Annotated in this window: 59 protein-coding genes and 4 pseudogenes (2 of these 63 running past the window's edge); 42 read left to right on the top strand and 21 right to left on the bottom strand. The window is 38.7% G+C overall.

Going from position 1 to position 57,671, the window contains the following annotated elements:
- The 8 genes from HXT20_RS03070 to HXT20_RS03105 all read left to right on the top strand — a co-directional run.
- On the top strand, positions 1–567 hold the final stretch of the coding sequence (locus HXT20_RS03070; protein WP_009994738.1) for a primosome assembly protein PriA. 1,884 nt of this gene lie to the left of the window's left edge; 567 of the gene's 2,451 nt are visible here — the last part of the coding sequence; its start codon lies off the left edge, out of view; it ends in the stop codon at positions 565–567.
- Positions 568–613: 46 nt separating this feature from the next.
- Positions 614–1,738, top strand: coding sequence for a shikimate dehydrogenase (locus HXT20_RS03075; protein ID WP_075038647.1), 1,125 nt, complete (start codon positions 614–616; stop codon positions 1,736–1,738).
- A complete protein-coding gene (gene rapZ, locus HXT20_RS03080) occupies positions 1,735–2,634 on the top strand; it encodes an RNase adapter RapZ (RefSeq protein WP_014554604.1) in 900 nt (299 codons plus the stop codon). The genes HXT20_RS03075 and rapZ overlap by 4 nt, the downstream gene beginning before the upstream one ends.
- Positions 2,635–2,809: 175 nt before the next feature.
- Positions 2,810–3,748: a DNA-binding protein WhiA gene (whiA, locus tag HXT20_RS03085; protein WP_004111755.1), complete on the top strand. Its 939-nt coding sequence runs from the start codon at positions 2,810–2,812 to the stop codon at positions 3,746–3,748.
- Positions 3,749–3,963: 215 nt separating this feature from the next.
- Positions 3,964–5,169 (top strand): phosphoglycerate kinase, encoded by a 1,206-nt coding sequence (locus tag HXT20_RS03090; protein ID WP_075038648.1) that lies wholly within the window; start codon positions 3,964–3,966, stop codon positions 5,167–5,169.
- A 105-nt stretch (positions 5,170–5,274) separates the two neighbouring features.
- Positions 5,275–6,072, top strand: coding sequence for a triose-phosphate isomerase (gene tpiA, locus HXT20_RS03095; protein ID WP_020759502.1), 798 nt, complete (start codon positions 5,275–5,277; stop codon positions 6,070–6,072).
- A 59-nt stretch (positions 6,073–6,131) separates the two neighbouring features.
- A complete protein-coding gene (gene secG / locus HXT20_RS03100; RefSeq protein ID WP_004115170.1) occupies positions 6,132–6,380 on the top strand; it encodes a preprotein translocase subunit SecG in 249 nt (82 codons plus the stop codon).
- A 130-nt stretch (positions 6,381–6,510) separates the two neighbouring features.
- Positions 6,511–7,347, top strand: coding sequence for an HAD hydrolase family protein (locus HXT20_RS03105; protein WP_415698078.1), 837 nt, complete (start codon positions 6,511–6,513; stop codon positions 7,345–7,347).
- A 590-nt stretch (positions 7,348–7,937) separates the two neighbouring features.
- Here HXT20_RS03105 and HXT20_RS03110 read toward each other — a convergent pair.
- Together HXT20_RS03110 and HXT20_RS03115 are read right to left on the bottom strand one after the other, a co-directional pair.
- The gene (locus tag HXT20_RS03110; protein ID WP_004111746.1) at positions 7,938–8,387 is read right to left on the bottom strand and encodes a hypothetical protein; all 450 of its coding nucleotides are present in this window, start codon (positions 8,385–8,387) and stop codon (positions 7,938–7,940) included.
- 1 nt (position 8,388) lies between these two features.
- Positions 8,389–8,589, bottom strand: a complete 201-nt coding sequence (locus tag HXT20_RS03115) for a helix-turn-helix transcriptional regulator (protein WP_004111744.1) — start codon at positions 8,587–8,589, stop codon at positions 8,389–8,391.
- 241 nt (positions 8,590–8,830) lie between these two features.
- On the opposite strand from HXT20_RS03115, the gene HXT20_RS03120 reads away from it, so the two are divergent.
- Both HXT20_RS03120 and HXT20_RS03125 read left to right on the top strand, forming a co-directional pair.
- Entirely contained in the window at positions 8,831–9,478 is a 648-nt protein-coding gene (locus HXT20_RS03120) for a zinc ribbon domain-containing protein (RefSeq protein WP_415698077.1), read from the top strand.
- Between the two features lie 479 nt (positions 9,479–9,957).
- Positions 9,958–10,221, top strand: a complete 264-nt coding sequence (locus HXT20_RS03125) for a hypothetical protein (protein WP_004111740.1) — start codon at positions 9,958–9,960, stop codon at positions 10,219–10,221.
- A gap of 127 nt (positions 10,222–10,348) precedes the next feature.
- Here HXT20_RS03125 and HXT20_RS03130 read toward each other — a convergent pair whose 3' ends face one another.
- Positions 10,349–11,530 (bottom strand): alpha/beta fold hydrolase, encoded by a 1,182-nt coding sequence (locus HXT20_RS03130; RefSeq protein WP_004111738.1) that lies wholly within the window; start codon positions 11,528–11,530, stop codon positions 10,349–10,351.
- A 38-nt stretch (positions 11,531–11,568) separates the two neighbouring features.
- Positions 11,569–12,090 carry an HXXEE domain-containing protein gene (locus HXT20_RS03135; protein ID WP_101890206.1) on the bottom strand — a complete coding sequence of 174 codons (522 nt, stop codon included), beginning with the start codon at positions 12,088–12,090 and terminating at the stop codon, positions 11,569–11,571.
- A 129-nt stretch (positions 12,091–12,219) separates the two neighbouring features.
- Here HXT20_RS03135 and HXT20_RS03140 point away from each other — a divergent pair, with 129 nt between their 5' ends.
- The 8 genes from HXT20_RS03140 to HXT20_RS03175 all read left to right on the top strand — a co-directional run bounded on the left by HXT20_RS03140 (position 12,220) and on the right by HXT20_RS03175 (position 17,428).
- A complete protein-coding gene (locus tag HXT20_RS03140) occupies positions 12,220–12,777 on the top strand; it encodes a TetR/AcrR family transcriptional regulator (protein ID WP_004111734.1) in 558 nt (185 codons plus the stop codon).
- Positions 12,778–12,966: 189 nt separating this feature from the next.
- Positions 12,967–13,872 carry a BRCT domain-containing protein gene (locus HXT20_RS03145; protein ID WP_004115155.1) on the top strand — a complete coding sequence of 302 codons (906 nt, stop codon included), beginning with the start codon at positions 12,967–12,969 and terminating at the stop codon, positions 13,870–13,872.
- 25 nt (positions 13,873–13,897) lie between these two features.
- Positions 13,898–14,701: a KilA-N domain-containing protein gene (locus tag HXT20_RS03150; protein ID WP_004111730.1), complete on the top strand. Its 804-nt coding sequence runs from the start codon at positions 13,898–13,900 to the stop codon at positions 14,699–14,701.
- Positions 14,702–14,823: 122 nt separating this feature from the next.
- On the top strand, positions 14,824–15,258 hold the full coding sequence (locus HXT20_RS03155; protein ID WP_004111727.1) for a cytidine deaminase family protein: 435 nt from the start codon (positions 14,824–14,826) through the stop codon (positions 15,256–15,258).
- Between the two features lie 66 nt (positions 15,259–15,324).
- On the top strand, positions 15,325–15,387 hold the full coding sequence (locus tag HXT20_RS03160) for a hypothetical protein (protein ID WP_232500492.1): 63 nt from the start codon (positions 15,325–15,327) through the stop codon (positions 15,385–15,387).
- A 26-nt stretch (positions 15,388–15,413) separates the two neighbouring features.
- Positions 15,414–15,998 carry a DUF7010 family protein gene (locus HXT20_RS03165; protein ID WP_004111725.1) on the top strand — a complete coding sequence of 195 codons (585 nt, stop codon included), beginning with the start codon at positions 15,414–15,416 and terminating at the stop codon, positions 15,996–15,998.
- Positions 15,999–16,130: 132 nt separating this feature from the next.
- Positions 16,131–16,334, top strand: coding sequence for an integrase (locus tag HXT20_RS03170; RefSeq protein ID WP_422114461.1), 204 nt, complete (start codon positions 16,131–16,133; stop codon positions 16,332–16,334).
- Between the two features lie 623 nt (positions 16,335–16,957).
- A complete protein-coding gene (locus tag HXT20_RS03175; protein WP_004111719.1) occupies positions 16,958–17,428 on the top strand; it encodes a GNAT family N-acetyltransferase in 471 nt (156 codons plus the stop codon).
- Between the two features lie 111 nt (positions 17,429–17,539).
- On the opposite strand, the pseudogene HXT20_RS03180 reads toward HXT20_RS03175, so the two are convergent.
- A pseudogene (locus HXT20_RS03180) lies at positions 17,540–17,650 on the bottom strand (conjugal transfer protein TraG); the annotation flags it as partial.
- A gap of 127 nt (positions 17,651–17,777) precedes the next feature.
- Between HXT20_RS03180 and HXT20_RS03185 the strand changes: the two are divergent.
- Positions 17,778–18,389 carry a CadD family cadmium resistance transporter gene (locus HXT20_RS03185; protein ID WP_004120505.1) on the top strand — a complete coding sequence of 204 codons (612 nt, stop codon included), beginning with the start codon at positions 17,778–17,780 and terminating at the stop codon, positions 18,387–18,389.
- Between the two features lie 621 nt (positions 18,390–19,010).
- Here HXT20_RS03185 and HXT20_RS03190 read toward each other — a convergent pair.
- Positions 19,011–19,814, bottom strand: a complete 804-nt coding sequence (locus HXT20_RS03190) for a sulfite exporter TauE/SafE family protein (protein WP_019261274.1) — start codon at positions 19,812–19,814, stop codon at positions 19,011–19,013.
- Positions 19,815–19,943: 129 nt separating this feature from the next.
- Here HXT20_RS03190 and HXT20_RS03195 point away from each other — a divergent pair, with 129 nt between their 5' ends.
- Both HXT20_RS03195 and HXT20_RS03200 read left to right on the top strand, forming a co-directional pair.
- Entirely contained in the window at positions 19,944–20,282 is a 339-nt protein-coding gene (locus HXT20_RS03195) for a hypothetical protein (protein ID WP_004573940.1), read from the top strand.
- A 46-nt stretch (positions 20,283–20,328) separates the two neighbouring features.
- A complete protein-coding gene (locus tag HXT20_RS03200; protein ID WP_004120512.1) occupies positions 20,329–20,820 on the top strand; it encodes an NUDIX hydrolase in 492 nt (163 codons plus the stop codon).
- Positions 20,821–21,228: 408 nt separating this feature from the next.
- On the opposite strand, the gene HXT20_RS03205 is transcribed toward HXT20_RS03200, so the two are convergent.
- Genes HXT20_RS03205 through HXT20_RS03230 form a run of 6 tightly spaced genes read right to left on the bottom strand, consistent with a single transcriptional unit; the run spans position 21,229 to position 28,206 of the window.
- A complete protein-coding gene (locus HXT20_RS03205; protein WP_101887808.1) occupies positions 21,229–22,638 on the bottom strand; it encodes an ABC transporter ATP-binding protein in 1,410 nt (469 codons plus the stop codon).
- Complete coding sequence (locus HXT20_RS03210; protein ID WP_101887807.1) at positions 22,635–23,369, bottom strand: energy-coupling factor transporter transmembrane component T; 735 nt, start codon at positions 23,367–23,369, stop codon at positions 22,635–22,637. Before HXT20_RS03210 ends, HXT20_RS03205 begins: the two co-directional genes overlap by 4 nt.
- Complete coding sequence (locus HXT20_RS03215) at positions 23,369–23,953, bottom strand: MptD family putative ECF transporter S component (RefSeq protein ID WP_004120520.1); 585 nt, start codon at positions 23,951–23,953, stop codon at positions 23,369–23,371. Before HXT20_RS03215 ends, HXT20_RS03210 begins: the two co-directional genes overlap by 1 nt.
- A gap of 47 nt (positions 23,954–24,000) precedes the next feature.
- Entirely contained in the window at positions 24,001–25,758 is a 1,758-nt protein-coding gene (locus tag HXT20_RS03220) for an ABC transporter ATP-binding protein (RefSeq protein ID WP_101887806.1), read from the bottom strand.
- Positions 25,751–27,496: an ABC transporter ATP-binding protein gene (locus HXT20_RS03225; protein WP_422114453.1), complete on the bottom strand. Its 1,746-nt coding sequence runs from the start codon at positions 27,494–27,496 to the stop codon at positions 25,751–25,753. Before HXT20_RS03225 ends, HXT20_RS03220 begins: the two co-directional genes overlap by 8 nt.
- Complete coding sequence (locus HXT20_RS03230) at positions 27,493–28,206, bottom strand: TetR/AcrR family transcriptional regulator (protein ID WP_016827934.1); 714 nt, start codon at positions 28,204–28,206, stop codon at positions 27,493–27,495. The genes HXT20_RS03225 and HXT20_RS03230 overlap by 4 nt, the downstream gene beginning before the upstream one ends.
- Before the next feature lie 840 nt (positions 28,207–29,046).
- On the opposite strand from HXT20_RS03230, the gene abc-f reads away from it, so the two are divergent.
- The 3 genes and pseudogenes from abc-f to HXT20_RS03245 all read left to right on the top strand — a co-directional run.
- Positions 29,047–30,489 (top strand): ribosomal protection-like ABC-F family protein, encoded by a 1,443-nt coding sequence (gene abc-f / locus HXT20_RS03235; protein ID WP_415698075.1) that lies wholly within the window; start codon positions 29,047–29,049, stop codon positions 30,487–30,489.
- Positions 30,490–30,690: 201 nt separating this feature from the next.
- Positions 30,691–30,870 carry a hypothetical protein gene (locus tag HXT20_RS03240; RefSeq protein WP_064623140.1) on the top strand — a complete coding sequence of 60 codons (180 nt, stop codon included), beginning with the start codon at positions 30,691–30,693 and terminating at the stop codon, positions 30,868–30,870.
- Positions 30,866–31,234, top strand: a pseudogene (locus HXT20_RS03245) (hypothetical protein); the annotation flags it as partial. The gene HXT20_RS03240 and the pseudogene HXT20_RS03245, both read left to right, overlap by 5 nt.
- A 91-nt stretch (positions 31,235–31,325) precedes the next feature.
- Here HXT20_RS03245 and HXT20_RS03250 read toward each other — a convergent pair.
- Together HXT20_RS03250 and HXT20_RS03255 are read right to left on the bottom strand one after the other, a co-directional pair.
- Complete coding sequence (locus tag HXT20_RS03250; RefSeq protein WP_004123519.1) at positions 31,326–31,703, bottom strand: type II toxin-antitoxin system death-on-curing family toxin; 378 nt, start codon at positions 31,701–31,703, stop codon at positions 31,326–31,328.
- Positions 31,700–31,948: a prevent-host-death protein gene (locus HXT20_RS03255; RefSeq protein ID WP_004120533.1), complete on the bottom strand. Its 249-nt coding sequence runs from the start codon at positions 31,946–31,948 to the stop codon at positions 31,700–31,702. The genes HXT20_RS03250 and HXT20_RS03255 overlap by 4 nt, the downstream gene beginning before the upstream one ends.
- A gap of 169 nt (positions 31,949–32,117) precedes the next feature.
- Between HXT20_RS03255 and HXT20_RS03260 the strand changes: the two genes are divergently transcribed.
- From HXT20_RS03260 to HXT20_RS03315, 12 genes and pseudogenes are all read left to right on the top strand, one after another.
- Positions 32,118–32,318 carry a hypothetical protein gene (locus tag HXT20_RS03260; RefSeq protein WP_064623667.1) on the top strand — a complete coding sequence of 67 codons (201 nt, stop codon included), beginning with the start codon at positions 32,118–32,120 and terminating at the stop codon, positions 32,316–32,318.
- 185 nt (positions 32,319–32,503) lie between these two features.
- On the top strand, positions 32,504–33,712 hold the full coding sequence (locus tag HXT20_RS03265; RefSeq protein ID WP_422114454.1) for an ATP-binding protein: 1,209 nt from the start codon (positions 32,504–32,506) through the stop codon (positions 33,710–33,712).
- Positions 33,713–33,896: 184 nt separating this feature from the next.
- The gene (locus HXT20_RS03270; RefSeq protein ID WP_174143060.1) at positions 33,897–34,049 is read left to right on the top strand and encodes a hypothetical protein; all 153 of its coding nucleotides are present in this window, start codon (positions 33,897–33,899) and stop codon (positions 34,047–34,049) included.
- Positions 34,050–34,085: 36 nt separating this feature from the next.
- A complete protein-coding gene (locus HXT20_RS03275; RefSeq protein ID WP_102720688.1) occupies positions 34,086–35,072 on the top strand; it encodes a helix-turn-helix domain-containing protein in 987 nt (328 codons plus the stop codon).
- Between the two features lie 24 nt (positions 35,073–35,096).
- Positions 35,097–35,330: pseudogene (locus tag HXT20_RS03280) on the top strand (hypothetical protein); the annotation flags it as partial.
- A gap of 91 nt (positions 35,331–35,421) precedes the next feature.
- Complete coding sequence (locus HXT20_RS03285) at positions 35,422–35,706, top strand: hypothetical protein (protein ID WP_004123534.1); 285 nt, start codon at positions 35,422–35,424, stop codon at positions 35,704–35,706.
- Between the two features lie 333 nt (positions 35,707–36,039).
- The gene (locus HXT20_RS03290; RefSeq protein ID WP_004117905.1) at positions 36,040–37,074 is read left to right on the top strand and encodes an alpha/beta fold hydrolase; all 1,035 of its coding nucleotides are present in this window, start codon (positions 36,040–36,042) and stop codon (positions 37,072–37,074) included.
- Positions 37,075–37,782: 708 nt separating this feature from the next.
- Positions 37,783–37,992 (top strand): annotated as a pseudogene (locus HXT20_RS03295) (type I restriction endonuclease subunit R); the annotation flags it as partial.
- A gap of 91 nt (positions 37,993–38,083) precedes the next feature.
- On the top strand, positions 38,084–38,905 hold the full coding sequence (locus HXT20_RS03300; RefSeq protein ID WP_004125829.1) for an SMODS domain-containing nucleotidyltransferase: 822 nt from the start codon (positions 38,084–38,086) through the stop codon (positions 38,903–38,905).
- Between the two features lies 1 nt (position 38,906).
- Positions 38,907–39,461: an SLATT domain-containing protein gene (locus HXT20_RS03305; RefSeq protein ID WP_004125833.1), complete on the top strand. Its 555-nt coding sequence runs from the start codon at positions 38,907–38,909 to the stop codon at positions 39,459–39,461.
- A 22-nt stretch (positions 39,462–39,483) separates the two neighbouring features.
- Positions 39,484–40,935 carry an RNA-binding domain-containing protein gene (locus tag HXT20_RS03310; protein WP_064623384.1) on the top strand — a complete coding sequence of 484 codons (1,452 nt, stop codon included), beginning with the start codon at positions 39,484–39,486 and terminating at the stop codon, positions 40,933–40,935.
- A gap of 629 nt (positions 40,936–41,564) precedes the next feature.
- Positions 41,565–42,167, top strand: coding sequence for a DUF4097 family beta strand repeat-containing protein (locus tag HXT20_RS03315; RefSeq protein ID WP_064623382.1), 603 nt, complete (start codon positions 41,565–41,567; stop codon positions 42,165–42,167).
- Between the two features lie 247 nt (positions 42,168–42,414).
- Here HXT20_RS03315 and HXT20_RS03320 read toward each other — a convergent pair whose 3' ends face one another.
- From HXT20_RS03320 to tkt, 4 genes are all read right to left on the bottom strand, one after another.
- Positions 42,415–42,816: a DUF2178 domain-containing protein gene (locus HXT20_RS03320; protein ID WP_101891931.1), complete on the bottom strand. Its 402-nt coding sequence runs from the start codon at positions 42,814–42,816 to the stop codon at positions 42,415–42,417.
- Positions 42,813–43,016, bottom strand: coding sequence for a helix-turn-helix transcriptional regulator (locus tag HXT20_RS03325; protein WP_004113289.1), 204 nt, complete (start codon positions 43,014–43,016; stop codon positions 42,813–42,815). Before HXT20_RS03325 ends, HXT20_RS03320 begins: the two co-directional genes overlap by 4 nt.
- A gap of 379 nt (positions 43,017–43,395) precedes the next feature.
- Positions 43,396–44,499, bottom strand: a complete 1,104-nt coding sequence (gene tal, locus HXT20_RS03330; protein ID WP_064623174.1) for a transaldolase — start codon at positions 44,497–44,499, stop codon at positions 43,396–43,398.
- 212 nt (positions 44,500–44,711) lie between these two features.
- The gene (gene tkt, locus HXT20_RS03335; protein ID WP_004117899.1) at positions 44,712–46,811 is read right to left on the bottom strand and encodes a transketolase; all 2,100 of its coding nucleotides are present in this window, start codon (positions 46,809–46,811) and stop codon (positions 44,712–44,714) included.
- A 261-nt stretch (positions 46,812–47,072) separates the two neighbouring features.
- Here tkt and hrcA point away from each other — a divergent pair, with 261 nt between their 5' ends.
- The 3 genes from hrcA to fmt all read left to right on the top strand — a co-directional run bounded on the left by hrcA (position 47,073) and on the right by fmt (position 50,402).
- Positions 47,073–48,089, top strand: a complete 1,017-nt coding sequence (gene hrcA / locus HXT20_RS03340; protein ID WP_219620485.1) for a heat-inducible transcriptional repressor HrcA — start codon at positions 47,073–47,075, stop codon at positions 48,087–48,089.
- 59 nt (positions 48,090–48,148) lie between these two features.
- Positions 48,149–49,306, top strand: a complete 1,158-nt coding sequence (locus HXT20_RS03345) for a DnaJ C-terminal domain-containing protein (RefSeq protein ID WP_004117893.1) — start codon at positions 48,149–48,151, stop codon at positions 49,304–49,306.
- Positions 49,307–49,421: 115 nt separating this feature from the next.
- On the top strand, positions 49,422–50,402 hold the full coding sequence (gene fmt / locus HXT20_RS03350) for a methionyl-tRNA formyltransferase (RefSeq protein ID WP_004117890.1): 981 nt from the start codon (positions 49,422–49,424) through the stop codon (positions 50,400–50,402).
- Between the two features lie 62 nt (positions 50,403–50,464).
- Here fmt and serB read toward each other — a convergent pair whose 3' ends face one another.
- A complete protein-coding gene (gene serB, locus HXT20_RS03355) occupies positions 50,465–51,148 on the bottom strand; it encodes a phosphoserine phosphatase SerB (RefSeq protein ID WP_422114241.1) in 684 nt (227 codons plus the stop codon).
- Positions 51,149–51,415: 267 nt separating this feature from the next.
- On the opposite strand from serB, the gene HXT20_RS03360 reads away from it, so the two are divergent.
- The 3 genes from HXT20_RS03360 to HXT20_RS03370 all read left to right on the top strand — a co-directional run bounded on the left by HXT20_RS03360 (position 51,416) and on the right by HXT20_RS03370 (position 54,537).
- Entirely contained in the window at positions 51,416–52,258 is an 843-nt protein-coding gene (locus HXT20_RS03360; RefSeq protein ID WP_004111680.1) for an inositol monophosphatase family protein, read from the top strand.
- 180 nt (positions 52,259–52,438) lie between these two features.
- Complete coding sequence (ppgK, locus tag HXT20_RS03365) at positions 52,439–53,209, top strand: polyphosphate--glucose phosphotransferase (RefSeq protein ID WP_285064367.1); 771 nt, start codon at positions 52,439–52,441, stop codon at positions 53,207–53,209.
- Positions 53,210–53,322: 113 nt separating this feature from the next.
- Positions 53,323–54,537 (top strand): pyridoxal phosphate-dependent aminotransferase, encoded by a 1,215-nt coding sequence (locus HXT20_RS03370; protein ID WP_422114242.1) that lies wholly within the window; start codon positions 53,323–53,325, stop codon positions 54,535–54,537.
- 10 nt (positions 54,538–54,547) lie between these two features.
- On the opposite strand, the gene HXT20_RS03375 is transcribed toward HXT20_RS03370, so the two are convergent.
- A complete protein-coding gene (locus tag HXT20_RS03375) occupies positions 54,548–56,767 on the bottom strand; it encodes a beta-carotene 15,15'-monooxygenase (protein WP_285060114.1) in 2,220 nt (739 codons plus the stop codon).
- 15 nt (positions 56,768–56,782) lie between these two features.
- A protein-coding gene (locus HXT20_RS03380; RefSeq protein WP_004111673.1) for an ABC-F family ATP-binding cassette domain-containing protein crosses the window boundary here: on the bottom strand, positions 56,783–57,671 show its 3' portion. 713 nt of this gene lie beyond the right edge of the window; 889 of the gene's 1,602 nt are visible here — the last part of the coding sequence; the start codon falls outside the window, past its right edge — the gene reads right to left on this strand; the stop codon is at positions 56,783–56,785.

The raw sequence follows: 57,671 nt of genomic DNA on the forward strand, positions 1-57,671 counted from the left end.
AACAGAGGTGGAAGCGTTCTTATTTTGGGTGAAACTTACGATATTCTCGCTAAATCTTTGGAAGAATGGGATTCATCAATTCTTTCTAAACAAGAGTTGCAAGAAAGAAGTGAAGCACTTCTTCCGCCAACTGTATGTGTCGCAAGAATATGGGGTTTTAGGCAGGCTGTAGTAGATACGCTTAATGCGATTGGCGCAATGAGTGTAGATGTAAGCGAAGATATTACAAAAGTTGTAAGCAAAAATGGTGATTTAGATAGTTCTAGTAATCTTCCAATGTTAAAAGTCGAAACTAAAGATAGTGAATCTGTGGTTTCAGGCGATTCGAGTGAATCCGAATATCTTCCACCTTTACTTGGAATTGTTCCAATGAAGCCTCCTTCAACATTGCACGAGCAAAATTCTCAACGCTTTGAAGAGTTAAACGACAGAGTTAAAGCAGTTGTAAGAGTGCCATTAGAGTATAGAGATGAATTAGTTAATCGTTTGAAAAAAGAATGTGCAAAGCATTTTGCAATGCGAAAAAATGGTGAATTAAAATTTAGTGTGGATCCTAAGGATTTGTAAAATCGCATAAACTTATTAATAAAGACTTATAAATAAAGAGGTTAAAATGGTTGAAAAATGCTACAATTGCGCGGTTTTGGGCAATCCTATATCGCACTCTTTATCTCCAGTTCTACACAATGCTGCATATAAGGCATTGGGCTTAAATAATTGGCATTATGGTAAAGAAAAAGTTAGCGAGGAAGACTTAAAAGATTTTATTGCGCATCTTGACGATTCTTGGAAAGGCTTAAGCCTTACAATGCCACTTAAAAAAACAATTATGAGCCTAGGTGTAGCTTGCGATTATTGGTCTAAAACGCTTGGTGTTGCAAATACTGCTGTGTTTAGTAAAAAGCCATGCTTAGAAAATCCTGAGACGATTGAGCTTTGTAACACAGATGTAAATGGTATTGTAATGGCGTTAATACACTCTTTAAAGTCTCAAATATTAAACGCTAAAAGTGCGGTTATTATTGGCAGCGGAAACACTGCGTCTTCTGCAATGGCAGCTTTAATAGAAATTGCTCAAGGTTCAAAATTGAGTAAAGTTAGTGTTGTTGCAAGATTGCAAAGCGATGGTAAAACTGTTAAAGGCGTTAGTAGATTTAACGATTTAGTAGATAAATATAAATTGGATTTTCCAAATAGCAGAAGAATAGAGCCGTCTAACTTGAATCTTAAAAACAAACGTGGCTACAAGCCTGTTTGCGGTATAGAATTCCCTACTATTGATCCTGAGTTTATAAAAATATCGCAAGATATAGAAAAATGTGATAAATCTCACATTCTAGAATCTATTTCTTCGTTGGATGCAATTGAAGCAATTGTAAACGCAGATATTGTTATAAGCACTGTTCCTGCTCATATAGCAGACGGATTAGCGCTCGCTTTGTGTGAATATTGCAAGGAAAAGTCAATAAAACATTTAGGAGCTTTGCTAGACGTTGTATATGATCCTCGACCAAGCCAGATGCTTAAAGTTTGGAGAAAATATGGCATGGGTATTGGTGGAGAAGAAATGCTTTTATATCAAGCACTAGATCAAGTAAAACTCATGACTTTTGATTATAGGCATTCAAGTGATGATTCGTGTGATGATTCTTGCATAATCAAACACCAATCTGACAAGGCTACAGATTACGATTACATAAGAAGTTGCATGGAAAAAGCATTGAAGGAGGCGTTATGATCACTGAAAATAGTGAATTCTCGCAGGTGGCAAGCGATTTTGAAGTAATGCTCATTACTGGCATGAGCGGCGCTGGCAGATCTCATGCAGCAAATGCTTTGGAAGACATGGGCTGGTATGTTATTGATAATCTTCCTCCAAAGTTACTCATCCCTCTTGTAGACATGATGACATCTTCTGGATCTAAAGTTCATAAGCTTGCAGCAGTTATTGACGTAAGATCACGCGGATATTTTGATGATTTATTTGTTGTTTTGGGTCATATAGATGATTTAGGCGTAAAAACTCGAATACTATTTTTAGATGCATCTGATTCTGTGCTCATTAAAAGATATGAGTCAGTGCGCAGACCACATCCTTTGCAGCGCGGAGGAAGACTTATAGATGGTATTTTGGAAGAGCGTGAGCTTTTAGGTCATCTTAAAGATTGCGCGGATATTATTATCGATACTTCAAATCTTAGTATTCATCAGCTTTCCACTAAACTTTATGAGGGGTTGCTTGGAAAAGGATCTTCTACTGTATCTGTTCACATTTTTAGTTTTGGGTTCAAGTACGGAATGCCTATGGACGCCGATTTTGTGGCAGATATGCGATTTTTGCCCAATCCATTTTGGATTCCAGAGCTTAGGGATTTAACTGGAAAAGATAAAGCAGTTAGCGATTATGTTCTTAAAAATCCAGCGGCAATAGAATTCTTAGACTCTTACGAAAAAGCTCTTCTTACGGCAATTGATGGTTTTGCAAAAGAAGATAAGCATTATGTAACAATTGCTGTTGGATGCACTGGGGGTCAGCATAGGTCTGTAGCTATTAGCATAGAGCTTGCAAGAAGACTAAAATTAAGAGGATTGCAGGTTACAGTATCTGCTAGAGAGATGAGATCTAGAACATGATTTAGTTTCTCCTATAGGATTATGTAATATAAAAAGTAGAACTATAAAAAGGTAAAATGTCCAAGTCATTGGGTATCACAGAAAGCCGAGCATGTAGGTGTTTTGCACATCGTGCAACGGCATCTTGTATGAATCCCAACGCATACTCTAAGAAGAACAAAATAGGAGGTTTCCCTTGGCTCTTCTTGACGACGTAAAGAACGAACTCGTCGCAAATAATAGTGAGCTACCAGCGGTTGTTATGGCTCAGGCAGCAGCAATGATGCGTTTTGGTGGCGGCTTAAGGCCGGTTAATAATCAGGCTGTGATTCGTGCACAGTTTGATTCTCTAAGCGCAGCGCAATGGCTTGTAGATACGCTTGTGACGTGTTTCCAAAGAGAAGCAACGATTTCTCAAACTACTCGTCAGACTCCTACAGGTGTTGTTACTCGTTACGATGTTCTTGTGGAGCGAGGTGCTGCAGCTTTGGCTCTACAATCAGGTTTGTTGGACCGTCGTATGCATATCGTTGCTGGTCTTGCCCCTGAAATTGTTGGTGGAAGTATTGCGCAGGTTAAAGCTGCGTGGAGAGGTGCTTTCTTAGCTCATGGGGCTATATCCGATCCTGGAAAGGCAAGCTATTTAGAGATTGTTTGCCCAACTCATGAGGCTGCTACAGCGTTGCAAGCAATGGCAGCACGACTCGGAGTTGGTGCAAAGGCGCGCAAAGTTAAAAGCTCTGAGCGTGTTACTTTGAGAGATTCTGACGCTATTGAGCGTATGCTGATTTTGATTGGAGCTCCTCGTTCTGCTCGAGAATGGACTGGTAAGCGTTCTGATGGTGAAGCAAGAGGCAAAGCTAATCGACTGGCAAACTTTGATGATGCTAATATGCGCAGAAGTGCTAAAGCTGCTGCAGAAGCTTGCGAAAAGGTTCGTCACGCTTTCGATGTTCTTGGGGACGATATTCCAGAAAATCTTTTGATGGCAGGAAAGTTGCGACTGCAGCATAGTGATGCAAGTCTAGAAGAACTTGGTCATTTAGCGGATCCTCCGATTACAAAGGATGCTGTTGCTGGTCGTATTCGTAGACTTTTGCAGCTTTGCGCTAAAGTAGAAAAGTCGCGAATGTAATTGCTTTTTTGACTGAGTATTTATTCGTATTAGCCGCATACTTTGAGTATGCGGCATTTTTTGTAATTTTTTATTATCTAATTTTGGGCGTGCTTGTTGCGCACATGCGATATAATTGCTCATGGAATTTATAGACGTTTTAGCTTTGCTTTCGTCTTTTTTCTTGTTAAATTCGCCATCATGATTGGTTGAATCATGTTTTGGAAAGGATACCAATGAAGACACTTAAAGATTTGGGAGATTTGAGCGGCAAGCGCGTACTCGTTCGTGCCGATTTTAATGTTCCTCTTAAGGGCACGACTATCACAGACGACGGTCGTATTAAGGCTGCTTTGCCAACGATTAAAGCTTTGCGCGAGCAGGGCGCCAAGGTTATTTTAATGGCTCATCTTGGCCGTCCAAAGGGTCAAGTTGTTCCAGAGCTTTCTTTGGCTCCAGTGGCAGCTCGCTTAGGTGAACTTCTTGGTGTAAATGTTGCTTTGGCTGCAGATACTTACGGCGAAGATGCTCAAGCTAAGGTTGCTGCAATGAACAATGGCGACGTTGTTTTGCTTGAAAACGTGCGCTTTAACGCCGAAGAAACCAGTAAGGATGCGTCCGAACGCGCTGAATACGCTAAGAAGATTGCTGCTCTTGGAGAAGTTTTTGTTTCCGACGGTTTCGGTGTTGTTCACCGCGCCCAGGGTTCAAATTACGATGTTGCTGCCGATCTTCCAGCTGCTGCTGGCTTGCTTGTTGAGAAGGAAGTTAAGGCTCTTTCTCGCGCAACCGAAAATCCAGAGCGTCCTTTGACAGTAGTTCTTGGTGGATCTAAGGTTTCCGACAAGCTTGGCGTTATTGAAAACTTGCTTTCTAAGGCTGATCGCCTTGTTATTGGCGGCGGAATGGTGTTCACATTCCTTAAGGCTTTGGGTCATGAAGTTGGTACTTCTTTGCTTGAAGAGGATCAGCTCGAGAAAGTTAAGGGATATATTGAAACCGCCAAGAAGAATGGCGTTGAGCTTGTTCTTCCAACCGATATTGTTGTGAACGCTGGCTTCCCAGCAGGCGATACCCCTGTTGCTCCAGAAGTTGTTCCAGCGGATGCCATTCCAGCAGACAAGATGGGCTTGGATATTGGCCCTGATTCTCAAAAGCTTTTCCACGACAAGATTGTTGATTCCAAGACTGTTGTTTGGAATGGACCAATGGGCGTGTTCGAAGTTGCAGAGTTTGCTGCTGGTACTCGCGCTGTAGCTCAGGGTTTGGTTGATGCAACGAAGAACGGCACTTTCACTATTGTCGGTGGTGGAGATTCCGCTTCTGCAGTTCGTAATCTTGGATTCCCAGAAGATGGCTTCTCTCACATATCCACTGGTGGTGGCGCTTCACTCGAGTTCTTGGAAGGTAAGACGCTTCCAGGTTTGAGCGTGCTTGAGTAAGTGACTTTAAAATATTGTGCCGACTTCGATTTTATAAATTCTTTTTGTAGATCGGGGTCGGCATAATGTTAATTTTATCTTTATAACTAATTCTTAAGGGTGATTATGGTTGTCAATAGGAAACCGCTAGTTGCAGGCAATTGGAAGATGAATTTTAATCACCTCGAAGCCACTCATTTTATTCAAAAATTCTGGTGGCGTCTATGTGATTCTCGCTTCGATTGTAAAAAATGCGATATTGCTCTTATGCCATCGTTTACGTCCTTGAGAAGTGTGCAAGTATTAGTTGAGTCTGATAATCTTCCTATTCTTTATGGCGCGCAAGCAGTTTCCGTTACAGCTCAAGGCGCGTTTACTGGAGATGTTTCTGCAGATATGCTTGCAAGCTTGGGCTGCTCAATGGTGATTGTAGGTCATTCTGAGCGACGTAAGTATCATCCAGAAGATGATGCGAATATTGTTGACCAAGTGCGAGCTGTGCTTGCTGCTGGAATGCAACCTATTCTTTGCGTTGGTGAAAGTTTTGAAGAGCGCAAGCAGGGTATAGAGCTTGATTTTGCAGTTGGACAGGTTCATGACGTTACTCGCGATTTGGATTCTAAGCAGGCAGAGCGTTTGATTATTGCATACGAACCAGTTTGGGCTATTGGAACTGGAATGGTAGCTACAGCACAGTCTGCTCAAGATGCTGCTAAGGCTATTAGGGATGATCTGCAGGAAACTTTCGGGGATACTGTATCACAAAAAGTTAGAATACTTTATGGCGGCTCTGTAACGTCTTCTAATGCAGCAAGTCTTATTTGTGAGCCAGACGTTGATGGATTTCTTATTGGTGGAGCTTCTTTAGACATTGAGGAATTGGCTACTATTGTTCAATTGTCGTCTTACAAAAATCGAATTTAATACATAGGTCAATGGCTTTTACTATGCTTTACAAAGTACTCTAAAACAGGAGGTTACTTGTGTCCGCTGTGAAAATTGTTTTGCAAGTGTTGCTTGTGCTGACCAGCATTTTGTTGACATTGTTGATTTTGATGCACAAGGGCAAGGGCGGCGGTCTTTCCGACATGTTCGGCGGCGGTTTAACGAAGAACGCTGGTAGCTCTGGTGTTGCAGAAAAGAACTTGAATCGTTGGACTGTTATTATAGCGTTGATTTGGGTGGCTGTTATTGTTGCCTTGAATCTTATGACTAAGTTTTCACTTATCTAAGTATTCTTTTAAGCGCGTAGTCGAAAGATTGCGCGCTTTTTATTTTATAAGCAGAGCAGGTGTACATTTTGCTATGCTTTTTAAGATGTTAGAAGATGTTAGACTAATTAAAATACATTAGGTTATTGTTATGCTTCATTTTTCTCCTTCTCTTGTGGTAGCAGATCTTGATGGCACTATGCTTCATGATGCTAATGCTTTTGAAAGCAGATATTTAAGCCAAGAAACTGTTAGCGCTTCTAAGCGTTTGAGTGAATGTGGAATTCCGCTTGCTATTATTACTGCTCGACCTGTTGGAAGTGCTTTTGATTTTATTCACGATTTGAATGCTCAAGTTTGCGCGTACCTTAATGGTGCTCTTATTGATTTTGACTGTGCTCACAGCACGATAGGTGAGCTTACTTCGCAAAGAAGCCTTGATACTCTTACGCGTTTTGGATTTGATTCTCAACATGCTTGTAGTGTGTGTTTGCGCTTGCTTAATGAGATTCCTACGCTTCGCATTGGCATTGTTATGAACGATGTTCGTTACACTAATTTTGATGTTCGTATGCTTTGGAACGAGCAGGATTTTATTATTACCGATTTTTCTAATGTTCCGCGTGGCACAGCAGACAAGATTATTATTGTTCCTCGAGAGAGTGAGAAGGAAAAACTTCAGAGCATTCTTCCAACCGATTTTTCGCTACACATTAGCGAAGATGTTTTGTGGATGCTTACGAATCCTCTTGCAAACAAGGGGCATGCTTTGAACGTTATTTGCGATCGTTTGGGTGTAAAGCCTAGTCGCACAGTCGTTTTCGGAGACGATATTATAGATATAGACATGTTCCGCGCAGGGGGATACGGTGTAGCGGTATCGAATAGTAATCCTCGGTTGCTTGCGATTGCGGACGAGGTTTGTGATTCCAACAACAATAATGGCGTTGCTACCTGGCTTAATTCAAATCTTTTTACTAGATTGTGAATAACCCACCTTTCGTTACCGGCGAAGTTGTGTGACGAATTCTTTCGTAGAGAGTCAAACGGAAAGCTTGGTGACATTATCAGTGAAGAGAAGAAATCTACCATTAAAGTCGGAGCAGCTAAAGATCTCAATGGAGAATACCCATTTTTCATTAGTGGTGATGCTGTACTTTCTTGTGATAAACCACTAGTTAATAATCGACCCATTTATATTCCAAATGAGATTGAACTTAAGGTGTTTAATAGCATTGGATATGCCTGCTTATACGACTATATCGTATAATCAACGTGAAAATAGAGCTTTGATAGCTCTCCGTGATTGGCTTTTACCTATGCTCATGAACGGGCAAGCGACAATCGAAGATTAGGCAGCTAAATTATCATTTCTCTATCCATTAATTTCTTCTCCTTAATCTATAAATTTCAATTAAAAAAGCGACTGAACTTATATTTCAATCGCTAAATGTCTTATATATTAAATTGTTTTAAGTGTGGCTTCTTATCCTTACCATTTTTACATCCTAATTTTGAGTATAAAAAAGACGATAGAGTTTTAACTGTCTATCGTCTAATACCTTTACTATGATATTTTTAAATCTTTTTTGACCAATATACTTTTAATAATTTAGAAAATATTATTTGCACAAATGCAACTATTATTAACGCTAAAAAGGCTTCATAACTTACATATGCTACAAATAAAGAAACAGTTACAATAGCCATTGAAAATATAGGTATTATATTTGATCCTGACTTCATCTTTATTAATATCATTCTTTCATCTGTTTCTTTAGTATGCATCTTCTCCAATATATCTCTATTTCTATATGCTCTACCAAGCATTGACATGTAGAATACAGATACAAGTTCAAGTCCAATAAAAAATACTGCTACATAATATGTCACATCTTCTTTTAATGGGAATTTATATTTTAAGTAAAAATTTCCAATAATAACTGCGAGTAAGGCAACCATACATAATAAGACTAAAATACTAATTCTAAATCCTATTTCTTTTTTATATTTTTCTAATTTGTTCATATTAATCATCCTCTTCTATACTAAATATTTCTTCAATACTCATATCAAAAAACTTAGCAATTTTAAAAGCCAACGGCAGTGACGCTATATATTTTCCAGTTTCAATGGAAGTTATGGTCTGCCTTGTAACTCCAACTTCATTTGCCAATTCTTCTTGAGTTATTTTATGCTGTTTTCTTAATCGAAAAATTGTATTTTTCATTTTCCTCCTTCAACAGCAAGTTAACTTTACATATAATGTATAGCTCGCTTTGCTTTTTTTGTCAAGCGTACTTTGCTTTTTTATAATTTCTTAAACTAAAAAGACGATAGATTTTATTAACCATGTTCGTATAAAAAATGATGAAACAGAACCACAGTATTATGTAAAAGATAGCCACGCTTCGATTATTCCAAGAGATATTTTCTTTAAAGTTCAAGAAGAAATGGTAAGACGAGCCAACATGTTTAGTGGTGAGGAGAATAAAAAAAGAAGAGTTTATTCCAGTAAGTACGCTTTATCCAGCTTATGTGTTTGTTCTAAATGTGGGGATGTTTACAGAAGAATTGCTTGGAACAATCGAGGAGTGCGTTCTATTGTTTGGCGTTGTTGTACCAGATGGGAAAATGGTCCTAGTGCTTGCGATGCTCCGACAGTAAAAGAGGAAGAACTGCAGTCTGCTACAGTGAAAGCCATAAACAAGGTGTTTAGTATATCGGATGAAGTATTAGACATGTTGAAGAATAATATTAGAGAAATTATCGCGGGCAATAACTTAAACGAGATTGAAACGGTTGATAAAAGAATCGCGGACAAACAAGCGATACTACTAACCTTGCTTAAAGCTAAAAAAGACTACACGAAAACTGCCAACGAGATTGATGAGCTTAAGGTTAAGAAACAGCAGCTTCTTATAGAAAAAGCAGGTCAAGAAGATGCTAAAAGACGAATCAGAGAAATGGAAGATTTTCTGAAAAATGAGCGTCACGATATTAGTGAGTATGACGAGAAGCTGGTAAGAAAGTACATCAAGAAAATAAAAGTTTACGAGGACAAGTTCAGCGTAACTTTTAAATCAGAGATTAGCGTGAATATTGAAAGAGCATCATAAAAGCCAAAGTACTTTTAGCATTTGAAATGTTACAAAACTCAGCCTAGGGGGAATCATCTCTAGGCTATTTTTTATGCTCAAGAATCAAGCTATTAAGCCAATCTTAAACCTTTTAACGATAGCTTTTCCTATCGTTAAAAAGTGCACCCACTATCCATAGTGTGCACTCAAAAAGTGTAGCTATACTTGGAGTTCTCTCAATCCACGTCGAGAGTGTTGTATTGATGTCAAGGGCTTAATAGGTGGGTGCATTTTTGCCCTTGTGTAGCAGGGGTTTGCGAGGGCTATCGTTAAAAGGTTTAATGCGTGGCAGTTTTAAGCTGGGTTCTTGCGGTTTTTGAGTGCGATTTTGCTGTTTGAGGGAACATGTCAACGGTGTAGGGTCGAGTGCACAGGATGTTAACGTTAAAAGGTGCACCCACTTTGCACCCAGGCTGTGAAGTGGGAAAATTTATGCAGAAGGAAATGTACCGTAGCATATGTGTGAGAAAAAATATGCGAGTTTAGTGAACAGGTTTAATACTGTAGAGTCGAGGCTTAAGGAAGTTAAAGCTCGTATTGTTGAAAAGCAAGCGAGGCGTGATGAGGTTGAATATTTTATTGATGGCTTGAAAAAGCAGGACTTGTTAACAGCGTTCGATGAAAACGTCTGGCTTAGCATGGTTGACTATCTATGCGTGCATAAAGATGGAAAGGTTGAGTTTACTTTCCTTGATGGGAGCAAAACAGAATTAAAGCGTTAAGCTTATAGGAAATGTTAGAAGGCAAAATAAAAGCATATCAGCAAGCTGCTGACGTGCTTTTTTGCTGTTAAAAGAGTTACACGTTGAGTATAATAGGATAGATGTACATGAGATTCTTGAAATGAATTCAATTCTTCCTAACTTCTAAATCACGCTGTTTTAAAAATGTTAACCATTGCAGTATCACATCTAAAGCCAGTTTGGCGTTTCCTAAATTGCAATGATTTCCCGCATTTTCTTTTTCAGTAAAAAGGCGAAATGTGAGAGAGTTCGCATTGGTAAGTGCGTTGATTTCTTTGCTGATCATTCGGTAATCAACGAGGTGGTCTTGGTTGGCACCAAGAATCAATACATCTTGTTCAATCATGGAGGCCACATCCATAATCTGATATTTACTCACTTTCTTCAGATAATCATAAATGCTGTCAGCTCCATAGGCGTACATTCCATGATTGACACCCCATTGAAATAATGGGTCATTCTTCCGTATCAATTTCATCATGCAAAGAATAGGGCTGAGAACGATGCGAAGATTATGTTTCAACATAAACCGAACGATACCGGCTACCTTTTTTGGTATTTGGTCGAGAACCACGTCAAGAAAGTCCGGAAAAACAGACCAAGATACAGCCCTTGTAATTCTCTTGTCAAGTGCAGCAGCACGCAGGGCCAGCATAGCTCCCAAAGAAACACCAATAATAATGACGTCATTCAAGTGAAAGAAATCTAATATTGCTTTGACCGGACGTTCCCAAGCATATGTAAAGTGTTTACCTTGAACACGAAGAACGTTGCCTTGTCCAGGACCTTCAAATAGATATACATCATACCCGTGTTCAGAAAGATATAACATCGGCAAAAACATTTCCTCAAAGCATGAATCGTTACCACCGTGTAAAAGAATGGTGCCCTTACATTGTTTTTGAGTTTTTGCAACCATGATTGGCAGCATAACATCTTCATATGGAACTTGAATTTTCTGGACACGTCTCTCATCGAAATAAGAATGGTAATACTCATAAAACAGTCCTGTGGCTTTTATATAGTATTCCTTGTTGCCAGGATTTCCATCAAAAAATTCGCTCATCTGGTAATATGCAATTGCCTGAGGGATTCTGTTTTGAGAGAGTGCATGATCCCCAAGGTAAATCATTTCCTGTTTCCAGCTTGTGCTGTCTGTAATCCTTTTGGCAGCCTGCATCACATCGTTTAAATTCCCTCCATCCCAAAGAATGACACGGTTAAGCTGAAAGTTAAAATTAGGATCAGGATTTAGGTGATACATACCTTGTTTAAATTCCAACTCCATGCAAAAGACCTCCTTAAAAATTTGCTATTTGTGGGTAATTAAACTTCCCACTTCTTGATAAAAGTTTCAAACGATTTCATACATCTATGCAAAACAGCCACCATTAAGAGCATCAAAATAGCGCCTACTACACAACTGATCCATAATTGAGCTGTGGTAAAAGAAAGGAATTCATTTGAAATCCAAAGGATATAAAAGCAAAACGGAAGTAACGGGACTGCGGTGACCACTCCGGGTACATAGCCTTTAAATTGCGACGCCAACATACAATGCACAATCAGGTGAATGGTAAATCCAAAAAATAATCCCAGCCACAAAAAGTACCAATCAAAGATACAAGCAGAGAGCGATAAAGCTGAAATAATGAAAAATTCAATCAATACACCAATGGAAAATGACGGGGTGCTTCCCAAATCGGCAAATGGAATCTTCTTCATTTTTGTTGTTTGTATTTTTCTTTTATATTTCCGTTTCCATGCCTCCACAAAAATAATCTCCTCGAAGTCATGCAGCATAAAAATAACCGGGAACAGCCAAACAATCGTATTTATTGTATTCATAAAATTGAGCCTCCTTTATCTGTCTCACTTGTGTCACTTTCTAATTTATATTATATTCAAAAAGACATGATTGTTAATGGAAGAAGTTCAAGTGCTACAATCCCGAAAAAGTGTGACAGGAGGACCAAAATGAGTTTGGTAGAAAAGGAAAAGAATCCCATCGCTGAGCAATCCCGTCAATGGTTGATGCAGTCCTTGTTGGATCTTATGAGCCAAAAAGACTACGCTCGTATTACCGTAACAGAAATCGCCGAACATGCGCTTTTATCAAGGAGAACTTTTTATCGGATCTTTGATTCGAAGGAGCAGGTATTACAGCAATGCTTCTTAGAAAGATGTGAGGACTACATTACTTATTTTCAAAAAGACAGGCACTATACACTGGAGCAGATTGTGGAAGTGTTTTTTACCTTTTGGGAGAAACAGATCAACTTTTTGCGTCTTTTGCAGCGGAATCATCTGTTCTATTATCTGCTGGAAGAATTCAATCGGGCCTTACCTGTGATTTATGACACCGTTCGTGGAAATCAAAATTTGTACGATAGCATCTTTGAAAAGAAAGCTGCACTGCTTGTCAGTGCCGGTGCACTTTGGAATCTTCTTTCCGAATGGATGCAAATGGAAAATCGCCCGTCTCCAAAAGAAATATCTAAAATGATGCTACAAATAATTGCATCTAATTCTTGAGTTTTTTAATAGTTAATCTGATACACTAACGGTAGTAATTGCGCGAAAAAGGCTGACAAAATCTTTATAAAAAATAGTTAAAACAGCCGGTCAATTATTACAATCGACCTGTTTTTATGCTTAAGGCACTTAGTTTTCAAGATATAATAAGTGCTAGACTGATTTCAATAGATGAAGGAGGTGCTTTTTATGTCCAATTCAAACTCAAATTACACTAAGCAACTCATTGATGATTACTGTGTGCTGGATACCGAAACGACCGGCTTATCTGCGTATTACGATGAAATTATTGAAATTGGTATTTTAAGGGTCAGGAACAATGAAATTGTAGATCGTTATGACCAGTTGATTAAACCAAACTTTGACATAGACGATTTTATTACAGCATTAACAGGAATAACTAATGACATGCTGGAAGGTATGCCATCTATAGACAGTGTTAAAACGGATGTACTCTCGTTCATAGGTGATGACATTATCCTTGGTCATAACACCTCTTTTGATATGCGTTTTTTGAATGAAGGCTTTAAGGAACAATTGTCTAATCAGTATATGGATACGATGCAATTTGCTCGTAAACTGTATCCTGAGTTGAAGCATCACAGACTCTCCGATTTAACTGACTACTTAGGCTTACACAATAATGAACACCGTGCTTTATCAGACTGCACATCAACGAAAGAACTATATGATGCTGTAAAAGCTAGTATGGCTGAGAAGAATCTCGCTATTGAAGATTTATGGATCGCCGGCGAAAGCCACGGCGGCAAAGGAATAGATATCAAAGCCATTAAGCCTACTGAAGCGGTCATTGATGAAGATGGATTTTTCTATAATCGACATGTGGTTTTCACTGGTAAGCTTGAGAAAATGCTTCGCAAAGATGCGATGCAGATTGTAGTGAATCTCGGCGGTGTCTTAGATAATAGCGTGAATAAGCAGACGAACTATCTGATCCTTGGTGACAATGACTACAATGCAATTCTTAAAGGTGAAAAGTCATCAAAGCATAAAAAAGCAGAAAAGCTCAAGCTTGAGGGTCAAGATATAGAAATCATAGATGAGCGGACTTTCTATGATTTGCTAAATGTGTGAAGTTGGATGATTGAGAGGTGATTACGTGTCTAAAATAAATGTTGAAGGTTCAGAAATCAGCATTATTGCCATTGACAATAGAGATTATATTTCTTTAACGGATATGGTTAGAAATATTGATAACGGTTCTGCTTTGATTGAAAAGTGGCTTAGGAATAAGAATACGATAGAGTTTCTAGGTATTTGGGAAGAAATGTATAACACGAATTTTAATTCCACCGAATTCGAGGGAATTAAAAATGAAGCAGGACTTAACCGTTTTATATTATCTGTTAAGCAATGGGTGTGGAAAACCAATTCTGTCGGTATTGTTGCTAGAGCGGGAAGATATGGTGGAACTTATGCTCATAAAGATATAGCGTTTGAGTTTGCTTCTTGGGTATCGCCATACTTTAAATTATATTTAATCAAAGAATTTGAACGTCTAAAGGAAGAAGAACAGAAGAAGCTAGGATGGGATATTAAAAGAAATTTGGCAAAAATCAATTATAGAATTCACACAAATGCCATTAAGAACAAACTTGTACCAGATAAACTTTCAAAAGAAAAAATCAATTTTATTTATGCAAATGAAGCGGATATTCTTAATGTTTCTTTATTTGGAATAACAGCTAAAGAGTGGCGTGATGAAAATCCGGATTTAAAAGGCAATATTAGAGATTATGCAGATATATCTCAGCTTGTTTGCCTTTCTAATCTTGAGAATCTTAATGCTGTATTTATAAATGAAGGTATGAGTCAATCTGAAAGATTGGAGAAATTAAATGCAATAGCTATTGAACAAATGAGGATACTGTCTGAAAGTGAATCAATTAAAAAATTACAATAAGCTGCGTCGTATCATTGGGAAACAGTGGCGGTGTCTCAAGAAGAGTTTCGTATACCAGAAAACTATATTCAAATAGGAAGGCCTATGCGATAAATTCAGGTATTTTAGGAGAAAAGGAATATATGGATATTTGGGATACAATGTATGAAAAGGTGAAGACACAATTTCATCCGGAGGAAGTTTCTCCATTCGTTTACGCACATCATGTTGTATGTGCAATAGAAGCTGAAAACGGAGAAATTTTCACGGGTTTCTGCATTGAGAGCTGCAGTGGGGTTCTTAATTTGTGCGCAGAGCGCGTAGCCGCTCTTAATATGTATGTGAATAGCGGACAGACGAAGGTGAAGCGCTTCATCGCATTCCGCGACAAGGCACCTTATGGCGCGGGAAGCGGTATGCCTTGTGGGGCGTGTAGAGAGTTCTTTTATCAATTGAATGAAGAAAATGAAAAAATGGAGATTATGGAGGACTTTGAACAGCGGAAGACTGTCACATTGAAGGAGCTCATGCCAAATTGGTGGGGCAAAGATAGATATGCTGAAGCGAAAGCAAAATGACCCTCCCGCTTGTATAGACGCCCACACTGCCATTTCGGTTTCATATTTAGTCCCTATGGGTTTCCGATGATAGGAGCGACTGTGATAGCATTTATTGAATTAATAAATTATAAGATTAAGGCAGTGTAGGTAAATTTAAATTTCTGGAGGAGAAAATGGTGGATGAATTAAGAAAAGAAATTACAATTCAGCAGAAAAAAGGATTGCCATTTATCATGGCATCGGTGATTATATGGCTTCTGATAGTACTTGTGTCAATTTTAAATATCAATATGAATATGAAAAATTTATTGGTATTTTGCTGTTCATGCCCATTATTACCGCTGGCTTGGCTCATTGGTAAACTTATAAAGGTGGATATCTTTTCAAAACAAAATCCACTTGGACAATTAGGCTTCATTTTCACCTTAAATCAAATGATTTATTTATTAATCGTTATGTGGGTGTTTAGTGCGGTTCCGGAAAAGATGATTATGGTATACGCTATGGTGTTTGGAGCACATTTATTTCCCTATTCATGGTTGTATCAATCAAAGGGATATACGGTTGCTGCAATTTCCATTCCGATGATTTCCTTGATTTTAGGATGTGCATTAAACGGCACAACGGTTGCTGTTGTGGCATGTATCATTGAGATAGTATTTGCCTGTGTATTACATATGGAATTAAAGAAAATGGGAGATAACTACAACAAATCCCAGTTTGTAGAGCTTAGCAAGGATCAAGTTTCTATGAAATAGAAATCTAAATACGTTATGTGTAAATAATTAAGGCGGTAGTAATATCGTCTTTTTTGATGCCTAAAAAGGTTTCAGAATTCAAGGCTAAAGTTTCAGAGTTCAAAGCTAAGGTTTCATTGTATCCAACACGTGATGAAACTATATAAGAAAACTGTCAACGAGATTGATGAACTGAAAGTTAAGAAACAGCAGCTTCTTATAGAAAAAGCAGGTCAAGAAGATGCTAAAAGACGAATCAGAGAAATGGAAGATTTTCTGAAAAGTGAGCGTCACGAGCTTAGTGAATATGACGAGAAGCTGGTAAGAAAGAGCATCATAAAAGTCAAAAGGCTGTAAGCGTCTGAAACGTTACACAATCCAACCTAGGGGGAATCCTCTCTAAGCTGTTTTTATGCTCAAAATCAAGCTATTAAGCAGGTCTTAAACCTTTTAATGATAGCTTTTCCTATCGTTAAAAAGTGCACCCACTATCCATCCTGTGCACTCAAAAAAGTGTAGCTATACTAGGAGTTCTCTCAATCCACGTCGAGACTGTCGTATTGATGTCAAAGGCTGATTAGGTGGGTGCAAATTTGCCTTTGTGTAGCAAGGCTTAGCGAGGTCTATCGTTAAAAGGTTTAATGCGAAGCGGCTTTAAGCTGGGTTCTTGTGGTTTTTGAGTGTGATTTTGCTGTATGAGGGAAGATATCGACGCTATGGGGTCGAGTGCACAGGATGTTAACGTTAAAAAGTGCACCCACTTTGCACCCACCCTGTGAAGTGGGGAATGTCAATCAACGTTGAAACTCTAACCCTGCTATCGCGCGATTAGCAAAGCTAATCGATGCGAAGCAGAGGTAGGTCTCATGTCAAGAATCTCCAAGAGAAGCGACCGAATAGGAAGCTTCGATTGGAAAGATTCGACGGCGGAGGCTCTAGTATTGATGACAAGAATAAATTAGAGTTTGTGGAGGACTGGATTGAATATAAAAGTAAAAGAAATTGAGAATAAACTAGAAAAGGAATCTGTATCGAGAGAAGTATTGTATGATCTTCAAGAATGGTTTGGAATGCCAGAAAGTACAGAAGAATATATTCAAGATTCACAGGAAAAGCCTTTTCTTGCTTGTTATATTAATGATAAACTTGTTGGGTTTATTGTGTTAAACGCAACCAGCAAGGATTGTGCAGAGATTTTTGTGATGGGTATAAAAAAGAAATTCCATAGAATGGGAGTTGGCTCGGTACTTAACAAAGCATACGAAGCTATGGCAAGGAAGATGGGTTACACATACTCACAGGTAAAAACTGTTCAGATGGGACACTACAAAGAATATGATATTACAAATCATTTTTATATCGCGATGGGATATAAAGAATTGGAATGTTTTCCAACTTTATGGGATGAGTGGAATCCGTGTCAAATATATATTAAATATCTAGGAGTGTGAGAACTCTAAGTTTATTTGCTTGAAACCTTTTAACGATAGGCAGAGATAATTGTTAAAAGGTTCATGGATATGTTTCTGCATACGAACATGTCGATAAGACATACCTAGTGTTTACTCGTTTAATCTTGTAATTACAGTATTTCTATTAAGCTTAACTTTGCCTTTTCTCTTTATATATTCTTCAATATCAAACACATTCTTCTTGTCATAATCTTCTAAGAGCGCAGTTTGGCTGTATGAGGGAAGATGTCAACGCTCTAGGGTCGGGTGCACAGGATGTTAACGTTAAAAAGTGCACCCACTTTGTACCCCCCTGTCTAAAAAATTTAACATTTTGAAAGGAGAAATAATGGAAACAATAGTATCCGCTTTATTAGTTTTTGTTTCTACATCCATTGACTACTTAGTTGTTTTGACTATTTTATTCGCTAGTCAAGGAAAGAAAGGTTTGAAATCAATTTATGTAGGGCAGTATTTAGGTACAGGACTGCTTGTACTGGCTAGTCTTATTGCCGCTTACTTTTTAAATTTTATTCCACAAGATTGGATTATCGGACTCCTTGGTCTAATTCCGCTAGGTCTTGGTATAAGAGCAATTTTTGTGGATGAAGATATTGATGAAGAAGATATCGAGGGGAAAATTACCGGAGATGGATCAAAAATCTTAGCATTTACAAGTTTAACAGTGGCAATGGGTGGAGATAATTTAGGAATTTATATCCCCTATTTTACAGGAAAGAGTTTGATTGAGATTAGTATAAGTTTAGTAATATTTGCCTTAGGGATTTTGATTCTATGCAAATTATCTCAAAATCTCGCCTCAATTTCTGCTATCGGAGAGACTGTGGAAAAGTATGAAAAAGTAATTGTACCTGTCGTGTTTATTGGACTCGGTCTCTATATATTGATTGAAAATGGAACTATTAATTATTTCATAGGTCAAGTCCTAAAAGTTGTGTAAATTCATTTCCTTCCCTTTATCTGCTATTTTTATGTTCAAACTCAAACGAGAAAATAAGTGGTGCTTCCCACCGTCACGGCGCTTGATTGTGCTATCAGATGCAGGAGGCTGATTAGGTGGGTGCATTTTAGTCCTTGTGTAGCAGGGGTTTGTGAGTGCTATCGTTAAAAGGTTTAGCGTGTGGCGGCTTTAGGCTGGCTTGGTGTGGTTTTTGAGCGCAGTTTGGCTGTATGAGGGAACATGTCTACGCTCTAGGGTCGAGTGCACAGGATGTTAACGTACTTCGCGTGCGTTGAAAGCACACTGTGCTTTCAACTTTGAGCAAGCTCAGCGAATCGAAGTGCATTCGCGAATTATGTTTTAATCGCTCATGCAGGTCGATTCGCCACTTTGCACCCACCCTGTGAAGTGAGGATATACAGTATAGTTTGCGTAATTATTTATCACGCAAAAAACATGATAATAAAATTTATACAAGCAAAAAGAGATGTTACTCAAATGGCATAATTGTAAAAAGTCACTTTATAACGTTCTCCTATATCGTGGGGCTTAAATCTAAGCCCCACTTTTTATATTCAAAACTATTTTTTTAAATAAATAAAAGTCAAAGACTTTACATATTTAACGCTTATTCTTAGCTAAAATACCTGTTTTTAATATCATTCGTAAGCATGCACTGAACAAAAAAATACAAAACAATATATTGCATATAAAAGGTGAAATACTGCGCGCAGTTATTGCGCCTAAGTTTACAGTAAATGTCGCAAAAATACCGATAATAATTCCTTCAGTAAAATGAGTATAATGGTAACGAGCATTAGCAATACTACCACTTATAGCTGTAGGAAGCGTGACAAGCAAAGCAGTTCCTCTTGCCATAAGGTCTCCCATGCCGAGCAAAAGTTGCACGCATGGCACTATAATTCCTCCGCCACCAACGCCTAAAATACCTGAAAAAATACCAGAAAAAACGCCTATAAATATAAGACATATAGCTTTTAAAAAACTAACATTAAAATCTACATTTCTTAACGGAATCCAAACTTGACTAGAACATATAACTAGTAATACAAAAAGTGTAAAACACCAAGGAAATATTTTTTTAGGCAAAATATGTGAAAAATATACCCCAATTTGTGATCCGAAAACTGAACCTATTATTAGAAAAAATGCTGATAAAAATGACACTTTGCCGTCTAAACCGTAAACAATGCTTCCACAAAGCGACGTTATAATTATGGCAACAAGAGAAGTAGCAGTAGCATGACGCTGATCAAATTTCATAAAAACAGTTAATGCAGGAACTATCACCATTCCTCCACCTACACCGAACAATCCTGATAAGAAACCTGCTAATAGTCCAATGAAAACGATTAAAACAATATTATGGAAATTATATTTGGTTTTAAAAATATTTCTCAACATATATCTTTTCTTCACAAATTACCTCCTCGTAATTTATTCACTACTTTTACTATGTTATATGAAAAATAGAATGTTTCTATACTAGTTCAATTGTAATTTATGTATTTATTTATCTAATTAACGTAAGTAATGGATAATAAGAAGTTTATCGCAGAGACGAAAGATGTTCGTTTAACGGTGAAACGTGCTGATACCTTTGGTGTGAGCTTTGTTAACTGTGAACAAGATATATTGAGGGTTGAGGAAGCGCAAAATGTTATAAGGCTTATTCAAACTAAAAAAGTTTCAGCTTCGAATTGGCTGAGGTGGTTTACTCAGGGTATGCCTGAAATTGTTGTGAGTTTGCCACATGATGTGGAAGTTTGTGAGGTTGAATCTGATTCTAATCAAGTGCTCATCACGGATATTGAGATTGGTAAGCTTTATGTAGAAGTGAACAATGGCTTTGTATCCACTGGAGAAAGATAAAATTCATATTTAATGAAATTGACAATCAGGCCTTATGGAGGGTTTTATGGCTGAGATTTGGGATGCGTATGATAAAGAATTTAATAAATTAAAGAATATTACATTAGTGAGAGGAGAACCAATTCCTGACGGCATGTATCATTTGGTGGGCGAAGTAATTGTTAAACATATAGATGGGACTTACCTTATTATGCAAAGAGATTTTGAAAAGAAATTCGGTGGAATGTGGGAGTTGACAGCAGGTGGTTCTGCATTGCAATATGAAACACCATTAGAATGTGCAGTAAGAGAATTAAAAGAAGAAACAGGTATTGAAGCTTCAAAAATTATGGAGATCGGAAGATTTGTGCAGGATGTTTACCACTCTCTTTATGTTGAATATCTATGCGTAACCGATTGTAAGAAAAATGCAATTGCTCTTCAAAAAGGAGAAACGGTTAATTATAAGTGGGTAGATGAAAAGAGCCTTTTGGAAATGAGCCAAGACGAGTTAGTATCATCAAGGGCAATCAAACTTATTAAAACAGTAGATATATAAATTCAAGTTTGGCTGTTTGAGGGAAGATATCAACGCTCTGGGGTTGAGTGCACATGATGTTAACGTGCTTCGCTTGTGTTGAAAGCACAGTGTGCTTTCAACTTTGAGCAAGCTCAGCGAATCGAAGTGCATTCGCGAATTATGTTTTAATCGCTCATGCAAGTCGATTCGCCACTTTGCACCCAGGCTGTGAAGTCGGAAATGTTAATTAAGCACGATTCATGCACAGTATGATGAAATAATAGTTGAATCGTATGTGTCAACAAGGCGCGCAACTTTAGAACAATTTTGATTTGCTTCGGAAAAGAAACGAGTTCATTTGCGTTTATATTTATTCATACTCCCTTTTGGGGAGGTCATAGTATGTGGTTCAAGATAAATAAATTCTATGCATTTCGAGAGCTAACTTTACATATGAATCAATCTTGTGCAACATGCATGTATGAGTTCACTATCGTGAGTTACTACAACAATTGTTGTATTCATTGACTTAAGTTTTGATAGTAGCTGTGCTAGTTCTTGCATATGCGCATAGTCTAATCCGCTCGTCGGCTCGTCTAACGCTAGAATTTCTCTACCTGTTGCCAGCGCGCATGCAATTGCTAATCGCTGTTTTTGCCCACCCGATAGACTCTGCGGATGACGGTGTGCCAAAAAGTCCAAATCAAATTGTCGTAATATATTCATCGCAACATCGTTCTTATTTTTGCTGCGCTTAGGCAAACTAATTAAAACTTCATCTAAAACGCTTTCTGTAAACAGCTGGTTGCCTGTATTTTGCATCACCATAAAACATAATTTTTTACGTGCTCGATTACTTAAAACGCGATCCTCGTATTTAAAAATACCTTTGCAGTTTTTTTCTAAACCGCAAAAACAATTGAGAAAACTGGTTTTGCCAGCTCCATTTTTTCCTACAATTGCTGTAATTTGATTACGCGCAATAGCAAGCGATTTAATATTGACTATTTTCTTCTTTACGCCATGATACGCAAAGTTGAAATTTTTTAATGCGATTATCTGATCGTCTTGTGTGACAGATGGCATTTTATTAATTTGTATGGGTGATACCATAAGTCGTGTTCTCAGTCCCATTTTTTGCGCATCTATGTCGTTAAGAGCATCTTTTTGTTCGGATTTAATATCTTTAACGATCTCACCTTGTTGCATAACCACTAGGCGATCCATAATATCCCAAAGATAAGCTATTCGATGCTCAGCTACAACAATTGTTCTTCCTTGTTTTTTCCAATGCAAAATCAACTTTTTAAGCATCAACGTTGAGTCGTAATCTAAATTTGCTGAAGGTTCATCTAACAAAATTATGTTTAATCCTGCTACTTCAATTGACGCACAAGCTATTTTTTGCTTTTCGCCATCAGATAGATGAAAAATATTGCGATCCATCAAATTTTCCATGTGCAAATCAGCAACTGTTGTATCAATACGCTGATAAATATCAGATTTTGGTAGTCCTTGATTTTCACACGCAAACGCTAGTTCACTCGTTGTATCAACATTATAAAATTGTGACTTAGGATTTTGAAAAACCGTGCCTACAACATGTGCTAAATCATATAATTCATTATTTTTAAAAGATCGACCGTTTAATAGTATATCGCCTTTTACATTTCCTTGATAGAAGCGTGGAATTAAACCATTTATAAGACGTAACAGCGTTGTTTTGCCACAACCCGAAGGTCCGGTTATCAAAATTAATTCGCCATCTTCTATGCGCAAGTTAATATCATTTAATTCACTTGTATGATGGTCATCTTCAGTTCCATAATGGAAATAAACATGCCTAAATTCGATCATACGCTTACTCCTAAGCTACACAACAACCAAAAACATATGACCGACAAAGAAATGAGTAATAAAAACCAATCTTGTATTCGAAAACCAATTTGGCAAATATTAGTTCGCTTGATAGGGTAGCCTAATCCTCGAATTAACGCTGCTGCCGATAGTTCTTCGCCAATACGTACACCCGAACTAATCATAGGAATTAATTGGTACTCTAATATTTTTCCAATACCAACTGCTCCTATATGAATTTCACGCATATTCATAGCGCGACAAATTGATTTCCATTCTGTTGCAATCGTTGGAAACATTCTAAACATAACTGACATTGGCACAATAATGGCTCGTGGCATATGTATTTTTTCCATTGCTGCAATAAATTCACTCACCGAAGTTGTAGCTATAACATAATTGCCCATTGCAACTGTTGCTACAAAGCGCGTAAGAATATATCCGCACATTAAAGCGATAGGTTTTATCATACTAGGCAAATATGGTATCACCAAAAGACAGCCATAACCTATTATGAGCATGATACTTGCATGCCAAAATTTTTTCCATTGTTGTTCTATCAAAAGCAGCACAAAAGGAATGATAGATAATACAAAACTTATATCTTTCATGCGTGCGCCACACACGCCGCCCATTACGAATATTGCTAATAGCAAAACAAGGACGATTTTTACGCGTGGATCTAGAAAACTGCGTTTGTTCTTTTGCGCTGCTAGAGATGAATATGCCATTAAACAAGACCAGCTTTTTCAAAATGTTTTTTCAAAACTTTTTGACCAAACAGTCCGCCTAAAATACCGCAGATAAAGCATACAATTAGCAGAACGAACGCCATCCAATTTGGTAGGAGCTGAGCAACAGCCTCGGCATAAGCTTTACCAAAGCTTGCACGTTGTGCAAAATATTGTTCGCGATCAAGAAACAGTGACATATAGTTGCCATACATCCACAGGCTAAAAAATCCATATGTCAAAACAGCTTTTTTAGCACTGGCATAGTTGCCACTTTTGAACACAATTTCTGCAATCAAACCAGCAATCGCACTTGTTAACAACGACCACATTCCCATGCCTGTGAGCACCATCAATAGACCCATCATGATTGCCATGATAAAAATCATTCCTGGCTTTTTAACTTTGGTCAAAAAGAGCATAAAAGGAATACCGCCTATAATTGGCATTAATACCGCAAGGAGCGGCAAAAAGACGGGTACTATCCCAAGCATTGATATTACACATACAATAACAAAATAAATGGCTCCAAATATACCAATGTTTATCAGGTCATGACCACTTAATTTAGTTGCGCGTTCCATAACAAATTCCTCCTTTTTCTATCATGCGCGTTCTACACGCGCTCAAACTAATACGAAAACTCCTCTGCTGCACACGTTTTATCAATAAGATTTTGATAAGTAGGGCTTATCTGGATAAGCTCGGCATGTGTACCGCATGCTTCAACGTGACCATCTTTTAACACAACTATTCGATCAACATTTTCAATTGACTTCATGCGGTGAGAAATAATAATCACAGTCTTATTTTTTACCAATTCGGTAAGTGACTGTTGAATTTTAATCTCGTTGTCAACGTCTAAACTTGAAGCAATTTCATCAAGAATAAGAATTGGTGAGTTTTTCAAAAATGCGCGCGCTATTGATATACGCTGACGCTCGCCTCCAGAAAGCTGCTGACCGTTTTCGCCGATAATGGTGTTGATCCCATCTGGGAGTGCGTCAATAAAGTCGCAATGCGCAAGCTGAGCTGCATGTTTCACTTCTTCGTCTGTAGCATCTTCTCGACCTATACGAATATTTTCCAAAATGCTTGTGTTGAAGAGAGTAACATCTTGAAAAACGATAGATATATTTCGGTACAGGTTTTCAGTAGAAACTTTCCGTATATCTACGCCGTCAATACGAATGCTACCAGAATTAAAATCGTACAGACGCGCTATAAGTCGAAGCAGAGTTGTTTTTCCGCAGCCTGACTGCCCAACAAGTGCGCAAACTGTTCCATGCGGCACAGTAAAACTTACGTCGTTTAGCACAGGAGTAGCGTCATCGTAAGAAAAGCTGAGCTTGTTTATCTCTATATCAAAATTAGCAAATTGAGTAGCGCGTTTATCTGTAGTGTGTACGTCTGTAGCAGCTTCCGGCTGCACATCTAATACCTTTGCGTCGCGAATTTCACGAATACGCTTCACAGCCGAATTGATATAGAAAACTTCCATAAGGAATTCCATATTCGAGTCCACAAATTCTTTGAGCTTCATGGCAGCAAGAACGTAGCCTAGCAGATATAGCACAGAAATTTCGCCAGTTTGCATAAGAAAAATGCCACCGATAATCGTGAATGCCAACGAAAAATGCGAGAAAATATCGGCAAATATCAGCAAGAACCCAGCGTTGCGTTCGCTTTCCCACTGGACGCGGAGCGTGTCATCAAGCTTGGCATAAAGCTTTGTTTTTATACGTTCTGCAAGATTAAACGCCGCAATTTCCTTGGACAGCTCAATACGATCTTGAAACGCTTGAGAATTTTCGCGTAATCGCAGGTAATGTTTGTTGTGCTGCGCACGTACATAGCGCTTTGATACTACAATCAGCAAAAACGAAAGAAGCGTAGGGCCAACGGCACAAATCGCCATTTTCCAGTTCCCTATGAACATTAATACAGAAAGAAATGGTAAGAATAAACAAAACGCGAGCAGTTTCGGAACTGCGTGACTTTCTGCATGCTCAAGTGACGCTACGTCTGCCATAATACTTTGAGAGAGATCGGTAAGATCGTGTTTTGCGAAGTAAGACATTTCTAGTCGCGAAAGTTTCTCTGCAATATTAAGACGCAAATGAGCTGCTTCTTTATATGTTTCGTTATATTGTGCTTCGTATTCAAAACTCAATAGCACTGCCATTACCACCAAGGTCACAATAGAACACACAAGATAGATGGCTGTACTATGTACATGGCGTAGTAACAGATGATCTACCAACAATAGCAGCAGCATTGAAGGAACCATATTGATAACAAATACCAAAAAACTAAGTACACCCGATTTAAAAGCGCCTCGTACACCTTGATCGGTAAGAGCAAACGTATTTTTTAAAAACTTAATCATTAACAACCCTCCACTCATTAGCTTGGGTGTAAATTGTGTACAAATGTGTATATTGGCCATTTTGCGCCATAAGCTGAGCATGTGAACCGCGCTCAACAATGTGTCCGTGGTCAACAAGCAAAATCTCATCCACACCCGTAATGGACGTCAGACGATGTGCAATCATAATGACCGTTTTACCACGCATTAAACGTTTAAATGCTTTTTGTAACTCATGCTCGTTGTCTGCGTCAATAGAAGCAGACGCTTCGTCCATAATTACGATGGGAGAATTTTTTAAAATGGCACGAGCAATCGCAACGCGTTGAGTTTCTCCACCTGAAAGATACACGCCTTTTGTTCCAATTATGGTATTTTCTCGCTTATCTAATTTATCTAATACCGAATCAAGTCCTGCTGCAGAAATCGCAGACATTACTTCCTCGTGGCTTGCGTCATGTTTTACGCAGCTAACATTGTTATATAGTGTGTCACTAAACAACTTAGAATCTTGAAAAACAAAGGAAATTTCTTGCATGAGCGCTTCTTGAGAATATGTGTTAAGAGGTTTATTGCCAATTAAAATTTCTCCAGAACTTATGTTGTAATATGCGCACATCAGTTTAGCAATTGTAGATTTACCTGATCCAGATTTTCCTACTAGAGCATATATCTTATTTTCTGCTAAATTGAAGGACAGATTTTTCAAAACTTCTTTTTTGTCATACGAGAACGAAACGTTACGAAACTCAATGTTGTGATTTGCAAAATGATCTTCATTGCCAAAATGTATTTCTTCTTTCGACATTTGCGCATAAAGCTTCTCAAGCGAATCAACCGCATGATTACCCTGGAACGAGTACATGCCAATGTACATAACGCGCATAAATGCTGCAAACATTAATCCCGATACGAAAAACGTCATAATTAAATCGAGAGCCAAACGTTTGGGACTGCCCAAATCGTCAATAAAAAATACCAGCGGCAGTGTAAGTATTGCAATAATACCAAAGAAAAGGCATTCATACACAACGTATCCTGCTTTGCAATGCTTTGAATATTGGTAAGCATATGTTGAATAATTGTGAATAAGTTTGGATAGCTTTTTCATGGAACTTACTGAAACGCCAAAGATTTTGATAACAGAAATGCCACGAATATATTCGACTGTTTCGGCAGATAGATTATCGAGTGCGTCATGGTACATTTTCATGAATTGCTTGCCGCCCATCATGCTAGCCATAATAGCGCTACCGACAATAGTAAGTATTAGAATGCATAAACCTACGCGCCAGCTTATGCAAAAGCTGAATGCAATTATGAAAAATGGCATAAGGATTGCGCGCGTAGCGTCAGGAATCATGTGTGCGACAATCGTGTGAGTGAGCGCTGCATTGTCGTCAATAGTTTTGCGAATAGTTCCAGATGAATGTGTGTCAAAGAATGTAAAACTTGCACGATTTAAGCCTTCAACACCGCGTTTGCGCAAAACATTTTCTAAATTGAATCCCACGTAATGAGCCATAAGACCCGACGCGCCAAGACATAAACTGCCGGTAAGTAAAAGCAGTGCAATGACGAATGCAAAATTTTGAGCGACAGGCAAGTTTTCGTCAATAATAAGCGCATGCAAAAAACAATGTATCGCATAATATCCGCAAGTAGTTAGTAGAGCTGACAAAGCTGAAACGAGTACTGCTCCAATAGCTAAACCCTTAAACTGTGGAATATAGGCAAACAGTTTGCGGTATGTGTTCATGAGAGCTCCTTTGCTGGTAAAGAAGTTGAAGATGCTTGAACAGACTCTTGTATGCTGCCTAACTGATTGTTTCCCTCGTCGCTGGAGCGAGTAGCGCCGCGGCTGTTGCCCTCGTGACTGGATTGAGCGGTGTCCTGTTTCAAAATATTCAAGAGCAGCTGCTTAATAAGCGCCTGATTATCTTGTACAAGTTTGTGTTCGTTGAGCACATGCGCAGAAAGAATGATCGCGTTTACAAAAAACGCCATAAGTTCAAAATTCGAAGGCTTAACAGAAAGCGTTTCTGCATCGATGTTATGTGCCCTAAACGTATCAAAAGCAGTGTGTTCAAGCTGTCTATATACCTGTTCAAGCTGGGGGTTTCTCTTCTTAGCCAACAAAAGTTCCACGTAGACGGGCATAAGCGCATTGCTATCAACTGCTTTTCTGGCCATTTCATCAGCAAGAAGATCAATGCTCCATTGCTTGCCATCCTCTATAGATTTCATCATGATGGTGTTGCGGTATGCGATGCCGTCGAGCATGATGTCGTGGAGTATGTCGGTTGTATTCTTGTAGTAGTGATAAAACCCACCCTTTGATAAGCCTGTTTCTTTTACCAGGTCTTCCATGGTTGTGTTCTCAAAGCCTTGTTTGACAAAAATACGTATAGCAGCATGCTTTATTGCTTGCTTGCGTTCATTAAAACTAAGCCGCTTATTACGAGCCATGCAATTCACCTCACACCACAAGCTGGTAAAGGGTTAACGCGCCAAATAGTTGTCATGAGTCAACGCGTAAAAAGTCTTCGCGCCTTGGCTACATCTAAGGGGTCGTCATCCTATCGACGGATGCGTCGATACATACAGTATAAGTTAGATAGTGTTTACTGTCAAGCTCTTGCTTGAAAGTAAACACTATTTGTCGATGCTGGTTAGAAGAGTGCCTGCTTGTGCTAATAAAATTCATAAGAAACTAGGCGATAGTTCAGCAAATCCATAAACGCATACCGTATTTATAGTTTGCATATATGTACCACAGTACAAAAAAGTTCAATCGTTCGTGTATTTTTGGGCTACATGGGGAGTGTCGTATTGATGTCAAGGGCTGATTAGGTGGGTGCATTTTTGCCCTTGTGTAGCAGGGGTTTGCGGGGTCTATCGTTAAAAGGTTTAATGCGAAGCGGCTTTAAGCTGGGTTCTCGCGGTTTTTGAGCGCAGTTTGGCTGTTTGAGGAAACATATCGACGGTGTAGGGTCGAGTGCACAGGATGTTAACGTACTTCGCTTGCGTTGAAAGCACACTGTGCTTTCAACTTTGAGCAAGCTCAGCGAATCGAAGTGCATTCGCGAATTATATTTAATCGCTCATGCAAGTCGATTCGCCACTTTGCACCCAGCTTTGTGAAATAAGTAAGACGATAGTTAAGTTGCTTGAAGTACTAAGTTATATATGAGTACATGGTATAATAGTGGCAATTATTTTCGGAGGTATCAAAAGATGGTAATTAATAAATCCTGTTCTAACTAATGTAGAGAGGTTAAATCCTCTCGGTATTTTCAAGGAGGATTTATGATACGTATTGATAATTTAACAAAAGTTATAGGTGCAAGAACTTTATTTGCGATTGATCATCTATCTATTGGTGCTTGTGACAAGGTTGGTTTAATTGGTGATAACGGCACAGGCAAAACCACCTTTTTACGCATACTTTCAAGTCTTGATACTGACTATGCGGGGCGAGTTCAAATGGACGACGAGATTAGTTATTTGCTCAACAATTTAGAAGATGAACTCGGTTTTATGTATCAGCGTCGTTTTCAGCAGAATTGTAGTAGTAGTCCAGGCGAGCAGCAAAGATTGAAACTGGAGCACCTTTTAGTTGATAATAAAGCATTTTTGCTTATTGACGAGCCTACATCACATTTAGACATTAAGCAAAGAAAGCTATTAGCTAAACGGCTCTATTCTCGCAATAAGGGTTTTATTCTTGTCTCCCATGATCGAGATTTTATTAATCAAACCTGTACGAAAATTTTCGAATTGGTCAATGGGAAAATTGAGGTTTATAGCGGTGATTATTCGTTTTACCTATGCGAAAGAGAAAAGAGGTATAAGTGTGCTGAGAGGGAATATGAGAGTTATGTAAAAGAAAAGAAGCGTCTTTTACAGGTTGCAAATGCAATAAAACAGCAGTCAGCAAAAGTAAAAACCACACCCAAAAGGATGGGTAACTCAGAAGCTAGGCTGCATAAAATGGGTGGGCAACAAAATAAGAAGAAGCTCGACAAACAGGTAAAAGCCACTTTAGAAAGAGTAAATCAACTAGAGGTGAAGAGTAAGCCATATCAAAATGCAGCCATCAAGCTCAGTATGGACGAGCGAGAAAAAATTCATTCCAAGGTACTCATCAGGGCAGAAAATCTCAATAAGAGCTTTGATAGCAAGGTGATTTTTAAGAATGTCAATTTTGCGATAGACAATACAAATAAAGTTGCCTTATTAGGTGACAACGGTTCAGGGAAAACCACTTTGCTCAACATGATTCTTAACGGTGAAACGTGGACACATCCGAATTTACGAATTGGTTACTATAGTCAGCTAGGAGAAACACTCGACTATACAAAAACGATTCTAGGCAACGTATTACCTTATTCAATCTATGACCAGTCAATGACGAGAATCATCTTGGCTCGTCTAGGTTTCAAAACAAATGATGTGTTCAAGCAAGTGAATGTGCTTAGTGATGGTGAAAAAGCCAAGGTGAAATTGGCGAAGCTTCTAACAGGTAACTTTAATTATTTGCTGATGGATGAGCCAACTAACTTTTTAGATATTCGTGCCATAGAAGCCTTAGAAGAGCTGCTTCAAGGCTACGACAGACCCTTGCTTTTCGTGACGCATGATGTGTCCTTTATCAATAATGTAGCGGATTCTTTGTTACTTATCGAGAATGAAAAGATTACTGGTTTTGAAGGTAATTTGCAGCAATATAATGAGGAAAATGAGGTTTAAACTAATTATCATAATGAGAATATTTGCTGTTATTCGCTGGCATTGAACAAATGAGAAGTTTAGTGCCCAGAAATACATAGATGTCAATTGCAATTATCCTGGTGATTGGGATGGTGTAATAGAACGCATTGAAGAAATATAGCTCAAAAGGTAAAATGAAACCTGAATATTAGTATGTGTACGAGGAGGTGTTTAAGGATAATGGATAAGCTCGTTCGTTTTTGCCGTGAAGTAGCGACATTCGGCTTGACGGTTGCCTTAATCGCGATGCTGCTTGCCTTAATATGGGGTGGCACACTTGCTATTAGAGTTGGTTTTACCTCTTTTGCTATTGGTGTCACAGTGATCTCGCTTAAGACTGTCCTTCGAAAGACTGATTGAATTTTGTGAGGTTGAATCTGATTCTAATCAAGTGCTCATCACAGATATTGAGATTGGTAAGCTTTATGTAGAAGTGAACAATGGCAAGGTAGAAGTTGTTAATTTGAAAGCGGATGATGTCTTTCTTAAATGTTGTAATGGGTCGGCTTCAGCAACAAACGTAGAAGTAACTCATGTTTGTACACTTGATACGTTAAATGGCATGAGTATTTTAGAAGGAACAATCACCAAGGATGCAAGCCTTGAAGTAGATTGTGAGAATGGTATTAGCGAGGTTTCTGATAAGAAGAAGGTAAATTGTAAAAACGATGGGTTTGCGCATTACATGGTGCACTGCCTTAATGGAAAAGCTGTAGTTAAGTAATACTGTTGTGGTGTTTTATGTCCGCTACTTTGATCAATCGCACGAAATAGTGTTTGGCATATTCTAAAAAATGCTTTTAAATGTTGGAGTATTAGGCTTGGTGGTTTTTAATCCAGGTGTAAAGGTCATTTTCATTTGCTTTGCCTGATGCAACTTTGAGAATAATATCGATCAGTTCTTCATCTTTATAAGACAACATAATGTTGTTGAGTGCTAGAAAGATTAGCATTACATGTGTGCCGATACGCTTGTTTCCGTCTATAAAAGGGTGGTTTTTTATAAGACCAAAAGCTAGACGTGCTGCCTTATCTAAGACAGATGGGAAAAGTTCATTCTCGTCAAATGTTTGCAGTGGGGTCTTTAATGCAGAATCAAGCATTCCTTCATCTCGTATACCTGAAGAACCACCGCTTGTTTCAATCAGAGCTTGGTGAAGTTTAATAACTTGTTCTCGTGTTAAATACTTCATTTGGCAAGTTCCTCATAGACTTTTTTGTTCTTTTTTATGAACATGTTGGATAAAGCCATAACTTCATCGTTTGTTGGAACAGTAACTTTTTCAGTTTTGGCTTTTGGGAATTCTAAAATTACGTAGCGAGGAGCGTTGTTTTTCAAAATAACAGCTGATCCGTATGTGTCAACAAGTCGCGCAACTTTGGAAAAGTTTTGATTTGCTTCAGAAATAGAAACAAGCGTGTCTGTATTTACATTCATATCAAGAACCTCCATTTTTAGGAGAATTATAGCATATATTTTAGGATAAATAAATCCTAAGTATTTTGAGAGTTATTTTATAAATGACATATAGTCTATATGTGATTTAGTTGTTTATGTTTTGGGGAACAAATCGGTGTAATAATTGTAAAAAAGTTCCCTACATTATTTGATTTCTCACGGTAAAGGCTTGTTGGTTATTCCAGAAAATAAAGTTCCTGAGTTTAAGAAGTTGCTTGTTGAATATTATGAGGGTGAAGATTTGCAGGTGATTGCTTCGTTTATGATGGATATTGTTGGAAGCATTAAACGAGCACTGATTGGCTATTTTGTTTGCTGCGTGCATTTTCTGCATAAGACGATAAGTTAACCAATTTGAGCGTAATTTTAAAGTTGAACTTGAAATTTACGCCCATTATTAGAACACTGCGGCTTCAATCTCAAAGGTGAATTTTTAATTTGTTTCGTTTATAATAGAAACAACTATAAAAAACAATAAATTTATCGACTATAATCGAAATTGTAAGCAAAGCTGTAATCGAAAGGTGTGAGGATATGTCATATATATTACGTAAAAAATATCTTAATAAGATCAAACCTTTTATTGACAAGCCTATTATGAAGGTGATTACAGGTATGAGACGAGTGGGAAAGTCCACTTTGTTAAAAATGATTCAATCTGAATTGCTTGTAGACGTTCCTCAAAGTCGTATTATTTATATCAATTTAGAATCAGCTCAATACTTATCTATGAAAAATGATTTTGATCTGCAGAAATTAATTACAGAACGTAGTCAACAAATAGAAGGTAAAATATATTTTTTCTTTGATGAAATTCAATTAGTTTCTCACTGGGAACGTGTTATAAATGCGCTTAGAGTTGATTATGATTGCGATATTTATTTGACTGGTTCTAACTCAAAATTATTGTCCGGAGAGCTTGCCACCTTGCTTGCAGGGCGTTACGTAAGTTTTGAGGTGCTTCCTTTTACTTTTAGTGAATTCGTGAATTTGTATCAAAGTTTGAATTTAAGCATACAGGAATTATTTCAGCTATATATCAAAATTGGTGGTATGCCTCCTCTTCATTATTTTAATGGGGAAGAGGAGCCGAGTTTTAGATATTTAAACGACATTTATAATACCGTTGTTGTTAAGGATATACTTGAATACAATTCGATCCGAGATGTTGACGTATTTAATCGCATTTTACTTTTTTGTTTAGATAATATTGGACAAAGTTTTTCAGCTAACAGTTTACGAAAATATTTTGTTAGCGAAAATCGTAAAGTTTCAGTCGATACCATTTTGAATTACTTGAATTTTTTCCAAGCGGCGTATCTTCTAAAAAAAGTTCCACGCTATGACAGTGTTGGGAAAAAGTTACTGACGGTTGAGGAAAAATATTATGTAACAGATCATGGTTTTAGGCAAGCAGTAGGTTTCTCAAATGTTGCGTCAATTGAACGTATTCTAGAAAATATTGTCTATATTGAGCTTTTGTCTCGTGGTTTTCAGGTTCAAGTTGGTCGTATTAATAATCAAGAAATCGATTTCATTGCTACTAGACAAGGTGAAACTGAGTATTATCAAGTCTCTTATTTGATGGCTAGCGAAGAGACTCGTAGCCGGGAATTTGGTGTTTATCGATTGGTTAAGGATAATTATCCTAAATATGTTTTGTCGATGGATACAATGAATTTTTCGCAAGAAGGGATTATATACAAATATTTACCAGATTTTCTACTGGAAGATAATGCGTAATCTGCTTGATTTTGCTCTTATGTAGATTATGTTTCGCGATGGCTATTGTTAAAAGGTTTAATTTGAAAGCGTAAGTGCGATGTTTCATAGTTTTCCTTGCGAATTGGCGGGATATTAGTACTACGATTGGCGAGTTTTCATTCCGACGATTGGCGAAATTCTGTTCCGATGTTTGGCGGCATCAGTGAAGATGATTGGAAAGCGCGGTGTGAAAATGAAAGAAAACGAATTGGCGGTCGGTTGCGCTCATTTGTCGGCAGAAATTGCGCTTTCAACGGCAATTGCCAACCGCACTTGCTACTACGCAACTGCTGTTTCAGCTATAATTTCACCATGATCATGATGAATTCTAGTTTGAAATGGAGATGTTTTTATGATTTTAGCAGATAAAATATTGGAACTGCGTAAACAAAACGGTTGGTCGCAGGAAGAATTGGCGGACAAATTGGGCGTCAGTCGCCAAGCTGTTTCCAAATGGGAAGGCGCACAAAGTATCCCGGATATGGAACGGATAATTGCATTGAGCCGTTTGTTTGGTGTTAGTACAGATCTTCTGGTAAAAGATGAAATTGATGTTATGGGGAAGAACGTCAACGCAGATGAAAATGCCTGCCAGGAAGAAGCCGGCGTTCGCATGCGGGTAATTGAGCTGGAAGAAGCCTCCGCTTATATTGCTCACAGAATATCATTTGCCGCCTATGTTGCTCTAGGCGTTCTTCTTTGTATTCTGGCGGCAATCCCGTTGGTCGGCAGTGATCTTTTGCTTTCTCACACAGTAAATGCGCAAGTCGGTAAAACTTTGGGCTTAGCATTTAGTGTTGCGATTATTACTGTAGCTGTAGCTATTTTTATTATTCAGAGTTTCCACGGAAAGCGTTATCAATATTTGGAAAAAGAGGACTTTGAAACGGCTTACGGAGTTGACAGTGTGCTCAAAGAACGCTTGGAACGGTTCATGCCGTCGTATGTGCTGCGGACGGTCAGCGGTGTCGTTTTATGTATGGTTGCCTTTATTTTTCTTATAATTTCGGATATAGCGCCGAAATTTTATCAACTTTCATCCGGCTTTTTTGTAGTTATCGCTATTGCCCTGGTGGCAGCAGCCGTTTATTTATTCGTACAGGCGAATATTGTCCGCTCGTCCTATTACCGTTTGCTGCAACCGAAGAAAAAGATTGTCTATCCTGCAAAGATTAGGTTATTCCTCCAAGCTTACTGGCTTATAATTGTCTGCATTTATTTAGCCTACAGTTTCATCACGTCCGATTGGGGAAGAAGTTGGATTGTTTGGCCGTTGGCCGCATTGACTTACGGAGTAATAGAAGTAGTGCTCAAAGCGTGGATGCTCGGAAAGAAATAAGTGACTTTCAGCGTCGATTTTGTGGCGAATAATGTTAAGGTTGTTGCTTCTTGCATGGTGGATACGTTAAATGGTACGAGTGTTTTAGAAGGAGAAATACCTAAGGATGCATGTCTTGAAGTAGTTTGTGAGAATGGTATTAGCGAGGTTTCTGATAAGAATAAGGTCAATCTTAGTTGTAATAATCTTGGGCGCAAAACAGACGGATGTGCTCACTACGTTGTGCATTGCTTAAATGGGAAAGCTATTGCGAAGTAGCAGACATATAGATCAAAAAAGAAGCAATAAAACTTGATATAAGTTGGAATTAGAGCGTATATAGACATACCAATAAAGGAGGAAGCCGTATATGCTCTATGTAAAATTTGATGATTTCGAAGATGTTAGTGTCATGGGAAATGAGAAAGACCGTGGCATGTTTATTCCAATTAAGGATGGAAATGTGTATGCTGAGTGCGAACGGTGCGGTGTAGTTGAAAGGATCACCTCACCATGCGAATTCATTGCTAGCACATTTAAGTCAAGAGTGAACTTTAATGAAGGTTATGAATTTTGCGAGAAGTGCTTGCAAGAGGTTGAGTTTGTTACTGTCGCTTTGAGAACTGGAAAATTGCCTAATCGAGAATTGAAATAACTGAAAAAGCAAAGCAGTGATAACCGTAGTAATACAGGAAAAACTAAAGGGTTAGACCAATTTCTGAAAATAGCCTAACAATCTCACGTTGAAGCTATAGCGTTGATACAAAAGATGTAAATTTAGAAATCCTGCATTTTAAGCAGTTTTATAAGCATTTTGTATTTGAAAAAGATGAAGAAGGATACGTCAAAACAGGCCGGCAATTCTATTGCGGTGGATGTTTTAATGTAGATTAGTGTAATGAATACTCTAAAGATTATATAATAACAACAAACAGATTTTTTTATATAGTATTAGACTCTGTATACTATTTTAAAGGAAACTAATAAAATGAAGAAAATGAAGAAAATATTTTTTGGAATCTTTTCAGTTATTATTATTTTAGTAGTTTTAGTTTTTAGTCTTAGGATATATAACGACCATAAGTATAAAGATATCAATGCTTTAAATTTTCCTGAATATTATAAGGATGTTACTAATATAAGTCTATACCCTACAGATATTAATGGAGTTGATGTAACTTATGTAGATGAGGGTAGAATGCAAGGATTTAGATTTGTACCTAAAGAAAAATCACATAAGGGTCTTGTAATTTGTTTTGGAGGTTCTGAAGGAAGTCCAAATTTTGAAAATGCTAAGATATTAGCAAAAGAAGGCTATGAAACCTTTGCTCTATTTATGTTTGGTATGAAAAATCAAGAATCGACTTTGACAAAAATTCCCTTAGAACAATTTGATGATGTTATCAATTATATAAATAAAAATATAAAAGACAATAAACCGATAAGTGTTTTGGGAGCGTCAAAAGGGGCAGAATATGCACTTAATTTGGCTTGCAAATATCCTGAAATAGATAATCTGATTTTAATATCGCCTTCGTCTTATAATTTTGCTGGTCTAGATTTTAAAGATTATGGTTCATCATGGACATATAAAGGAAAGCAACTTCCATATATAGATATAAAAAAATCATCATTTAACTCATTTCTAAAAAATATTATTGTTCCAACTATAATTAAAAGTCCTATTAGTTATAAAGAATCTTATAAAAGCGCAATAGAACAAGACTCCTCAAGCCAAGAAAAACTAATACCAGTCAAAAATGTTAAGGCAAATATATTAATGATGGCTGGCGAAGATGATTTGATGTGGGATAGCTTTGCCATGGCAAAAAAAATAAAAGAGCAAAACCCTAATGCAAAGATTTATTCTTATAAAGGAGCAGGACATATATTTGCAGGCAATGGTGTTTTAAATCTAGGAAGAATTAGAATTGCAACAGGTGGAACAATTGAAAGCAATGATAAAGCAAGAAGTGAATCAAGAAAAACTATTGATGCTTTCTTAAAAGAAAATCATAAATAGATAATTACTTGTGTGTTCAAAGTAAAGGTCAAGAGCTCTTATGGCAAGGATATTATAAACAAGGTCGGCAGGCAGGATTTAAGGACATGCAAACGAGTTAATTCTTTTTGAGACATAGATAATCTTTCCATCCTTGTATTTTAATCTAACTAACTAATTTGTTTCTAATCCTTCCCGGCAATTGTTTGTTACACGGGTGGGTGAAATTTTAATTGGTTAGTTACAGGGGTGAAATTATCATAGATTAATAGCATTACGGGCTGATTAGGTGGGTGCAAATTTGCCCTTGTGTAGCAGGGCTTAGCGAGGGATATCGTTAAAAGGTTTAATGTGTGGCGGATTTAAGCTGGGTTTTCGCGGTCTTTGAGAGTGATTTTGCTGTATAGGGGAAGATATCGACGCTCTGGGGTTGAGTGCACAGTATGTTAACGTACTTCGCTTGCGTTGAAAGCACGCTGTGCTTTCAACTTTGAGCAAGCTCAGCGAATCGAAGTGCATTCGCGAATTATATTTAATCGCTCATGCAAGTCGATTCGCCACTTTGCACCAAGGCTGTGAAGTGGGAAAATAAGGTTTAGGCTAATTATCGAAGTGGTTCAATTACGATAATTATGCAAAACTATATAGATCTGTTCTATCAGTCCACAGCTCACACTGAGTCATTACTGTTTGAACAGCATCTTCCATACCTTCAGGAGGATAGTGGTGCTCCTTAAGAAACATAAATACCCGCCGGAGGGCATGGATGACGCTGTTGCTACTGTAATGCTTCAGTGTGACCTCTGGGCGGACAACAATGATATGGAGCATCGGGTAGTTAACTATAGTGAGGTACTGAAAGAGAGTAATAATCAGGAATTGATTATGGTTGCCGAAGACAGAGGAGTTTATGATAATAATGAGTGCTGGTACAGCTGATATAACGAAAAGAAGATGTTGTGGTTTCTTGGCGGCTTTCGAATAGAGTTTCCTGATAATCAAAAGGCAAAAATGAAATGGAGAAATAATTATGAGTTCAAACGTAATAAGACATGATAACATTATCCCTTTAGTAACGCGTCAAAGCATAGCAAGCAGATATCATACGGTTACGAAAGCTATAAATCAAGAGTTTTGGAATTCAACGAGTGAAACTACACATAGTCTCTATGTTGGTTCTTATGGAAGAAACACAGCAATAAATACAAGCGACATAGATATACTTGTTGAAATTCCAGAAGATGAATATAATCGGTACTCATATTCTAAATGGAATGGGCAATCTAGACTTTTACAGGCTGTGAAGAATGCGATTGAAACTCACTATTCAAGAAGCGATATTAGGGCAGATGGTCAGGTTGTTAAAATTGCCTTTTCTGATGGGATGAAATTTGAAGTGTTACCAGCGTTTCCGCAGACAAGTTTGGGTGGTAGTGTTTCATACAAATATCCAGATACGAATATGGGAGGAAACTGGAGAACAACAGATCCTAAGTCTGAGCAAAAAGCAATGAAGGAAAAGAACAGCTCATCTAATGGGTTATTGTGTGCTACTTGTAAGCACATAAGAACGATCAGAGATGATTCTTATTCGAGCTATCATCTGTCAGGAATTTTAATTGATTCCTTTGTATATGTTGCGATGGAAGGATGGCATTTTACGGATGGAGATAGCAATTCCTCAAGCCAACCAAGATCGTATGAACAGGCATTACTTGATTATTATAATCATATTCCATGCAACGAAATACTTGCGCCAAGTCTATCTGCTCCCGGAAGTGGAATGTCGATTGATACTACAAAAGGATGGGATGTCCTCGGCAAGATCCTAAATAAAATGGTATCGGAGTAAAATGGAAAGTGATAAAAGCTATAGGGCACGATTAAAAAATCAAATAAAGGATGCTTGTGGAAAAGTTATATACACATATACTGCGCATCACAAATTAGCTGATCGACTTGAGAAAGAAAATAAGTATGTGAAGAATGCACAGATTATATTGACCGCACTTTCTTCTTGCGGATTTTTTTACAGCATTATAACAAACAAGGTCATATCGACATGGGTAGGTGGAATTGCTGCTGTATTGTCTTTGTGCCTAAATCTATATGCCAAGGAATATAAGATTCAAAATGAAGTAAGCCAGCATCGAAATGCAGCAAATGTGTTGTGGGGTATTCGAGAAGAGTATGTTTCCTTATTAGTTGATTTTGAAGTGCTTGACGATAGTGAGATACAAAAAAAGAGAGATGTTCTTTGTAATAAAGTTTCAGAAGTCAATAATAATTATCCTGCAACTGATGAGAGAAGCTACAGGGCTGCGCAGAAGGCTTTGCAAAAGGAAGAAGAACAGACTTTTAAGGAGAACGAGGTTGATTCCATTTTGCCTAATGGAATTGATAAGTGAATAATCGAAAGGGGTGAGTTATATGATACTCCCTGAAAATTTGATGAACTTGATTCATCAGGGCGAGGGGCTGACGGTCGAATTCAAAAAATCAACAACAGATATTACGAAGGATGTCTACGATACTGTTTGTTCTTTTTCTAATCGGGATGGCGGTCATATTTTCTTTGGTGTGAAGGATAACGGGACGATTCTCGGTGTTGATAAAGACTGCGTTGAGCAGATGAAGAAAAATTTTGTTACTACGATTAACAATGAGAGAAAAATGTATCCGCCACTCTATTTGACTACAGAGGAATATGAGATCGATGGGCGTATTGTTCTTTATGTCTATGTCCCGGTTGGAAAAACCGTTTACCGCAATGCGGGCAGAATATTTGATCGCAATAATGAGTCGGACATCGATATTACAGATAATGCGGACATGGTTTTCAACCTTTATGCCCGTAAGCAAAGCACCTATTTTGTGAATAAGGTCTACCCTGCCATCCCGGTTTCAAGCCTTCGTCATGATCTTATGGATCGAGCAAGGAGAATGACGAGAGTGAATACTGAGCACCATCCGTGGATTGACATGACGGATGAGGAGATGCTCAGAAGCTGCGGGCTTATACTTGAGGATCCGGAAACGAACAAAGAAGGTATAACACTTGCGGCAATCTTGCTCTTTGGTACGGATAACCGTATCATATCCGTGTTACCTCAGCATAAGACAGACGCTATTTTCAGAGTGTTCAATGTTGATCGTTATGATGACAGGGATGTGGTGATTACAAACCTGATTGAAAGTTATGATCGTCTGATGGAATTTGGAAAGAAGCATCTGAATGATGTTTTTACATTGGATGGTGTCCAGCGGATAAGCGCCAGAGATAAAATCCTGCGTGAGATTATTTCCAACCTGCTCATGCACCGTGATTTTTCCAGTGGATATGTACCGAAGCTTGTCATTGAACGGGATAAGATTACAACAGAGAATGCGAACCTTGCGCATGGGCACGGCAACCTGAATCTGAAAACATTCAAGCCATTTGCAAAGAATCCGCCGATAGCAAAAGTGTTCCGTGAGATCGGACTTGCTGATGAGCTTGGAAGCGGTATGCGCAACAGCTATAAATACACGAAGATGTATTCTGGTGGAGAGCCTGTCTTTACAGAGGCAGATGTTTTTACGACAGTGATTCCTCTTTCTGAGGCGGCAACTGCCACGGTCGGGCCGACCGAAGAACTTGATCCAAGGGAGCAAGTTAGGGAGCAAGTTAGGGAGCAAGTTACGATACAAGCTCTCCTTCAATTTTGTATCGTTCCTCGTAGTCGGAAAGAAATGCAAGAATTTATGGGTCTGACCGGTAGAAGAAACTTTTCTGAAAAATATATCAAGCCTTTGCTTAGTGCAGGAAAAATAGAAATGACGATACCAGATAAGCCAAACAGCAGGAACCAGAAATATAAAAAAGTGAACATTGAAGATTAAAAAGCGACCATTGGAGACAGAAACCATATATCGAATAGAGGAAAACGGACATTCAATGTATAGTTTTGGTTTCACAAATAGGTATGTCGAGACGATGGGATTTCGGACTTATTTCCTCAGAGCGAAGTCTTGAAACGAACGTCAAATCTACGGATTTGCATATCATAGGTAGTAACATGGTCCTTTGAACTTTTCCGAGAACGTATAAGGGCAAAAATCGGTGTATTTCCGAGCAAAAACATGCTTTGACCAATTCCAGCGAACGAGCACGAATCTGGCTACACACTCGACATTAAGATGAAGCAGTCGAGCCATACAGAAAATCAGTGGCGCTCCTTTACAAATCGCGCTGAATTGGAATAGCGTTTTTTCTGATACCTACTATGCGTGCATTCTAGTTGTTGCGTTTTCGTTCTGACATTTGTTTGTGTTCATAAAGGTGAGTGTAAGACTAAATAATCTTGTTAGAAAGAAAAAAATTTGTGCTAGTTTGAAAGATTTAATAAAATACTCTCATTGGTGTAGCATACGTAAATAACAGTACCCGACGCGCCTATTAACAATGCGGACCAAGTCGGGTCTTTTGATTTTTGGTCTATAACCCGATATTTAACAAGGGAGTTGTTCAAGTGGTGAATAGTAGGAAGTTTGTAGCAAAAACGAAAGATGTTAGCTTAACGGTGAGAAGGGCTGATTCTTTTAGCATTAGTTATGTTAATTGTGAAAAAGATATATTTCATATTGAAGAAAATCAAGACGGTATAAAACTTGTTCAAACAGAAAAAGTATCGGCTTTTTACTGGCTGCATTGGCTTGCTAAAGGCAGTCCTGCTGTCATTGTTTCATTGCCGGAGAGTATTGATTTTTGTGAAATTGAAGCTGAGTCGAATCAAGTATTAGTAGCAGATATTAAAGCTGACAAGATTTATGCGGAAGTTCATAACGGCAGGGTGGAAGCAAGGAATGTTCAGGCGAATGATGTTTTTCTAAAGTGCCTTAATGGTTCTGCTGTGGCGAATAATGTTAAGGTTGTTGCTTCTTGCATGGTGGATACTTTAAATGGTACGAGTGTTTTAGAAGGAGAAATACCTAAGGATGCATGTCTTGAAGTAGTTTGTGAGAATGGCGTGGCTGAAGTTTGTGATAAGCATAAAGCAAATCTCGTGCGCAACCCAGATGGATGTGCTCATTATGCGGTGCATTGCTTGAATGGAAGAGCTGTAGTGAAGTAATATTGTTGTGGTGTTTTATGTCCGCTACTTTGACCAATCGCACGAAATAGAGTTTGGCATATTCTAAAAATGCTTCGGAATGTTGGAGTATTAGGCTTGGTGGTTTTTAATCCAAGTGTAAAGGTCATTTTCATTTGCCTCGCCAGATGCAACTTTGAGAATAAAAAAGTTCCGTATTGTAGATAAGTAATTTATGAAAGTTGGTAAGCTTCGTAATAAGTAGTAAATGAGCGGGTCAGGTCTGATTTTAATATTTTTTCTCATAATATTTGTTGATAAAAAACATGATTAATGGAGAAAAGGCAATCGAAATAGCTAGAAGAGCAGCTGGCAAATATGCTTTTGTGATAAATGCAATTATGGCAATTATTCCCATTAGGTGCATTAGTATGAATGCCATTGTTGCATTTACTTTATCTTTGATTTTCTCGTTTCTTTCATCGTTCATATTTATTTTGTAGGTGTGGTCTTTTTTCATCATCTTATAGTGCATGATTTTTACGTGTGAAAGTGAGATAATCACAACAAAAACAACTGACAATACAATTTCGACGGATTCATTCAGTTTAAGAGTCAGTGCAAGAATTAATCCGCAAATACCTATTACATAACCTATGTACCAAAAATTCTGGGTTTTTTGTTTTTTCATTTTTTATCCTCCTCGTAAATAAATATTTCTTCGATTGTTAAATTAAAGTACTTAGCAATTTTGTATGCCAATATGATTGACGGGTTATATCTCCCATTTTCCAAAGAACCGACTGTTTGTCTTGATACTTCGAGTGCGTCAGCAAGTTCTTCCTGGGTTATGCCTTTTTCTTTTCTAATTTGTTCAAGTCTATTTTTCACATTACATTCTCCTTTCTAATGGAAAGCTAGCTTTACATATAAGATAATCGTTTCGAAAGTAAATGTCAAGTTTGCTTTCCATTGGATTTAATATTGTATTTAATAAAGATGTGGCGAATTATGAGCCGTTTTGCAGAGATATTTATTCCAGGTTCTCAGATTAACGCCAGTGGAGATCTTTTAGATTGTGCTTTCTAAAATAAGATCATAGATGAACAATTGAATCAATTTTTTTAGATACAAGTATATCCAAGATATACATACTCCTAATGCAGCAAATGCACATGGTAATATTTCTTTATGTAAACAAAAACCGCACATGTGTGAACTAATCCACTTGCATGTGCGGTTTATGTTTAGCTATTACTGATTAATCAAATCAGGCGTTTACGCGATCGATGCCAGACTGTACGTCTGCAATCACGGAATCCCAAGACTTGATGAAGGCGGCAACACCGTCGGCCTCAAGCTTGTCGGTAACGTCCTTAATGTTAATTCCAAGCTCAGCAAGCTTGTTCATAATAGCGTGGCTTTCTTCGTAAGTGCCCTTAATGGAAGCAGCACCGTTGCCGTGATCAGCAAGAGCGTTCAAAGTCTTCTCTGGCATGGTGTTAACAACATGCTCAGCAACCAACTCATCAACGTACTTGCAATCGGAGTAAGCCGCATTCTTGGTACCGGTAGAAGCCCAAAGTGGACGCTGCTTCTTAGCACCCTTGGCCTCAAGTTCAGCCCAACGTGGGTCGGCAGCGAACTTCTTCTCGAAGAGTTCGTAAGCCAAGCGAGCGTTAGCAACAGCAGCCTTGCCTTCAAGAGCCTTAGCTTCTTCGGAGCCGTTAGCTTCGAGGAGCTTATCAACAGCGGTATCAACGCGGGAAACGAAGAAGGAAGCTACGGAACCAATGTGCTTCAAGTCGTGGCCGTTAGCAGCTGCCTGAGCGATACCTTCGATGAAGGCGTCGATGACCTGCTCGTAGCGCTCGAGGGAGAAGATCAAGGTCACGTTCACGGAGATACCCTTAGCAAGGGTAGCGGTGATAGCTGGAAGACCTTCCAAAGTTGCAGGAATCTTGATCATAACGTTTGGACGATCAACCTTTGCCCAAAGCTCTTCAGCCTGCTTTTCAGTGTTGGCAGTATCGTGAGCCAAACGTGGGTCAACTTCGATGGAGACGCGGCCGTCAACGAAGTCGGTCTTTTCAGCGATCTCGCGGAAGATATCAGTTGCGTTACGAACATCGGTGGTGGTCAACTCGCGGATAGCGGTCTCAACGTCAACCTTGCCGAGTTCCTTAAGCTGTGCGTCGTATGGACCAACCTGGCTCAAAGCCTTCTGGAAGATAGATGGGTTGGTAGTAACACCAACAACATTCTTGTTAGCGATCAAATCCTGCAAAGAACCAGACTCAATGCGGGTACGGGACAAATCGTCCAACCAAATAGAAACGCCGGAATCGCTAGTGCGCTGCGTTGCTTCAGTCATGTTATCTCCTTAACACTGTGTTCCACCAGTTGGAACACGTTGGTAGTGTTGGCGTTTTACAGGAAACAGCGGTTGATGCTAAACCAACTGTAGCTTAACATCAACACGCCTTTGCTGTTTCCAGTGAAGTTGCTAAATTAGCACTTCGAGTTTTGTGATGAATCAATTTTATTTTGACACATCAAGTTTTTTTATTTTGCTTAATTTCTATCTTAAGCGCGTGCTTCTTCGATAGAAGCCTTAGCGGCTTCTACTACGTGCTCAGCAGTAATGCCCAAATCGATCATGTTCTGACCGCCGTCACCCTGCAAGCCGTACTGTTCGATAGAAACAGCCTTGCCGCAATCGCCAAGATACTTGTACCAAGGCAATGCCAAGCCAGCTTCGATGGAAACGCGAGCCTTGACGGACTTTGGAAGGATTGCTTCCTTGTACTCTTCGTCTTGCTCTTCGAACCACTCGAGAGATGGCATAGAAAGAACGCGAGCCTTAATGCCTTCAGCTGCCAAAGTCTTGGCGCCAGCAACAGCCCACTGAACTTCAGAGCCAGTAGCCATGATGATTACGTCTGGAGTGCCTTCGCAGTCAACCAACACATAACCGCCGTGCTTTACGCCTTCGCGAGCCTTCTCAGCAGTTTCTGCAAGAGTTGGAACGCCCTGACGGGTCAAAATCATAGCGGTTGGGTAGTTGTTCTTCTTCTCGAAGAAGTAGCGGTAAGCTTCAGCAGTCTCATACTCATCTGCAGGGCGTACAACCTCAAGCTGAGGAATAGCGCGGAAAGCAGCCAAGTGCTCGATTGGCTGGTGAGTTGGACCATCTTCGCCCAAAGCTACGGAGTCGTGAGTCCAAACGTAAAGGTTTGGAATCTCCATCAAAGCAGCCAAGCGAACTGCTGGGCGCTCGTAGTCAGAGAACTGGAAGAATGTGCCGTTGAATGGGCGAGTGTCAGAACCAAGCAAAATGCCGTTGGTAATAGCACCCATTGCGAACTCGCGCACACCAAAGTGAAGCTGGCGACCGTATTCGGAAACGTTTGGCCAAGTGCGGGTTGCGTCTTCGGATGGACCGAAGGAGTCAGCGCCCTTAATGTTGGTGTTATTGGAGCCGCCCAAATCAGCGGAACCGCCCCAAAGTTCTGGCATAACAGCAGCGATTGCGTTAAGAACTGCGCCAGAAGCCTTACGGGTAGCGACCTTGGAACCGACTTCGAAGCCAGCGACCAAGTCGTCAATAGCCTTGTCGAATCCTTCAGGAAGCTTGCCAGCCTTAAGACGCTCGTAAAGAGCAGCCTTATCTGGGTTTGCAGCAGCCCACTTTGCAAGAGCTTCATCCCAAGCCTTGTGAGCAGCCAAGCCGCGCTCTGCAACCTTGCGAGCATGAGCCAAAGCTTCTTCGTCGATTGGGAACGAAACTTCTGGATCGAAACCGCAAAGTTCCTTCAAGCCCTTAACAGCTTCTTCACCAAGCTTAGAGCCGTGGGAAGCTTCATTGTTGGTCTTACCTGGGGTTGGCCAAGCAATCAAAGTGTTAACCTTAATGAAGTGAGGCTTATCGGTAACTTCCTGAGCCTTTTCAATAGCTGCAGCCAAAGCCTGAACGTCTTCCTTGTAGGAGCCGTCTGGCTGGATGAAGCTAACTTCATCGGTGTACCAACCGTATGCACGGTAACGAGCAAGAATATCCTCGGAGAAGGTGAGCTTAGTATCGCCTTCAATCTGAATGTGGTTTGCATCGAAGATTACGGTCAAATTGCCAAGCTTCTGGTTTCCAGCCAAGGAAGCAGCTTCAGAAGAAACGCCTTCCTCAACGTCGCCTTCGCCGCAGATAACCCAAACCTTGTGATCGAATGGGGAAGTGCCAGCTGGAGCTTCTGGATCAAGAAGACCACGCTCAAAACGCTGGCCATAAGCGAAACCAACAGCAGAAGCAAGACCCTGTCCAAGAGGACCAGTGGTCATTTCAATGCCTGGAGTCAAGCCATATTCTGGGTGACCTGGAGTACGCGTGTCTGCGCCGCCACGGAAATACTTGAGATCATCAAGAGTCAAGCCGTATCCAGAGAAGAACAGCTGCACATATTGCGTAAGCGAAGCGTGACCGCCAGAAAGAATAAAACGATCGCGACCGGCCCACTTTGGGTCAGCTGGATCGTGCTTAATGAAGTGCTGGTACAAGGTGTACGCAATCGGTGCCAATGAAACAGGGGAGCCAGGATGTCCGTGTCCTGCTCGCTCAACAGCATCAGCCGAGAGAACCTTCGCCATCTTTACGGCGCGCTCGTCTAATGCAGACCAGTTGAATTCGGTCATGTGATCTACTTTCCTTCCAATAATTCGGGTTTTTTGCGCACAGCTTACGCTGGCCATCACCCTCACATTGCCATTTAATCCTATCTTTTATATCAGACGAATTTCTAACAAAGTGTGTCAAAACTTAACAAAAGTTTATATTTATAGTTAGTTGTTAAGATAACAAAAAATAGTTAATCACATATTATTCTGGAATATATAATAGTTGACAGTAAAAGTTACATTACCTAAATAAAAGGAGGATCAATGCAATCACGTCGCATGATGATACTCCGTGCGGTTGTTGAAGATTATATTCGTTCACACGAGCCAGTTGGATCAGCGTCTTTGGCTAAAAATCACAAATTAGGTGTTAGTTCTGCAACAATTCGCAACGATATGTCAATACTAGAAGAAGAAGGTTATTTAATTCAGCCACATACATCTGCTGGTCGAATTCCTACGGAAAAAGGATACAGATATTTCGTTGATGGATTGGCGGCGCTAATACCACTTTCTAATGCACAAAGAAGAGGAATACGCAGTTTTTTAAGTGGATCTGTAAGTTTGCAAGATACACTTCAACGTTCAGCTCGTCTTCTTGCAAGTATCACTGGGCAGGTTGCTCTTGTTGCGTCACCTGCATTATCTAGATCAAAAGTAAAGAGAATTGAGATTGTTCAAGTATCGTCATCAACTCTTCTTGTTGTAGTAATTACAGACGCTGGAGGGGTAGCGCAACATATGATTCAGGCTTCTAATGTGAATTCAGATGATTTGTTGCATTTAACAAATAAGATTAATGAAGATTGCATTGGATTGTCACTTTTGAATGCATCTAAGAAAGTGTGTGCATTGTCGGAACGTAAAGATTTAGTTTCTTCGTTACAAATAATTAAACAATTGTCTAATGCTATTGAAGATATGTACGATGGCGATCGAGCACACGAATTATACATGGCTGGAACCTCCCAGCTTGCTCATAGACAGAATATTGGTGATTTTGCTGCTCTTTTTGATGCTTTAGAAGAGCAAGCTGTTATTATGCGTTTGATGACTTCGCTAAGTGAGGAGGCAAGTGATTGTGCAAGTGGAGTCAGTGTTGCAATAGGTTCGGAAACTCACACGCCTGGTCTTTTGAATGCTTCTGTTGTGACGAGTGCTTACGGATATAATTCCGATCCTGATTCCGCATTCATTGGTTCAATCGGACCTACTCATATGGATTATGCTGCAACAATGACTGCGGTTAAAGCAGTGGCTAAGTATCTTAATGCGTTTATATCCGAAAATTCATAAAAATATAACTGGCTGTGCCTTATGCAAGAATTATTTTATTAAGGTAAAAGGGGAGTTAAGTGACTGACTATTACAAGATTTTAGGTGTTGATTCTAACGCTAGCGATGATGAGATTCGAAAAGCATATAGAAAATTAAGTCGAAAGTACCATCCAGATATCGCAGGTCCTGAGTTTGAAGACAAATTCAAGGAAGTTAATGCTGCATACGACGTTTTGTCTAATCCAGAAAAACGCAAAATGGTAGATATGGGTGTTGACCCAAACAATCTATCGGCATCGGGTGCTGGAGCTGGCGCTGGCGGATATGCCAATATGAATATGGATATGGGAGATATTTTAAATCAGTTCTTCTCTGGATCCTTTGGAACAAGTACGGGTTCTCCTATTCCGCGCGTGAATCGTGGTGAAGATTCACTCACAGAAGTTAAAGTTGATCTTAAAACAGTAGTATTTGGTGGAAACGCTAAGGTTCATGTAGTGACTTTTGGCTTGTGTCAAGATTGTGCTGGAAAAGGCTCTGCAGATAAATCAGACCCTATAACTTGCCCGCAATGCAAGGGCGCTGGTTTTGTACAAAGGGTTACTCGCACAATGTTTGGTCAAATGATGTCTTCGGAGCCTTGTAGAGAATGCGAAGGTCACGGAACAATCATTAAGAATGTCTGCCCAAATTGTCATGGACATGGTCGAATTCGTACATCAAGAGAAATTGGGATTACTATTCCTGCTGGTATAAAAGATAATTCTCGATTGCGACTTGCCTCGCAAGGAGCAGTAGGGGAATGTGGCGGTCCTGCTGGCGACTTGTATGTTGATGTACATATTCGAGAAGATAAACAGTTTGCTAGGAATCTAAACGATTTACATTGTTGGATTGACATTCCAATGACTTGGGCTGTTTTGGGACATAAAGTTGATATAGATACTTTTGACGGCAAAAAGAGCGTGGAAATCCCTTCTGGCTCTCAAAGTGAAAATACTATTTCTGTACCTAATTTGGGTGTAACGGTTCTAGGCTCTAAAGAACGCGGAAATCTTGTTGTTCACATTCTTGTTAATATTCCAACAAAGCTGAGCGATGAAGAGCGTAAACTTATTGAAGAGTTTGAAAAATTGCATGATGGAAAAGATGATGTTATTGTTCAACGCGCTATCCCAGATTCAACTACAAATCACAAAGGGTTCTTTAGCAAGTTAAAGGATGCTTTCTGCTAATTCGCTAATTCTTAATATTTTCATGACTATTCTCGTTACTGTTCGATTGTTGAGAGTATATGATTTTTGAAGATGTTAAGAATAATGAAGATATTTTTCTTAAGGGGGTTTACGTATGGTGCTACCTATTTTATTTGCTGGAACACCAGAGGTTTCTGTTGCGCCATTGCGGTCTTTAGCTCAAGATAAAGAGCATTTTGATGTTCGTGCTGTTCTTACGAGACCTGATGCTCCGACAGGCAGAGGTAGGAAAATTGTTCCTAGCGCTGTTAAAAAAGCTGCGATTGAACTTGGGATTCCTGTTCTAGAGGTTAATCCTAGTGATGAAGAGGAGTGCATAAGAGCTTTAAAGGCAACTGGCGCTAAACTTGCTGCCGTGGTTGCTTATGGAAAGATTCTTAGACAATCTGTTTTGGACGCTCTTCCTCTAGGATGGTACAACTTGCATTTCTCGCTTCTTCCACAGTGGCGAGGGGCAGCTCCTGTTCAGCGTGCGATTTGGGCTGGAGATGATATTACCGGTGCCACTGTTTTTAAGATTACGCGTGGAATGGATGAAGGACCTATTCTTGCACAAATGACTACCGAGATTGGTGCTCATGAAACAGCTGGCGACTTGCTTATGAGACTAAGCAATGATGGTGCAGATCTTCTTTGCTCTGCTCTTGTTGGGATGGAATCTGGTCAAATTATTCCTGTTGAGCAAGATCCTACACCTTGCCAAATCGCGCAAAAAATCACTGTTGAGGATGCTCATATTCGTTTTGATATTCCAGCATTTGCAATCGATAGGCAGATTCGTGCTTGCACGCCAAATCCTGGAGCTTGGTGTAATCTGCATGTTGATTGTGGCGATTTGCAAATCATTAGTTTGCATGTTCTTTCTTGTGCATTGGCAAAAGATGAGGATATTTCAATACATAATCTAAGCGAACTTAAGCCTGGGCAGATTTTTGCAGGTAAGCGAAATGTCTGGGTTGGTTCTTCAAGTGGTGTTCTTGAGCTTTTAGAAGTTAAAGCGCAAGGTAAAAAGGCTATGAAGGCTGCAGATTGGGCAAGAGGAGCGCATTTAAGTCAAGAGTCCTATTTGGATTGAAGCGATAAGTGTAATCTTGAAAAACGCAAAGTAAAATTTGTATAAATTCTAGTTAGTTAAGTTTAGTTTAGTAAATCTAAAACTAGGCTTAGGTCACGCGTATCTATGCTTGCTTTAGCTTGACTTTTTAATAACTGCTTTGCGCAAAATGCGACGCCTAATCCTGCTGTTTTAATCATATCGATATCGTTAGCACCGTCTCCAATAGCAACGCTTTGAGCAATATCAATATTGTTCTTGCGCACCCAATTAATCAATGCTTTTGCTTTATATTGGCGATTTACTATAGGCTCAATAACTTTCCCACTTAGCTTAGAATCTACTACTTCTAGATTGTTTGCTACCCAAAAATCTATGTTTAGATTTGGCAGAAAATCATCTAAAACATTATTGAATCCTCCAGAAACTGCTCCTATTTTCCATCCAAAGGAATGTAATGTGTCTATAAGTTTTTTGGCTCCACTGGTTACGTGGATACTTTCAATAGCTTTTTTAAAACAAGTGCATTCGAGTCCTTTTAGTATTGAAACCCTTAGTTTTAAAGATGTGTCAAAGTCAATTTCTCCTTTCATTGCTTTAGAAGTTATATATGCTAAATTTGACCCGACCCCAGCAATATCTCCTAGTAAGTCAATCACTTCTTCTTCAATAAGAGTGGCGTCAACATCTAAAACAAGAAGTCCTGGTTTTTTCAATGAAGGAACATTAATTAATTTTTGGTTTTTTAACTCTAGTATTTTAGTCATGTTATAATCTTTTGAAAGAGATGTTAGGTTATGAATTAATTTTAAGGCTGGTTTAAGAAATTTAAGGATTTGTTTTTCTATGCGTTTTGCATTGTAAAACTTTTCTATAAAACTTATATCAAATGTGAAAGTTTATTGATTTTATTGGAATATTGCGTGTGGAAGTTTGGTTTAATTTAATTAGTTGAGTAGAATAGTTGCAGATTTTATGAGAACAAGATTAAAGAATTTGAAAACAATTGTATTAGACAGAGGGGTGAGAAGAATATGGCAGGTATGAATTTACGCGATGTTGCTCTTGAAGTTGCTAGGATTTTGGAAGATGTTGGCAAGCACGCGTATCAAGACCAATTAAATCCTCGAGATATGGCAAGCATGATGGTTCTAGGTGATCCTAATCAATCCGATTCAGCTTTTGGAGATAAGCTAGTACGTTTTATTGAAAATCGTCTTACTTATATAAATACTTTTCAAGGATTCTGGAGAAATAGACCAGATGATTGCAAAACAGGTGATCGTTTTTGGTGTGTAGGCAATATTGACGGTGCTATTAACTTTAACCGCGATATGGCTGAATGGACTTTAACTGTTTCGCTTTTCGAGTTTAATGATCAAGGCTCTGCTAGACCTGTTCTTGGTGTTGTTCATGCCCCAGCTTTAGGGCTTACATATTTGGCTGCTAAGGGTCAGGGTGCTATTCGTATTCGTAAAACTCCTAATGGGGAGAAGCGAGAGAAAATCACGCCTTCTACAACATCAACATTGCATGGCTCTGTTGTTTGCTATGGAATGTCTTATATTCCAGGTGAATCTAAAAGAGCTTTAGACGTTGTTTCTTCGCTTGAGGAAGAATGCCCAGCAGATATTAAGCGTATTGGTCCTGCTTCGCTTGACTTGTGCAAAGTAGCAGATGGTACTTACGACGCATATTTTGAGCCACATCTTCATAGGTGGGATATTCCAGGTGTTTCAGCTGGTGCCGTTGTTGTTAAAGAAGCACAGGGGCATGTTCGACAATGGAATGGTGACTCAATTCATTGGAGACGTGAAAATGACGTTATTGCTTCAAATGGTTTAATAAACAAGGAGCTTCAAAACTATTTGCGATAAATTAGAGTTAAAAATCTTAGCAATTGTTTGCATGATTTTTAATATTAAAGCTTTAATTTTGAGAAAAACATTTATGCAATCGTTATCATTAAATAGACAATATATAAGCGTGTCGCTTTAGCAATATTGTAGAATGAACATGATATCCCATTGTCCGACATTCAGAGGGGAGTGTTAACGATGATTGACACTGCACAAGCATTTGGCGTAGATATTGGTGGCTCTGGTATTAAGGCTGCACCAGTTAATTTGGAAAAAGGCGAGTTTGCAGAACCGCGATATAAGATTCTCACTCCAGCGGTTTCCACACCTCAAGCTGTTGCAGATATTGTTCGTCAGCAACTTGAGCATTTTGATGTTCCTGCAGATGTTCCTGTTGGAATCGCTTTTCCAGCTCCTATTAAGCCTGGAAAGAAGCTTGAGTTTATGGCGAATCTCGATCAATCTTGGATTGGTGTGGATGTTACAGAAGTGTTCAGCGAAGCTTGCGGTCGTCCTGTTACTGTAGTGAATGATGCTGATGCTGCTGGTCTTGCTGAGCAACACTTTGGTGCTGCAAAAGATAAAGATGGCTTGGTTATTGCTACTACGCTAGGCACTGGAATTGGCACAGCATTGATTTATAACGGTACTCTTATTCCTAATACAGAGCTCGGTCATATTCAGCTTGAAAAGGGTAAGGGAGATGCGGAAAAGTATGCTGCTTCTTCTGTTCGCGAAAAGTTAGACATGGGCTATAAAAAGTGGGCTAAGCGTCTTACTAAGTATTATGGTTTGATGGAAAAGTACTTTAACCCAGACCTGTTTGTTGTTGGCGGCGGTGTTAGCCGTGTTAGCGAGAAGTTCTTGCCTCATATCGATATTAAGACACCTATTGTAGTTGCGTCTTTGCACAATGAAGCTGGCATTATCGGTGCGGCATATTATGCAATGCAGCAAAGAAAAAATTAAGGATTTTTGATATTTTATTTGCGCTGGATGCTTTTGCGTTCAGCGCATTTTTTGTATTTGCATATTTTTGTATTTTTATATATTTGGTTTATACAATGCGCTAGTGTAGTCGAGTGCGATTTTCTTCTAGAGTTGATGTTAGTGAGCCAAATCCAATTATTCTGGCTCAACGTGTTGCTATATCTAAAGGTATTAAACTTACAAAACTTAATGATTCAAACCCAACGGCACATGGTCTTTCTCCAGAGTGCTTAAATGCAAAATATACTGCGGATCCTAGAGGTACTGTCGAAGTTAGGCGCATTCTTGCTAACTTTATAAATCATAGAGATAATCGCGTAGATCAAAATATTGTAAATAAGAAGGGTAGTTCAGCTAAGGTTCTTAATCCAGATAATCTATACGTATTATCATCAACTTCTCAAGCATACGCATGGTTAATGATGCTAATGTGTGATTGCGGTGATTCTGTTTTAGCTCCGACTCCTGGATATCCTCTTATAGAATCGATTGCAAGACTACAAGGCGTAAAATCTATACCTTATCCGCTTGTTTATGATGGCTCTTGGACTATTGATATTCCTAGTGTTAAAGAACTTTTAGAGAATACGGATAATCGTATTCGTGCACTTGTTTTAATAAATCCAAATAATCCAACAGGATCTTATATAAAACCTCAAGAAAGAAACGCATTATTGCAACTATGCAATAAAAATAATGTGGCAATTATAGCTGATGAAGTTTTTTATGATTATTGTCTAGAACCTTTTGATGGAAACTGTAGGTTAGCAGGTGAAGAATCTACGCTAGTTTTTGCTTTAGATGGATTCTCAAAGATGCTTGCAGCTCCGCATGCAAAAGTTGGATGGATTGAGGTTTCGGGTCCTAGTCAAGACGTGCAGGATGCTATGAAACGCCTTGATGTTATTGCTGATGATTTTCTTCCAATTGGTGCAACTGTGTCGGAGAGAATTCCGGAATTATTGCAATGTGCTAAAGAACAAACCGATCTTGTTAAAAACAGAGTTAGGTCTAATCTTAAAACGCTTAGAAAAATGCTTGCAAACTACCCAAATTGTTGCGTTAGTGCATTGCGTGCAGAAGGCGGATGGAATATTCTTATCCGTGTTCCATCGTGTTTAGATGATGATGATTTAGCTCTAAGACTTATGCAAGATTATCATCTTGTATCTCAGCCTGGCTATTACTTCGATATGCCAAATAATGGATATTTGGCATTATCTTTGCTGCCAGAAGAAAAACAATTTGTGTATGGTGTTAAAGCGTTGCTAGATACTGTTCATGCAATGCTGGAAGAATTAAATTAATGAAAACAAATTAGATTAATGTGAACCAGCATCTCACAGTATGCCACATTTGAGGATTAAAACGTAGTATTGAGTCTTCTCTGCCTGGTACGAACCAGCTTAGAAAAGCTATTGCTATGGAGAAAAATAGAAGACCAAAAATAACGAATCGCAGTAAATAGCATAATGTTTTAGTTTTCCAAGTGTCACATACTGTAATATCAGTATATTTTTGTAGTAAAGAATTAATACCTATTATTGCGCTTAAAGCGAAAAGCCATGCAAAATCCGCAATATATCGCCATCCTATACCAGCTTTTAAGCTGTCAAAAACAATAACGATTATGCCTGAAATTACAGATATTATAGCCAATCTTGTAGCGATTTTACTCATGTTTCTAGCCATTGTGAAAACGCATATAATTCCTAGTAATGCGAGTGGAGATAATGTAAACATTCCACCAATCATTGGCTCTGCATATTGCCATTTTTCAAAAGCAATAGGTTGAATTGCTATCCAAGGGAAAGTTGATATAAAACGTATTGGCAAAGCTATATAACTTAAAATGGATGGAATGATGTTCTGCGAAGGGAGACGCATTGTAGTCATATCTGTAATCGTAATCTGATATTCATTGCCAAAATTAAAAGGGGACCCAAATCTTAAAGCATTATATAATCCGATTGGTATTGCAACTATTATAAATGGAATAATTATGCAAAGAATTAGCTTTAATAAGTTTTTAAGATTTTCTATAGATTTTTTGTCACTGATAATAATATTTTTAATATATGAGTAAAAATGAGTATAAAATAGCGGAATTGCGAATAGAAAAGCGATTATAAAGGTTGGTCTACAACCAAGATTAAAAGCAATAAACAACGATCCTGCTGCAATATGCTTAAACGATATTATTGATGATGGTTTTAATTGTTCCACTATTTTGTGTGCTTTTATAGTTTCCTCATCTTTAATAGACCCGAGATAAAACCATAATCCGAGTGAAGTGAAGAATAATGATGCAGCCATTGGAACTGAATAAAAGGATGTTCTAAACCACAAGTAAACGGTGTTTGAAGTAATAAAGAATAAGGTTAAACAAATTGATACACAAGCAAGAGTTGCCTGATGATTAACACGTTTAATTAGACGAATAACCAATAGTGAACCAAAAATTAAGAATCCAATTAAGCATATGAAAGTGGCTATTGTTGTAGGGAGCATGGCTCCGCCAGGAATCCACAAATTGGATATAATCTTATATGGTATAAAGAATAAAACAACTGGTATTACACCAAAATACGAATACCAATGACCCTTATAATACGCATGATCCCAATAAATATTGTGTACACAATCAGAAAGAAGATTATTTCTTGCAATTGGGTCATACGGATTAGATAATTTTTGCATTTGCGGCGGAACAGGTAAATCAAGATGAGTCTTACCTTTAAGTAGAGCGTCTGCTGTACGTGCGTATTGATCAAAATCGTAAGTGTAGTTTCCAGCAACATCAAAATGCATTGGAATACCGTTAAAAACATTCCAAAATATTGCAAAAATAGCAATCAAAAGGAAAGGTGTCCAAAATAAAGTAAGTAAAAGTCTTTGATTAATACTCTTTGTATTAAGTCTGATTTTCCAAAGCTTAGACCACGGATTCCATAATGCAATAAAAATTGAAATTATTATAAGAAGAAAAACGCGACCCCAATTCCAGCTAAAAGGTGCTCTAACATTTGCTTTAGCATCCTCAACGTCTACAACATCTCCTTTAGGATGTTGTATCCATAATCTAAGAGTGCTTTTAACTCCAATTGCTTGATCTGGAACTGGAAGCATAGCAAAACTAATGGCTCTAGGGTTGGTACTTAAAGGCTTTCCAGCGATTTTATTAACATCAATTCGTACATGCACATCCGTTTTAACAGGGCTTTTGCCAATTTTTTTCGGCGTAATTAGTGAAGGCTTAAGCTGAATATATGGTGAAGATCCGTCGGAATTAACTTCTAAATAAGATTCCGAAGGATCGGTAATTAAAAGTCCTCCAGAAGAAAGTCTTTCAATACCTGGACCAGTTGCATTGTGTGCGAACATGCTATCTGTGCTGCCAGTAACACTATTCCAAAATGGAATATTTCCAACAGTGCATTCAAACAATGCTATTAACAGCAAGATTGCTAAAGGCGCGCGAAGAACATGGAAAATGTGTTGTAGCGTAAAATTAGCAAATCTAGCTGTTGTTTTCATAGCAATCCTAAAATCCTATTCTTCCGCAACCAAATCAAGATAGTCATCACTCCACAAATCTTCGTCACCGTCTGGCATAAGAAGAACTCGTTCAGGGTTTAACGCAAGAACTGCTCCTTCATCGTGAGTAACCAATACAATAGCGCCTTCGTATTTTGCAATGGCTTTAAGAATTTCATCTCTAGAAGCTGGATCTAAATTGTTAGTAGGCTCATCGAGCAAAAGCACGTTTGCTTTTGAAGTTACAAGAGTTGCCAAGGCTAGACGAGTTTTTTCGCCTCCCGAAAGCACTTTAGCTGGCTTCATTGCGTCATCTCCAGAAAATAGGAAGCTTCCTAGCATAGATCTTGCTTGAGTGTCATTTAAATCTGGAGCAACATGCTGAAGATTTTCTAATACTGTCGCATCTAAATCCAAAGTGTCGTGTTCCTGAGCAAAATAGCCAATCTTGCAGCCATGCCCATAGTTTACGCTGCCAGTATCTGCACTTTCTTCTCCAGCTAGAATACGTAAAGTGGTTGTTTTACCAGCACCATTATATCCAAGAATAACAACTCTTGAACCTTTATCTATAGCCAAATTTATGCCAGCAAATACAATATTGGATCCATAAGCTTTTGAAATATCTTCAGCCATAATAGGTGTTCGTCCGCAAGGAGCAGGTTCTGGAAAACGAATATCTGCTACTTTCTCGCGACTTTGTGCTTCGCTTGTTTCACTTAACAGACGTTCAGCCCTACGCATCATGTTTTGAGCTGCTACTGCTTTTGTTGCTTTTGCATGTAAACGAATACCTTGTTTCATAAGGCGTTCAGCTTTTTTTTCAGCCACTTCTCGTTCTCTGCGCCTGCGTTCTTCGTCTACAACGCGTTGATGTAAGTATGCTTTCCAACCCATTGAATAC

The organism is Gardnerella sp. DNF00109 (assembly GCF_049262845.1).
GTDB classification, from domain to species: domain Bacteria; phylum Actinomycetota; class Actinomycetes; order Actinomycetales; family Bifidobacteriaceae; genus Bifidobacterium; species Bifidobacterium vaginale.

Bases quoted from the DNA above. Each gene is read 5' to 3' on its own strand.
- HXT20_RS03075 (WP_075038647.1), top strand. From the start codon at position 614: ATGGTTGAAAAATGCTACAATTGCGCGGTTTTGGGCAATCCTATATCG.
- rapZ (WP_014554604.1), top strand. From the start codon at position 1,735: ATGATCACTGAAAATAGTGAATTCTCGCAGGTGGCAAGCGATTTTGAA.
- HXT20_RS03090 (WP_075038648.1), top strand. From the start codon at position 3,964: ATGAAGACACTTAAAGATTTGGGAGATTTGAGCGGCAAGCGCGTACTC.
- tpiA (WP_020759502.1), top strand. From the start codon at position 5,275: ATGGTTGTCAATAGGAAACCGCTAGTTGCAGGCAATTGGAAGATGAAT.
- HXT20_RS03105 (WP_415698078.1), top strand. From the start codon at position 6,511: ATGCTTCATTTTTCTCCTTCTCTTGTGGTAGCAGATCTTGATGGCACT.
- HXT20_RS03110 (WP_004111746.1), bottom strand. From the start codon at position 8,387: ATGAACAAATTAGAAAAATATAAAAAAGAAATAGGATTTAGAATTAGT.
- HXT20_RS03115 (WP_004111744.1), bottom strand. From the start codon at position 8,589: ATGAAAAATACAATTTTTCGATTAAGAAAACAGCATAAAATAACTCAA.
- HXT20_RS03120 (WP_415698077.1), top strand. From the start codon at position 8,831: ATGTTTAGTGGTGAGGAGAATAAAAAAAGAAGAGTTTATTCCAGTAAG.
- HXT20_RS03125 (WP_004111740.1), top strand. From the start codon at position 9,958: ATGTGTGAGAAAAAATATGCGAGTTTAGTGAACAGGTTTAATACTGTA.
- HXT20_RS03130 (WP_004111738.1), bottom strand. From the start codon at position 11,530: ATGGAGTTGGAATTTAAACAAGGTATGTATCACCTAAATCCTGATCCT.
- HXT20_RS03135 (WP_101890206.1), bottom strand. From the start codon at position 12,090: ATGAATACAATAAATACGATTGTTTGGCTGTTCCCGGTTATTTTTATG.
- HXT20_RS03140 (WP_004111734.1), top strand. From the start codon at position 12,220: ATGAGTTTGGTAGAAAAGGAAAAGAATCCCATCGCTGAGCAATCCCGT.
- HXT20_RS03145 (WP_004115155.1), top strand. From the start codon at position 12,967: ATGTCCAATTCAAACTCAAATTACACTAAGCAACTCATTGATGATTAC.
- HXT20_RS03155 (WP_004111727.1), top strand. From the start codon at position 14,824: ATGGATATTTGGGATACAATGTATGAAAAGGTGAAGACACAATTTCAT.
- HXT20_RS03165 (WP_004111725.1), top strand. From the start codon at position 15,414: ATGGTGGATGAATTAAGAAAAGAAATTACAATTCAGCAGAAAAAAGGA.
- HXT20_RS03170 (WP_422114461.1), top strand. From the start codon at position 16,131: ATGAAACTATATAAGAAAACTGTCAACGAGATTGATGAACTGAAAGTT.
- HXT20_RS03185 (WP_004120505.1), top strand. From the start codon at position 17,778: ATGGAAACAATAGTATCCGCTTTATTAGTTTTTGTTTCTACATCCATT.
- HXT20_RS03190 (WP_019261274.1), bottom strand. From the start codon at position 19,814: ATGTTGAGAAATATTTTTAAAACCAAATATAATTTCCATAATATTGTT.
- HXT20_RS03195 (WP_004573940.1), top strand. From the start codon at position 19,944: ATGGATAATAAGAAGTTTATCGCAGAGACGAAAGATGTTCGTTTAACG.
- HXT20_RS03200 (WP_004120512.1), top strand. From the start codon at position 20,329: ATGGCTGAGATTTGGGATGCGTATGATAAAGAATTTAATAAATTAAAG.
- HXT20_RS03205 (WP_101887808.1), bottom strand. From the start codon at position 22,638: ATGATCGAATTTAGGCATGTTTATTTCCATTATGGAACTGAAGATGAC.
- HXT20_RS03210 (WP_101887807.1), bottom strand. From the start codon at position 23,369: ATGGCATATTCATCTCTAGCAGCGCAAAAGAACAAACGCAGTTTTCTA.
- HXT20_RS03215 (WP_004120520.1), bottom strand. From the start codon at position 23,953: ATGGAACGCGCAACTAAATTAAGTGGTCATGACCTGATAAACATTGGT.
- HXT20_RS03220 (WP_101887806.1), bottom strand. From the start codon at position 25,758: ATGATTAAGTTTTTAAAAAATACGTTTGCTCTTACCGATCAAGGTGTA.
- HXT20_RS03225 (WP_422114453.1), bottom strand. From the start codon at position 27,496: ATGAACACATACCGCAAACTGTTTGCCTATATTCCACAGTTTAAGGGT.
- HXT20_RS03230 (WP_016827934.1), bottom strand. From the start codon at position 28,206: ATGGCTCGTAATAAGCGGCTTAGTTTTAATGAACGCAAGCAAGCAATA.
- abc-f (WP_415698075.1), top strand. From the start codon at position 29,047: ATGATACGTATTGATAATTTAACAAAAGTTATAGGTGCAAGAACTTTA.
- HXT20_RS03240 (WP_064623140.1), top strand. From the start codon at position 30,691: ATGGATAAGCTCGTTCGTTTTTGCCGTGAAGTAGCGACATTCGGCTTG.
- HXT20_RS03250 (WP_004123519.1), bottom strand. From the start codon at position 31,703: ATGAAGTATTTAACACGAGAACAAGTTATTAAACTTCACCAAGCTCTG.
- HXT20_RS03255 (WP_004120533.1), bottom strand. From the start codon at position 31,948: ATGAATGTAAATACAGACACGCTTGTTTCTATTTCTGAAGCAAATCAA.
- HXT20_RS03265 (WP_422114454.1), top strand. From the start codon at position 32,504: ATGTCATATATATTACGTAAAAAATATCTTAATAAGATCAAACCTTTT.
- HXT20_RS03275 (WP_102720688.1), top strand. From the start codon at position 34,086: ATGATTTTAGCAGATAAAATATTGGAACTGCGTAAACAAAACGGTTGG.
- HXT20_RS03285 (WP_004123534.1), top strand. From the start codon at position 35,422: ATGCTCTATGTAAAATTTGATGATTTCGAAGATGTTAGTGTCATGGGA.
- HXT20_RS03290 (WP_004117905.1), top strand. From the start codon at position 36,040: ATGAAGAAAATGAAGAAAATATTTTTTGGAATCTTTTCAGTTATTATT.
- HXT20_RS03300 (WP_004125829.1), top strand. From the start codon at position 38,084: ATGAGTTCAAACGTAATAAGACATGATAACATTATCCCTTTAGTAACG.
- HXT20_RS03305 (WP_004125833.1), top strand. From the start codon at position 38,907: ATGGAAAGTGATAAAAGCTATAGGGCACGATTAAAAAATCAAATAAAG.
- HXT20_RS03310 (WP_064623384.1), top strand. From the start codon at position 39,484: ATGATACTCCCTGAAAATTTGATGAACTTGATTCATCAGGGCGAGGGG.
- HXT20_RS03320 (WP_101891931.1), bottom strand. From the start codon at position 42,816: ATGAAAAAACAAAAAACCCAGAATTTTTGGTACATAGGTTATGTAATA.
- tal (WP_064623174.1), bottom strand. From the start codon at position 44,499: ATGACTGAAGCAACGCAGCGCACTAGCGATTCCGGCGTTTCTATTTGG.
- tkt (WP_004117899.1), bottom strand. From the start codon at position 46,811: ATGACCGAATTCAACTGGTCTGCATTAGACGAGCGCGCCGTAAAGATG.
- hrcA (WP_219620485.1), top strand. From the start codon at position 47,073: ATGATGATACTCCGTGCGGTTGTTGAAGATTATATTCGTTCACACGAG.
- fmt (WP_004117890.1), top strand. From the start codon at position 49,422: ATGGTGCTACCTATTTTATTTGCTGGAACACCAGAGGTTTCTGTTGCG.
- serB (WP_422114241.1), bottom strand. From the start codon at position 51,148: ATGACTAAAATACTAGAGTTAAAAAACCAAAAATTAATTAATGTTCCT.
- HXT20_RS03360 (WP_004111680.1), top strand. From the start codon at position 51,416: ATGGCAGGTATGAATTTACGCGATGTTGCTCTTGAAGTTGCTAGGATT.
- ppgK (WP_285064367.1), top strand. From the start codon at position 52,439: ATGATTGACACTGCACAAGCATTTGGCGTAGATATTGGTGGCTCTGGT.
- HXT20_RS03375 (WP_285060114.1), bottom strand. From the start codon at position 56,767: ATGAAAACAACAGCTAGATTTGCTAATTTTACGCTACAACACATTTTC.